We start from the raw sequence: 56,483 nt of genomic DNA, 5'->3' as shown, positions 1-56,483 counted from the left end.
GATTTTGCCGCAGCGTGCAAGAGAAGGCGCAACCCGGTGTTTGGAGGAACCAACTCCACAATGCGATCCCCAGCGGCTTGTTGAGCCGAGTACCCAAAATACGTTTCATAAAATCGGATCATCTCATCCATGCGTTTGGTATAGATAATGATCCGAGCTATCGTGGCGGTAGTCATTTGAATTCCGGCTTTCGACCCTGCATCTGAGCCATGACAACTTCCATCTGGTCGGGCTTTCCGATCAGGTCCACTTGCTCTGAGGATTCGGCCAACAAAACATCCTGGCGGCCCCGGGTTTCGGCCACCTCGATCAGCCGTTTGGCGGCCCGGATTGCAGAGGGGCTTTGACCAGCGATGTTTTCGGCGATTGCCAGGGCTTCGGTCAGCGGATCATCAGACAGCTTTGTCACTAACCCCCAGTCCGCCGCCTGAGATGCGCCGATGGGACGGGCAGTATAGGTCAACAGCCGCAGAACATCCGAGCGAACCAGTCGAGGCAGCAGAACCATGCCGCCCATGTCCGGTATGATGCCCCATTTCATTTCCATCACCGCCAGTTTGGCCTCAGGATGCGCGATGCGGATATCTGCGCCCAACGCGATCTGCAGCCCGCCACCATAGGCCACGCCCTGAATGGCGCAGATCACTGGAACCGGAACGCGGCGCCAGATCAGGGCAAGCTCCTGCATCTCATTGGCGTCTTCGTGGCTGCGGGTCATCAGCCATTCGGTCGGATCCTTATGCGCCATGCTTGCAAAACTGGCCATGTCGAGCCCGGCGCAGAAACTTTTGCCCTCGCCCGACAGGACAACAGCGCGTGCATCGGATGCGGCGACCTCTTGCCCGGCACCCAACAAGGCCTTGATCATCGCGTCGTCCAGCGCGTTCATTTTGTCGCCCCGCGTCAGGGTGACATGGGCAATGTGATTGCGGTATTCGACGGATACGCGTGCCATGATGGCCTCCCAACTCTGTTTGGCCCAACATGACCCAAAATGGGGGTTCAGTTCCACCGCGACGTCAGGGCAATGCACATGCTTGCCCCAACTGTGCGCATACGTTTATCTGCGCCTATGACTGGACCACGCTATACATCGCTTACCCAAACCCTTCCCGCCACCGTGCCGTTTGTTGGCCCTGAAACGCAGGAACGTCAGCGCGGTGCACCGTTTTCGGCGCGTCTGGGCGCAAATGAGAACGTGTTCGGCCCCTCGCCCCGCGCGATTGAGGCCATGCGTGGGGCAAGTGCCGAGATTTGGATGTATGGCGATCCCGAAAACCACGATCTGCGTAACGCCCTGGCGGATCATCATGGGATCGCCCCCGAGAACATCGTTGTTGGCGAAGGGATCGACGGGTTGCTGGGATACCTGGCGCGGCTGATTGTCGAGCCAGGAGATGCGGTTGTGACCTCGGATGGAGCCTACCCGACCTTTAACTACCATGTCGCGGGTTATGGCGGGGTTTTGCACAAGGTGCCCTATGCCGGGGATCACGAAGACCCACAGGCCCTGTTTGCAAAAGCGGCCGAGGTTGGTGCCAAACTGGTCTATCTGGCCAATCCTGACAACCCAATGGGCAGTTGGCACAGTGGCGCAGATATCGTTGCCGCGATGGACGCTCTTCCCGAGGGATGTTTGCTGGTGTTGGACGAGGCCTATGTGGAATGCGCCCCGGAAGGCACCGCAGCCCCTGTGCGAGCCGATGATCCACGCGTGATCCGAATGCGCACATTTTCAAAGGCCTACGGCATGGCGGGTGCACGGGTTGGGTATGCGATTGGTGCACCCGAGTTGATCCTGTCCTTCAACAAGATACGCAACCACTTTGGAATGAACCTTGCAGCCCAACCGGGGGCGCTGGCGGCGTTGGCAGATCAGGCTTGGCTAGGAATGGTGCAACATCGCGTTGAAACCGCGCGCAGTCGTATTGGCGAGATCGCGCGAGAGAATGGGCTGATCGCTTTGCCTTCGGCCACAAATTTCGTCGCAATTGATTGCGGTGAAGATGGCGAGTTTGCCAGGGCGGTGTTGGCGTCCCTCGTGGCGCAAGGCATCTTTGTTCGTATGCCATTTGTTGCACCGCAGAACCGGTGTATCCGCGTCAGCTGTGGTACCGAAGGTGATCTAACGGCTTTTTCCAGGGCTCTGCCGATCGCGCTGCAGGCTGCACGGTCGAGCGAGGCATCCGGTTGAGGCAGGGGGCTCTGCCCCCGCCGCGCGGCGCGCGCCTCCCCCGGGATACTTATGGCCAGATGAAGCGGATCAGGCCTGGTTCGCCAGGATTGTCGCAGCAGCCTCGAGCGCGCCGTTACCGCGTGGTATGTTCAAGGCCGCCATTGCGGTTTCCACGCCGCCTAGCATCGCCATAACCATCTGGGCGTTTACATAGCCCATATGGCCGAGGCGGAAACAGCCGTCCCAGTCCTCCATCCCCAAGCCGATGCCGAGCGTCAGGCCGAGGTGGTTTTCGGTAAAGTTGCGCAGCGGTGTGCCGCGCCCTTCGGTCAGGCGTAGGGCGGTGACCGCATGGCTGCGATAGGCCGGATCGGCGACATTGAAATGGAGAGCACCGCCCTGCGCCCAGACCTCGCAGGCCGCCCAGATCGCTTTGGCAAGGTGCTGGTGACGGGCCCAGACGTTTTCGACACCCTCTGCATGAATCATGTCGAGCGCTGCGCGTAGACCGTAAAGGTGATGTGTCGGCGCGGTGCCGTCAAAATATTGGTAGAATAATTCAGGGTTGGCGCGCGGCCGCCAGTCCCAATAGAGCGAGACACGTGGCATTGCGGCCCGTTTTGCCTGCGCTTTGCCATTGAAGAAGACAAAGCCCATGCCGGGCGGTGTCATCAGCCCTTTTTGGCAGGCGGTGACTGTCACATCGACGCCCCAGGCGTCCATTTCGAACCGGTCGCACCCGAGTGAGGCAATGCAGTCGGCCATAAGCAGCGCCGGATGGTTCAACTCGTCCAGAAGCGTGCGCAAGGCTGGGATATCATTTCGGATCGAGCTGGATGTATCCACATGGACGGCAAGAACTGCCTTGATCTCATGCGCTTGGTCGGCCCGCAGAACATCCGCAATTTGCTCGAAACTCCACGGAGAAGATGTGCCGAAATCAATCGTTTTGACCTTGGCGCCAATCCCTGCGGCCATCTCGGCCCAGCCATAGGTGAACCTACCAGAGGCCGGAGCCAGAACGGTTTCGCCGGGCGCGATCACGTTCGACAGCGCGGCCTCCCACGTGCCGTGGCCGTTGGCGATATAGATGGCGACGTTGTGTTCGGTGCAGGCGACGCGCTTTAGATCGCGCGTAAGGGCCGGCATCATCTCGATCAGCGCGCCGTCATAAATATTGGGTGACGGGCGGTGCATGGCCTGTAGCACCGCGTCGGGCATAACAGAAGGGCCGGGAATTGCCAGATACTCGCGCCCATGCGAGAGGGAGGGTCGGTTTGTCATGAGGGCAACCTGTTTGAATTGAGGCCTACCCTAGCGTTTCGCCCTGCGACGTCAATCCATCAGACCAGCGGCCTCGCGCGCAAGGGATTCGATCCCGGACCAATCGCCGTTTTGGACCATCTGCTGGGGCACAACCCAGCTGCCGCCTGCGCAGATCACGTTGGAGAGAGACAGATAATCACGCGCGTTTGAGGGCGAGACACCGCCCGTGGGGCAAAAACTGATTTGCGGCAGTGGCGCGCCGATAGCTTTCAGCGCAGGGGCACCGCCCGAGGCTTCGGCGGGGAAGAATTTCAACATGTCATAGCCCTTTTCCAGCAAGGCCATGGCCTCACTCGCGGTGGCAGCGCCAGGCAGAAGGGGCAGGCCTTCGGCTTCGCAGGCGGCGATGAGGGCGTCGGTCGCGCCGGGCGAGACGCCGAACTGCGCACCCGCCTCTTTGGCGGCGCGGACGTCTTCGGGGGTGACCAGCGTGCCTGCGCCCACGACGCCTCCGGGCACAGCGGCCATGGCACGGATCACGTCCAGCGCGGCAGGGGTGCGCAGGGTGACCTCAAGCGCAGGAAGCCCACCTGCGACCAGCGCCTCGGCCAAGGGGCGGGCGTGGGCGGCGTCATCCACGACCAACACTGGTACGATTGGAGCCAGCGCGCAGATCTCGCGGGTGCGTTGGGTTTTAGACATAGGTTAAACTCCAAAAATGCTGGCACCCGTGTCGGCGGAGCCGACATTCTGGCGGAACGCGCCGAAGAGGTCGCGGCCGACGCCGTGCTGGTTGGCAGACAGATCAGCAGTGGCTGGGGTACGGTCGAGGACGCCGGGGTTGAGGATCTCAAGCTCACCCTTGACTGCATCGACGCGCAGCAGATCACCGTCTTGCAGATAGCCGATGGCACCACCGTCCAGCGCCTCAGGGCAGACATGGATGGCGGCGGGAACCTTGCCCGACGCCCCAGACATGCGGCCATCGGTGACCAGAGCGACCTTTTGGCCTCTGCCCTGAAGGATCGACAGTATCGGCGTCAGCGAGTGCAGCTCGGGCATACCATTGGCCTTCGGGCCCTGGAATCGAACAACGACGATGACGTCATCAGTGAACTCTCCGGCCTTGAAGGCGGCTTTGACGTCGTTTTGGTCGTGAAACACACGGACGGGCGCTTCGACCACTTGGTGTTCGGGTGCCACGGCTGAGACCTTCATGACGCCGGTGCCCAGATTTCCGGTCAGGCGCGACAGGCCACCGGTGGACTGGAACGGGTCCTTTGCCGGGCGCACGATCTTTTCATTCAGGCTGTGGCCCGCGCCGTCCTCCCAGACCAACTCGCCGTCTTTCAGCTTTGGTTCCTTGGTGTAGTTGTGAAGGCCCTGCCCCGCGACGGTCAGTGTGTCAGGGTGCAGCAGCCCATCGTCCAGTAGCGTACTGATCGTAAAGCCCAAGCCCCCCGCGGCGTGGAAGTGGTTCACATCGGCCAGACCGTTGGGATAGACCCGCGCGACCAGTGGGACCACTGCGGAGATGTCGGAAAAATCCTCCCAATCCAGCACGATACCACCCGCGCGCGCCATGGCGATCAGGTGGATCAGCAGGTTGGTCGAACCTCCCGTGGCCATCAAGCCAACGATACCATTGACGAAGGCGCGTTCATCGAGGATCTGGCAGACCGGTGTGTAGTGATTGCCCAACGCGCTGAGAGACAGGGCGCGGCGCGCGCCTTCCTCGGTCAGAGCATCGCGCAGAGGCGTGTTGGGGTTGACGAAGCTGGAGCCCGGCAGGTGCAGGCCCATGAACTCCATCAGCATCTGGTTGGTGTTGGCGGTGCCATAAAAAGTGCAGGTGCCGGGGCCATGGTAAGCTGCCATTTCAGCCTTCATCAGGGCGTCGCGACCAACCTCTCCGGCAGCGAATTGCTGGCGCACCTTTGCTTTTTCGTCGTTGGGCAGACCGCTGGTCATCGGACCAGCCGGTAGGAAGACGGCCGGCAGATGGCCAAAGGCCTGCGCGCCGATGATCAGGCCGGGCACGATCTTGTCGCAGACGCCCAGAAACACAGCCGCGTCATAGGTGTTGTGGCTGAGGGAAACTCCTGTCGCCAGCGCGATCACATCGCGCGAGAACAGGGATAGCTCCATCCCCGCCTCGCCTTGGGTCACGCCGTCGCACATGGCGGGAACCCCGCCTGCGACCTGCGCTGTGCCACCTGCTGTTCGGATCGCCTGACGGATCAGTTCGGGATAACGCTCAAACGGCTGGTGAGCCGAGAGCATGTCGTTATAGGCGGTGACGATACCAAGGTTCCCAGCCGTACCGGTCGCCATCGAGTTCTGATCCTCACCGGCACCGGCATAAGCATGCGCCTGACCACTGCAGGACAGATGCGCACGGGCGGGGCCTTTGGATTTGGCCTGTTCCATCCGCTCAAGATGCGGGCCGCGCAAGTCGGTGCTGCGGTCGATGATACGTTTGGTGACGTCGGAAATAACTCTATTGACCATGATTACCCTCCGATCTGACGCCAGCGGCGTCCATCGCGATGCATCAGCATCAATGCTTCTTCGGGCCCTGAACTGCCCTGATCGTATTTTGCAGGCTTGTCGCCACGCTCTTCCCAGCCGTGAATGATGGGATCGACCCAGGCCCAGGCAGCCTCGGCTTCGTCCCCGCGCATGAACAAGGTCTGATCGCCGCGGATCACGTCCATAATCAGGCGTTCATAAGCGTCAGGGGATTGACCATCATCGCCCAAGGCGTCGGCAAAGCTCATATCCAGCGCCACGTCGGACAGGCGGAACCCGCCCTGCCCCGGTTCCTTGATCGTGGTGCGCAAAGTGATGCCCTCATCCGGTTGCAGGCGGATCACCAGCACGTTGCCGTGCAAAGGGCCAACATTCGGGAAAATCGTATGGGGCGGGTCGCGGAAGAAAACGGCGATCTCAGATTCACGGGCCCTCAGGCGCTTGCCGGTGCGCAGGTAAAACGGCACCCCGGCCCAGCGCCAATTGCCGATATGCGCCTTGAGCGCGATATAGCTTTCGGTGCGGCTAGCCGGGTCACCAACATGATCCAGATAGCCATCGCTGCTCTTGCCCGTGCGATACTGACCGCGCGCGATATCCTTGGGCTCAACGGGTTCCAGTGCTTCGATCACTTTGACCTTTTCATCGCGCACCGCGTTAGGCGCGAATTTCGAAGGCGGCTCCATCGCGGTCAGGCAGAGCAATTGCACCAGGTGGTTCTGGATCATATCCCGCATCGCGCCGGATTGGTCGTAGTAAGCACCACGTCCTTCGACCCCGACGGTCTCGGCCACGGTGATCTGCACGTGATCAACATGGGTCGCGTTCCACAGCGGCTCGAACAAGGAATTGGCAAAGCGCAGCGCCATCAGGTTCTGCACGGTTTCCTTGCCCAGATAGTGGTCGATCCGGTAGATTTGATGCTCTTCGAAACAGGCGCGCAACCCTTCGTTCAACGCCTTGGCCGAGACCAGATCATGGCCAAAGGGTTTTTCTACCACGATCCTGCTGTCGGGCGTGGCCAAACCATGATCGTGCAGCCGTTGCGCGATGCCCGAAAACAGGCTGGGGCCCACGGACAGATAGAAAGCGCGCACCACATCAGGTCGAAGCGATTTCGCCAGATCAGGCCATCCTGAATCGCCCAGTGCATCCACTGGGACATAGTCGACGCGTGACAGGAACCGGTCCAAAATGCCCTTATCATATTTCGGGGCAAACTCATCCATCGACGCGCGCAGTTGTTTGCGAAACCCTTCACTGTCCATGTCCGAACGCGCCGTACCAATAATACGCGCATCTTCGGGCATCTGACCAACCTCAAAACGGTGATACAGTCCGGGTAGGATCTTGCGCTGCGCCAGATCGCCCGTCGCGCCAAAAAGCACGAGGTCAAACGGGTCTACAGGAATTACACGTGAGACCATGGTTTGGTTCCTTTTGCATCCACCTGTGCCAGCCTATCATGCCCCATGATTTGAGAAGGTGACACTGGCGTGATAAAAATGTTATCGCTAACATTTGTGGTCGTAATAAGAAGACAGACCCAAGAAATCAAGCATGGATTTGCGCAAAGCCCCAGGTTTTCCGGTCAGCCCTGGCTGCGCAACCACTCCATCACCGAAGGTCGAACAGATTGCTCGCCCCGGTGGCGTGCATCGGCGATGATCTTGCGCACCTCCTGAAGGTTCGAACGCAACATCAGGCTTTTCACAGGACCAATCGAGGCCGGACGCATCGACAAAGTCCGAATTCCCATCGCCGCCAAGCACAGGGCCTCAACGGGCCGACCTGCATCCTCACCGCAGAAACTGAGCGGCGTATCCGAGATATCGCAGCGTTCAACCACGCGTTCGATAAAGCTGAGGAAGCTGACATTCAGGGTGTCATACCGCCTGCGCACCAGCTCGTTTTCGCGATCGGCCGCAAAGAAGAACTGTTTCAGGTCGTTGCCACCGATTGAAATGAAATCGACTTCGTCAAAGAACTTCTGCGGCGCGAACCCCAAAGACGGCGTCTCGAGCATCGCACCGACTTCCAGCGTTTCGGGTAGCACATGACCCAGTCGCTTTTCCCGCTCGATGGTCTTATTGACCTCCCACCGGGCTTCACGAAACTCATCGGCTTGCGCGACAAAGGGGAACATAACCGTTAAGGGCCGCCCATTCGCCGCGCGGATCAGCGCCTGCAGCTGCATCCGCATGACGCCACGCTTATCCAGACCCACGCGGATCGCGCGCCAGCCAAGGGCCGGGTTTGGCTCGGCCACATGTTTCATATAGGGCAGCACTTTGTCCGAACCGATATCCAGCGTGCGGAACACCACGCGCTTTTCGCCAGCTGCATCCAGTACGCGCTGATATTGCGTAACAAGTTCAGACCGCTTCGGCATCTGATTGCGGACCAAGAACTGAAGCTCGGTCCGGAACAAGCCAACCCCTTCGGCCCCCGAATTATTCAGCGACGGCAGGTCTGCCATCAGACCCGCGTTCATCACCAGATTCATCCGTGCGCCGTCCTGTGTCACGCATGGTGTTTCACGGATCGAGGCATAGCGTTCCTGCGCTTTGGCCTGCATTGCGATCTTGTCGCGGAAGGCGCTGACCACCGTATCCTCGGGGCGCAGGTGCACAACACCTTGGTCGCCATCGACTAGGATATGATCCCCATTGAGCGCCTCGGTCGTGATGCGCCCCACATGGACAACCAATGGGATTGCCAAGGCACGTGCCACGATGGTCGCATGGCTGCCCACAGACCCTTCTTCCAGCACGATGCCTTTCAGCGAGCGGCCATATTCCAGCAGATCGCCAGGGCCAATATTGCGCGCAATTAGAATCGGATCCGGTGGCAGGTCTGAACTATCAGTTTTACCCTGCCCCGTCAGGATCCGCAGCAGACGGTTGGACAAATCATCCAGATCGGCCAGACGCTCTCGTAGATAAGGATCTGTAACCTGCCCCATACGGGCCCGCGCCTGCGACTGCTCTTTCTCAACCGCCGCCTCGGCGCTGAGGCCCAGCGCAATGTCTTCCTCCATCCGGCGCATCCAGCCTTTGGAATTCGCGAACATCCGGTAGGCTTCCAACACTTTCAGCTGGTCAGAATCCCCGCCCTGAGAAATCTCCAACATCTTGTCGACGCCAACGCGCAACTCTTCGACCGCCTCGACCAGCCGCTCACGCTCTCGATGTGGATCATCGGCAATCGGATTGGTGATTACAACGCGCGGCTCGTGCAGCCAGACATGCCCCTCGGCTGACCCTTCCTGCGCCGGTCCGCCCCGCAGCAGTACGGATTGCTGGTGCAATGGAGACAGCGCCGCACCTTCACCGACGAACGCGCCCAGCTCGGCCATTTCGGCCAACACCATGGCGACAACTTCCAGAGCGTAGACCTCATCAGCAGAATACTCGCGCGCCTCGCGCGACTGAACGACCAGTACGCCTAGGTTTTCGCCCAATCGCTGTATCGGAACACCCAGAAAAGACGAGAACCGTTCTTCACCGGTTTCCGGCATGTAGCGAAAACCTTTGGCCGATGGCGCGTCGGCGGTGTTCACGATCTTGCCAGACTTGGCTACACGACCGACCAGCCCTTCGCCCATCCGCATCCGCGTTTTATGAACCGCCTCGGGCGATAGGCCTTCGGTTGCGCAAAGTTCCAGCGTTTCCTCGTCTCGGAATAGATAGACCGAACACACCTCGGCCCGGATGCTATCGGCGATCAGATGAGTGATCCGGTCAAGCCGTTCCTGACCGGCGGCCTCGCTCGCCATTTCTTCGCGCAGCCGTCCCAGCAGCTTGCGGGATTCAGTTTCGGTGCCGTCCGCCATGGCCCACCCAAATTAGTGCGTCAGGCAAGACCTTTGGCTGAAATGCTCAGGCCGCCTTGTCCAGTTCAAAGGCATCATGCAGTGCCTGAACAGCAAGTTCCATGTATTTCCGATCCACAAGAACGGAAATTTTTATCTCAGAGGTTGTAATGACCTTAATGTTGATCCCCTCATCCGAGAGAATCTTGAACATCTTGGCCGCAACGCCGGATTGCGATCGCATACCGATTCCAACCACCGAGACCTTGCAGACGTCATTATCAGCAACCAGTTCGGCATAGTTCAGCTCACCCGCTTCCTTGATCGCCAGCAGCGCTTTTTCAGCGCGCGCAACCTGATCAGTCGGGCACGAGAAGGTCATGTCAGTGCGACCTTCGTCCGAGATATTCTGTACGATCATGTCGACATTGACGCCCTCATCGCTGAGCGCGGTAAAGATGATTGACGCGATCCCGGGGCGGTCGGCCACCGACACCACAGTCATCTTGGCTTCGTCGCGGGAATAGGCCACACCGGCCACAACATTGGATTCCATGATATCCTCCTCATCGCAGACCAGTGTGCCTGCATTGTCGGATTGTTCTTCGAAACTGGACAGCACCCGCAGGCGCACCTTATAGCGCATCGCCAACTCGACCGAGCGGGTCTGTAGAACCTTTGCGCCCAGTGAGGCCAGTTCCAGCATTTCCTCGAACGAGATTTTCTCAAGCTTGCGCGCCTTCTCGCAGATGCGCGGGTCGGTCGTGTAAACGCCATCCACATCCGTGTATATGTCACAGCGCTCGGCCTCGAAAGCGGCAGCAAAGGCCACAGCCGTCGTGTCTGAGCCACCCCGGCCCAGCGTTGTGATACGCCCTTCGGGGCTCAGGCCCTGAAACCCTGCGACAACCGCGACTTTCATGCCTTCCCCGAACTTCTGGTTCAGGTTGTCGGTCGGGATTTCTTCGATCCGCGCCGAGGAATGAGCACCATTGGTCAACAACGGAACCTGCCAACCCTGCCAACTGCGCGCCGGGATATCCATTTCCTGTAGAGTCAACGCCATCAGACCTGCGGTCACATTCTCGCCCGAGGAAACCACAGCGTCATATTCACGCGCATCGAACAGCGGTGAGGTTTCATTCACCCAGCCCACCAGTTCGTTGGTCTTGCCGGACATGGCCGAGACGATGACGATCACGTCATATCCCTTGGCCACCTCAACGCCCACACGCTTTGCCGCGCGGCGGATACGGTCAAGATTGGCAACCGATGTGCCTCCGAATTTCATCACGAGTACGGGCATGAGGCCAACTGTCTCCGTGCCTTGGGCTGTTAGTTCCGTGCCTCATATGCGAGGGGGGGATCAAGGGCAAGGGCGCAATCAGGCTTTGCCTGCGACCCAGGGCTGCTTTACAATCAGCGGGCACAGTGTCAGCCTGTCCTTCGCAATCATTCCAAGAGGTTATTTATGCTCCGCCTTGCCGCCGCCTTCGTCCTTCTGTCCTCTCCCGCCATTGCGCAGGTCGCAAGCGTGGCAGGAACCGATGGTCAGAACGCTTTGGGTACCGTCCCTTGCGCGGTCAATGCCGGTGACCCGCTGCAAAGCTGCAATGCGGAACTGCGCCGTCGCGATGATGGCAGCGCCACCCTGGCGGTGGCCTTGGGCAATGGCGAGGTGCGCAACATCTATTTCACCGATGGCGTGCCGGATTCCAGTAGTTCTCCTTCGAAACTCAGCTACGAAACACGCGGTGATCTGCTGATCATATTCATCGAACCCGGAGAGGTTTATGAACTGCCAAAGGCAGCGCTGAACGCTCAGTAAGCATGCGGCTGGCCATCATAGGTCTCAAAGCAACCGGTATTGTCCAATGAGAGCGCGTCAAAGCGTTTGATGAGGCCTGAAACGGCCTCATCCACGTGAATATCGGCTGACGATCCGCCCATATCCGTCTGCACCCAGCCCGGATGGTAAATCCCGACTGCAATGCCATCTGCCCTTAGATCGGTCGCCAGATTACGTCCCAGATTCAACGCTGCCGCCTTCGAAGCACGGTAGATATAACTGCCACCTGGCGCCCGCGAGTGTGATGCCATTTGTGATGAGAGAATTGCGATTTTGCCGCCAGCAGCCTTTAAATTTGGTAGCAAAGCCTGAATGGTTAGAAAAACACCGGTGACATTCGTCGCAAAGCTCTGTGCCCACATGTCTGCCGGATAGCCATCGAGGCCCTGACCCTTGTCAAGATAAACGCCTGCATTGCAGATCAGCAGATCCAGCGGTTGACCTTCTAGCTGCCGCGCCATCGCCTGATGATGCGCGTTGTCTGAGACATCCAACTGTATTTCAGCACTATTGTCGCGGGCCGTGCCGGTGACATTATGACCCTCAGCGCGATATTGATCCGCCAGAGCCTTTCCGATTCCGCGATTGGCTCCGGTAATCAGTAGATGCATGGATCAATTCGTCTTTCTGCTGGGCACAAAGGGCAACGGGGCGACGGGCACGCCATCTTCGATCAGCGCTTTCGCCTCATCTGGCTTAGCCTCGCCATAGATCGATCGTTCGGGCGCGTCGCCCAAATGCATCTTTCGGGCTTCGCTGGCAAAATCTTTACCAACATAGTCCGAGTTTTCCTCGACCTTGCGGCGCAGCTCGGCCAGCGCTTTCTCTATTTCAGGCGCGGGTGTCGCCACGCTGATCTCATCGGATCCTGAAGGCGCTGTTGCGTCGGGTTTGGGCGCGGCCTTACGTGCGGGACGTACCCGTGGTGTCATGATTGCTTTTTCCACTTGCGAACATCCGCAGACCGCACAGGTCACAAGGCCTGCGGCTGCCAGCTTGTCAAACGCTTCGGCTGACTGGAACCAACTGTCGAATGTGTGGCCTTCGACGCATTTCAACGCGTATTGAATCATTTTTCACCCAAAGAAGCGATGGCCGAATAGATACCGACCGGCAAGACAATATCAAGCCCTACAAAAGGATGATCAATGCAGGCCGGACTTTAAGCTGCGTAAAATGACGGCAAGCTCAGGCGAGGCCACCTTGGACGCTGCTTTTTTCAGCGAGCACCATTGCCGCTTGCGCTGCCCTTTTTCCGGAAACTCCTGTGCCAAGGATTTCACGTGCAGCGGATACACGTCGACCATACACAAAACCGGCCCTTTTCTGGGTCGCATCTTCACAAAAGGGAACTGTCCCAGCGATTGGTCACCGCATTTTCCGACAACACCTGCCTCTTCCCAGGCTTCCTGCGTAGCGGTTTCGGCCGCCGTCAATCCTGGCATCAGCCAGCCTTTGGGGATGATCCATCGCCGGGTTTGCCGTGTAGTGATCAACAGAACCTCCGGCCGACCCAGCTCAACCCGATAACATAAGGCAGCTGCTTGCGGTAAAATCGCAAGATTTTCCACACCATGCCATAGCTCGGATGAAAGCCGGGCGTTCATCGCGACAATCCCTTTCACAAGAGGTTCAAGCCTGTCTGTCAGGTCGCTGATTTTTGTCCTATTTTGCGAACCTGATAGTTTTTGATACCACATCATGCGATTCAAGCCAAGGTTGCTGGTCTCAGGCTACATCCTGGACGACAGCATCCGAACCAGTTGATCGTGCGGGATATCGGCATCAATCGCCAATCGGCGCAGACCAAAATGAACATGCGCGATCTGCTGATAATAACGGGTATAGATATAGTTTGTTCCGCCACCTGCGAGTGCCCCTAACACTGGCACAGACTGCGCAGCGAGTTTTTGCCCCAGAACAATCGATAGCCGCGGTGCAACCGCTGCGATCAAGCGCTGCATGGCTGGTCCGGTCAGCGTCAGGCGCACGGAAAAGAACCCCAGATCAGCCCCATCATCATATGACAATGGGCCTGCAGCCGACAAAACGCGAACGCAATCGAATTTGACGTTTTCCTCAGCCGGGTCAAAGCCTTCGCGCGCGGCCGCTCCCTGAATTGAGCGCAACAACATCGCAGTGGTTGCTGGCAGTTCGACCAATGACGTTGATAGGCCGCCAATACCACCTGCCGCGCCCATAGCGGTTGTGACAGCCGTGTTCACCCATGGCTCCTGATCCGGTACAGCGCGCCTTGAACCTTGCGCCGCCTGAATGGCTAGCCATAGAGCGCTCTCGGTCGCTCCGGTCAGGCCTTGACGTACGGGTTCAGGCAATTGGTCAATCAGGGATTCAGCCGACCCACCCAGTGCGTTCAGTAGTCGAACCCCGGCACCGCCCGCAGTTCTATAGTGCTGCGCCAAGCGGTCCAGCTCTGCCTCGGTATCTATGTCTTCAACAAGAACCACGTCCTGCATCTGATCCCTCCGTTCTTTGAACAGATCGGGGTTTGCAGTCAGAGTTTCAATAGGTCAGCGTGTCCATCTTGTGACGAAACCCGCCACATTAGCCCATCCGTCAGGGACTAAATCCAACCCGAGAATACGATCCGGGTTCGTTGGCGGTGGCATCTCGACACCTGTCAACCGGGCGAAGCCGAACCGAGAATAGTAAGGCTCGTCACCTACCAGCATGACGCGCTGCCATCCCAGATCGCGCCCGGCCTCGAGACCGGCGTGGATTAGATACCCGCCCAAACCTTCGCCTTGGTGCGTGGGGTGTACTGCGACTGGCCCCAATAGCAGCGCATCGTCTGTGCCGACATGGACCGGCCAGAACCGGATCGCACCCGCCAGAATTCCCTGCCCATCGCGCGCGACCAAAGAGAGCCCGGAAACAGGCGGAACATCGTCGCGTAAGCGATAGGAAGACAGCGCTTCGCGCCCCGGTGCAAAGCACAGGTCATAAAGGGCTTCAACCTCCCACCAATCGTCCGGCTCTTCCGGCCTGATCCCGAATTGCTGCACGCCTGCCCTCTTTTCCTTGCTGGCATTCGCCCTAGCACTTCGATACGCCTGGGGCAAACGCTTGGAGACAATATGTTCTATCGCCCCGAAGACGGCCACGGACTGCCGCATAATCCATTCAACGCCATCGTCACCCCACGCCCGATCGGGTGGATATCAACGCGCAGTGCTGATGGGATCAACAATCTGGCCCCTTACTCCTTCTTCAACGCTGTCGCCTATAACCCGCCGCAGGTTATGTTCGCCTCAACGGCGTCTAAGCCGGATCAGGATGGAACCAAAGACAGCGTTGCTAATATCGAAGCAACCGGTGTGTTCTGCGTGAACATTGTGGCTCAGGCCCATCAGGATGCCATGAACGCAAGCTCGGCCGCACTACCGAAAGACACGGATGAGTTTCACCATGCGGGCCTCACGCCGGAAGAATGCGAAACCATCCCCTGTGCGCGGGTCGCCAATGCCCCGGCGGCGCTTGAATGCAAACTGACCCAGATCGTCACCCTGCCAGGCGAAGCAAACCGGGTTGTTTTTGGCGAGGTCATCGGCGTGCATTTGCGCGATGACTGTATGAAGGATGGCAAGTTCGACGTGACCTCGTTTCAACCCCTGGCACGACTTGGATACCGCGACTATTCCGTGGTGTCCGAAGTGTTCAGCCTATCTAGGCCCGATGAGTAATGCCCCTGCCCCACGCCTCACGCCGATACCCGGTGACCCTGCCCAATGGAACCGAACATCCGGGGACTGTGTTCCTGAACCAGGCCATTGATCATCCTTGCATTGAAGCAGGTGACTACAGCTATGCCTCGGATTTCGACGCGCCAACGGATTGGGCCGCTCGCCTGGCTCCGTTTCTATTTCCGTTTTCCCGCGAACGACTCGTGATTGGTAAGTTCTGTCAGTTCGCCCACGGTGTTCGATTCATAACGTCATCTGCCAACCATGCGATGGATGGGGTGACGTGCTATCCCTTCCCGGTTTTTGATCCCGAGAAGCTGTTGGAGTATCAGCCAGACACGCGAGACACCGTAATCGGCAATGATGTCTGGATCGGTTACGGTGCCCTGATCCTGCCGGGCGCGAGGATAGGGGACGGGGCGATCATTGGTGCCGGATCGGTGGTGCGCGGCACGATCCCGCCATATGGCATCGCAACGGGTAACCCTGCCGAGGTTCGGAAGTTTAGGTTTCCGTCCGACATCATCGAGCGGTTGCTTGCCTTGGAGTGGTGGAATTGGCCCGCCGAACAGATCAAGCGCGCCGAAGATGCGCTGATTTCAGGCGATGTTGATGCCTTGGAACGTATCGCGCACTAAGGAAAGGCGGCCACCATGGCCGCCTTTTGGGATCAGTGGCCGCCCAGAATTCCGGTTCGCACAGAGTAGTCGACAGCCAGACCGTAATCCGGGTCATCATCGCTATCGACCATCAGGTGACCGGCCTTGTTGAGCAGCCTGTGGCAGTCTCGGCTGAGATGGCGCAACATGACGCGTTTGCCGGCAGCCTCGTATTTACCAGCGATGTTTTCGATGGCCTGCAAGGCTGATTGATCCACCACCCGGCTTTCTGCAAAGTCAACAATCACGGTGTCAGGGTCGTTTGATACATCAAACAATTCAACGAAACCGTCAGACGATCCGAAAAACAGCGGGCCTTGGATTTCATAAACCTTAGCACCTTTTTCAGTCTCCGAGTCGCGCGTGATAGCATGGATGCGCTTTGCGTTGTTCCACGCATAGGCCAGCGCTGAGACGATCACGCCAACAACCACCGCAACCGCGAGGTCTTCCATCACCGTCACAACCGTGACCAGCACGATGACGAAGGCATCCGTCAACGGCACCTTCCGCATGATCTTGAACGAGTTCCAGGCGAAGGTGCCGATCACCACCATGAACATCACGCCAACCAGTGCGGCCAGCGGGATTTGTTCGATCAAAGGCGAGGCAAATAGGATAAAGATTAGCAGGAACAAAGCCGCAGCGATCCCTGCAATCCGCGTGCGGCCGCCGGATTTTACGTTAATCATCGACTGCCCGATCATCGCGCAGCCGCCCATGCCGCCAAAAAAACCAGTTACGATATTCGACGCGCCTTGTGCGATACATTCCTGCGAGGCTCCACCGCGTTTGCCAGTGATCTCGCCCACCAGGTTCAGGGTCAGCAGGGATTCGATCAAGCCAATGGCCGCCAGAATAACAGCGTAGGGTAGAATGATCTCAAAGGTTTCCCAGTTCAGCGGAACCATCGGAATGTGGAAAGCGGGCAGGCCACCCTCGATTGACGCCAAATCGCCAACGCGCGGAACATCCAGACCCAAACCGATCACAAGCGCCGCAACGACCAGAATACCAGCCAGAGGCGCAGGGATGATGCGCGTGATGCGCGGCATCACCCAGATCACCGCCATGGTCAGCGCCACAAGACCCAGCATGGTGTAAAGCTGAAGTCCCGACAGCCATTCACCGCCGCTCATACCGTGGCCGGTATTTTCCATGGTTCCGGGCACTTTGAACTGACCCATCTGGGCCAAAAAGATCACGATGGCCAGACCGTTCACAAAGCCCAGCATCACCGGATGCGGCACAAGGCGAATGAAGCGGCCCCAGTGCATCGCACCTGCGATGACCTGCAAGATGCCCATCAGAACAACGGTCGCGAACAGATATTCCACCCCATGCTGCGCCACCAAGGCCACCATGACCACCGCCAGAGCACCCGTTGCACCCGAAATCATACCGGGGCGGCCACCGATCAGGGCGGTGATTAGACCGACTAGGAAGGCCGCGTAGAGGCCCACAAGCGGATGAACGCCCGCAACAAACGCAAAAGCCACGGCTTCCGGAACCAACGCCAGCGCAACGGTCAGACCCGACAACAGCTCGATCCGCAGGCGCGAGACGGTCAACCCCTCATCTGGTACCCAACGCAGATCGGGTTTGGCTATACGGTTGGCAAAGCTTGCCAGCATGGCTCGGGGCATGGGACGGTCCTGTGGGTCGTTATGTTCGCGCGAAAGGGGCCTTCTACCGGGTAAGCCCTGGCTGAGATACCGCATTATCGGGAACCCGCTATGCGCTAGGCGCATGGCTTGGTAAGGTTTGCCCGGTGTTGCACACAAACAGTTGACTGCACTTGCCAATTCGCGCGCCGCCCCGCAGAAATCGGGTATCAGAAATTCGCATCGGAGGCCGAACGTGACCCAAACCAAAATCGCCGTCATCGGAGGATCGGGCATTTATGACATCGATGGGCTGGAAAATGCAGAATGGGTCACGGTTGATACCCCTTGGGGTGCCGCCTCGGATCAGATCCTTACCGGATCGCTGAACGGCGTCGAGATGGCCTTTCTACCTCGTCACGGACGTGGGCACGTGCATTCACCAACCGAGGTGCCCTATCGTGCGAATATCGACGCTCTGAAGCGTCTAAAGGTGACTGATGTCATCTCGGTCTCGGCCTGCGGTTCGTTTCGGGAACACATGGCACCCGGAGATTTCGTGATCGTCGATCAGTTCATCGACCGGACCTTTGCGCGTGATAAAAGTTTTTTTGGCACAGGCTGCGTTGCCCATGTCAGCGTTGCCCACCCAACTTGCCCGCGCCTAAGCGATGCGTGTGAGACAGCTGGCAAGGCCGCAGGCATCACCATCCATCGCGGCGGTACTTATCTGGCGATGGAGGGGCCTCAGTTCTCGACCCTAGCCGAATCCAAGATGTATCGCGAGCAATGGGGTTGTGATGTAATTGGAATGACCAATATGCCCGAGGCGAAGCTCGCCCGTGAAGCCGAACTTTGTTATGCCTCGATTGCGATGGTCACGGATTATGATAGCTGGCACCCAGACCATGGCGAGGTCGATGTCACCGCAATCATCGCGACCCTGACCGGCAATGCCGAGAAAGGCCGGGCGCTGGTCAAAGGCTTGCCCGCTCTGTTAGGGGCTGAGCGCGCACCCTGCCCGCATGGCTGCGACAGGGCGCTGGAATATGCGATCCTAACAGCCCCAGAGAAGCGTGATCCTGCCTTGCTGTCCAAGCTAGATGCGGTGGCAGGCCGGGTACTTTAGGCTATCAATGCCGTTTCGATCACGCCAACCTGGCTATTCGATGCGCACCAGTTCCCAATCGGCTTTCTTTCGCGTCAACCAGCTGATCCTAAGCACCTGATGTTTGGGCGCAGTCTTCACACACAGCGCACCGCAATCCTTTGGGATAATGCTGGAGCGTGACAATTGCACAAGTGCGGGCTGATCCGGAGTGTCCCGATCAAAATAGACCATATCTACGATGAACACAGACTGATCCGGCATCCGCACATGCTCGATCACGCGGTCCAGACAACTTTGTTCCAGCTTTGAATTCAGTTCATCGCTGCGATAGATCTTGTTGAACTCCCAGACGACATCTGCGTCCTCCAGGTTCATGCCAGTCAGAATCTTCTCGCCAACAAACTGTCCAACTTGCGAAATCGCATCATTCAGGCCTTTTCCCCATTCGTTGATGCCAGCAAAACTGACCGGTGCGATCGGGTAGTCATCCGCCACATGCAACGTGCACAGCTTGATCGACGCAAATTCTCCTGTCGAGTGATCAAACGCATATGCATCACCCGGTTTTGGGCTGCCCAGCCAATTGGCCGGGATACTGTTCCGATCATAGCGCAAGTCAGCCTCGTCCGCGTCAAGGATCAAGGGTGCGCAGAACGAAAACACCGCGATTATTCCCGCCACAACCACCAAGTAGACCGCGCGCTTGCGTAGGGTTTCCAGTACAGATGACAGTTTCATGGCTGCACCGTGGGGCAGCATAAATTACCTCCGCAGTCCGAGTATCCCTCGGGACAGCCATCAGCAGCAACATGTTCTGGAACAAACAAAGTCAGGAGCAAAAGCCCCACTGCAAAACGTTTCATACTAAAATCTCCACCTTAAAATAGGAGGCTAATTTAGCATATGTGTAGACAATAGGCGAATCTTGCCCAAACCTGGCTTGGTTTGGCGGGGTTCTTCAGGTTGACTTTGGGGCTAGTAGAGCCCTAGCTGATGCCATTGCTTTCAGAAATAGGTTGATACATGTCCCTAGACCTCTGGCTGGCTTTCGTTGCCGCATCCACCGCCCTGCTTCTTATTCCAGGACCGACCGTTCTGCTTGTGCTCAGCTACGCTCTGTCCAAAGGGCGCAGCGTGGCGGTGGCTTCGGCGACCGGGGTGGCTTTGGGCGATTTGATTGCCATGACAGCATCGCTGTTGGGCTTGGGCGCTTTGGTGCTGGCGTCGGCCACGCTCTTTTCCATTCTGAAGTGGATCGGCGCAGCCTATCTGGTTTGGCTTGGGATCAAGCTGCTGCGCAGCGCGCCGTCCGGCGGGCTAGCCCCGGTGGAAACGGGCCGCGATGTCACTACGCGCAGCGTTTTTGGACACGCCGCCGCTGTCACGGCCCTGAACCCGAAATCCATCGCGTTCTTCATCGCCTTTGTGCCACAGTTCATACGCCCCACAGACCCGCTGGGTCCTCAGTTTGTCATCCTGATCGCTACTTTCGTCGGCCTCGCCGCGCTGAATGCACTGGCCTATGCGTTGCTGGCAGATCGGTTGCGAATGATGGTGGGACGCGTAGGTGTGATCACTGCCCTGACACGGTTCGGAGGGGTCGCGTTGATCGGAATGGGGCTGGCGACCGCTGTCTTGCGCCGCCCAGCCTAGGCTAGTCTTCGGCGTTTTCTTTCATGAAACCGCGAATGAAGCGGCGAATTTCGCGTGCGGCCGAGGTGTCCAGCTCTTTGCACAGCTCAACAAATGCATCGCGTTCATCCTTATCCAGACGCAGCACTAACTGACTGTTTTTCTTAGTAGAACCTTTACCGTCTTTCTTCGCCACGCGTCTTATTCCCGTCAAAACCTTGATTCTCTACGCGATGCAATGTATATACACAGCATAGAGGTTGTAGATATCGTGCACCTAACAATAAAAAAAGGATTATGGCAATGAACCTTCATACCGCCCAAGCATTTCTTTTGCGAGATCAGCGCAATTGGCGCAAACCACACCTGTCGTGGCTGCCGGCTGCTTTGTACCGCTACTACAGCCTGCCAAACGCCGTTTCTAAAAGCCGCAAATAGGCACAATCGCGCAGTCTTTTCTTGCATGGTTAGCCCTGATAGGCCAAACACCGCCGGGTGTTTTGTCGCCAAAGGGTTGCCTCATGTCCAGAACCAAAACGGTCAAAGATTACATCCGGACCATCGTCGATTTCCCGCATGAAGGGATCATGTTCCGCGATGTGACGACCCTGTTTGCCGACCCACGTGGCTTTCGCATGGCCATCGACCAAATGCTGCACCCTTACGCAGGTGAGCGCATTGATAAAGTCGTCGGGCTTGAAGCGCGAGGGTTCATTTTGGGCGGCGCAATTGCGCATCAGCTGAGCGTTGGATTTGTGCCCATTCGCAAAAAGGGCAAGCTGCCTGGCACCACAATCAGTCAGGACTACAAGCTGGAATACGGCGAGGCCATTGTCGAAATTCACGATGATGCCATCCAACCGGGTGAGAAAATCCTAGTCGTCGACGATCTGCTGGCTACCGGCGGCACCGCTGCTGCCGGGATCAAGTTGATCGAACGGTTGGGGGGCGAGATCGTCTCGTGCTCGTTCATTATCGACCTGCCCGAACTTGGCGGCCGGAAAGTGCTGGAAGAGATGGGAATGGATGTGCATGTTCTGTGTGAGTTCGAAGGGCTCTGACCCGAAAGAAATCACTTATTTTTGAGTGGAAATTTGAAATGGCGCGGGCTTAGCCCGGGTAAGGCAGTTTTCAAGCCAATTCTTTGCACGTTTGCTGTGATCTTTTTCCTTAGCTGACCGTATCCCGTGTGATGCTACTGAGAGCATCCCAATTTAGGGAGACTACGTTATGTTCCGCAAATTCGCCGCCGCAAGTGTTGCAACAATCCTTTTCAGCACCTCGGCCATGGCCGATGGCCACGGCAAAGACATCGTGGACACCGCTGTCGCCGCTGGCAGCTTTGAAACACTCGTTGCTGCTGTGCAAGCCGCCGAACTGGTTGAAACGCTGAAAGGCGAAGGCCCGTTCACCGTGTTTGCCCCAACAGATGAGGCCTTTGCGGCCCTGCCCGAGGGCACTGTTGCAGACCTGCTGAAGCCGGAAAACAAAGACCAACTGGTGGCAGTTCTGACTTATCACGTTGTTCCGGGCAAAGTGATGTCTGGCGATCTGTCTGACGACATGACGGCAGCCACCGTTCAAGGCGGCGATATCACCATCGATCTGGATTCGGGCGTAATGGTCAATGACGCAAATGTGGTTCAGGCCGACATTGAAACGTCAAACGGCGTCATCCACGTCATCGACAAGGTGATCCTGCCGGCGTCGTAAGCGACTTTGGATCACGGCCCGGTTATACCTGGGCCGTGATCATGCCTTGAGAACCGCGCCAGGGTTCATGATCCCTTTAGGGTCCATAGCGGCCTTGATCGTACGCATTGCAGACAATTTGGCTGGGTCGGAAAACCGTTCCAGATCATCGGTCTTCAAGCGCCCGACGCCATGTTCTGCACTCACTGAGCCCTCAAACGCATGGACGAGCTCGTGAACGGCCTGTTTGACCACCATGCGATCTTCTGCAAAGTCCGAACGGTTTTGTCCCTTGGGAGGAAACACGTTGTAGTGCAGGTTGCCATCCCCCAGATGACCAAAACAATTGATACGAAACGGTCCCAATGCACTGATGATCTCGGCCCCGTGCTGGATGAACTCAGGGATTGCCGAGATCGGTACGGAAATGTCGTGGCTGGACACCGACCCAATCAGGCGATTGGCTTCGGGAATACGTTCACGAACAGCCCAAAGCTCCTGGCGTTGTGTTTCGCTTTGCGCCACCACCCCGTCATCGACCAAACCCCTTGCGTTTGCGGTACTGAACAAGGCCTCCAGCGCCTCAATGGGATCCTGCCCCTTCGGCAGCCCCAATTCGATCAAAACCGACCAATCCGGCGCGGTTTCAAAGGGCTGGCGTACATCCGGCAAAACCTCTGCCAGAAAGTCAAACCCCTGCCGATGGACCAGTTCGAATGTGCTGACCACCTCGCCCACCTGATCCAGCGCTACGGCGAGCAAGTCAATCGCAGCCGCGGGGGAGGCCACCTGAAACATCGCCGTCCCAGTTGCCGCGGGTTGCGGATACAGCTTCAGTGACGCCGCCGTAATGATCCCCAACGTTCCTTCGGACCCGATCAGAAGGTTGCGCAGATCATAACCGGTATTGTCCTTCCGCAATCGGCTAAGACCATGCCAGATCTCTCCACTTGGCAATACGGCTTCAAGACCAAGACACAGATCGCGGGCGTTCCCATAGCGCAGCACATTGACGCCGCCCGCATTGGTCGCAAGGTTGCCACCAATCCGGCAAGAGCCCTGCGCGGCCAGCGATAAGGGAAACAATCGATCCACCGCCTCAGCTGTGGCTTGAACATCCGACAGAATGGCACCTGCTTCGACAATCATGACGTTTTCCGTGGGATAGACCTCTCGGATCGCAGTCATGCGTTCCAACGATATCAACAGCGGTGCTGGGCCATCGCTCATCACCTGCCCGCCAACCAAACCTGTGCCACCACCAAAGGGCAGTACGGCAACCGCCTCATCAGACGCCAAGCGGACAAGCGCGGATACCTCTTCTACTGTGCGCGGCAATGCCAGCAGCCCCGCCTGCCCGGTAAATCGGCCGCGTGGTTCTTCCAGATACCGCTCTGCGATCGGGCGCAGCACATCAATGCCCACAGAGGCCCGGATCAGGTCCGCAATTCGCTCATCGGCAGAGTTCAGGGTCATAGGTTCTACTTGCCCAAGGTGCGCAGCACCCACAAGCCTTATTCCAGATCAATCAGATATTCCGGTTCAAGCACCACGACGGTTGGCCGATCCGGCAACGAGCGCAGCGAGACGGTGATCTCTGATACCCCCTCGCGCACAACCGGGAAATCATCCCGGATATCCACCAGGAAACGATCCAGCGAGAAACCGGAAAACCAATGCATAGGAATGATGACCGAGCTTTCCAGCCGCTTCAGAACCGCAATCATATCCGGCAAAGGCATGGTCGTGCCCCCATCCACGGCAGCCATGACCACATCCAGCCGCCCAAGGGCCGCAAATTGCGCGTCTGATGGTACATGGTGCAGATGCCCCAAATGGCCGATGCAAAGGCCCTCGACTTCGAACACAAAGATAGAATTCCCCCGCTCTTCAACCCCGCCATAGGCAGACCGAATATCGGTAGAAACATTCCGCACAAGCAATTCACCCAGATCAAGGTGATGATCAATGCCCTGACCAAATTCCCCCCATCCCGGCAGGACATGCGGGATTGCAGGATCAGGGTTTGCCGTCCAATGCGTGCTATGCGCATGGTTCATTGTGACGACGTCCGGGATCAGATCGGCGCCACCGATGAAACCAGTGAAATCTGTGACAGCGTTCAAGCCGCCTCGCGTTTGGATCAAAAACGACGCATGCGCCACATAGCTGATCCGCACCGAATACTCCGGCACAGGGTCCTGCCAGGCGGCCTTGTAGACATATTCAATTCCAGGTGCCGCATCAGCGATGGCGATGCAATGGCTTGGCCGCCGCTCCTGCGCAACCGCCCCACTTGAGATTACCATCAATGCTGCAACAAACCAGCGCATGGTCCAACTGTAGCGCAGAACGCCACCAAGTCATGCCTTTTTGCTGCGCGGTCCCACCCTCACGAGTTACCACCGGCTTCGCGCAATCTATCCCCTGCTTCATCTGGCCAAAAATATCCCGGGGGAGTTGCGGCTTGCCGCGACGGGGGCAGAGCCCCCTACCCCGCGTCGGTCTTGCCGCGCCGGTCTGATCGTAAGCTGGCATACAACACATGCGTCCGCCACCGGCCATTGATCTGCAAATACGATTGCGCAACGCCTTCATATTTGAACCCGGAACTTTCCAACAATCCCCGAGAGGCTGCATTCTCGGGCAGGCAAGCCGCTTCAATCCGGCTCAGATCCAGCCGCGTGAAAGCGTGGTGCACCATCGCGCCAATCGCTTCGCGCATATACCCGTTGCGCGCAAAGGCCTGACCTGTCCAATAGCCCAACGTGCCAGCCTGCGCAGGGCCGCGCCGAATATTGTCCAGCGTGATCGCACCCACCAGCACATCATCTTCGCGTCGAAACAAAAACAGCGGGACTGCTGTGCCACTGGCCACAGACCGCTGGGCCCAATAGACCCGGTTGGTAAAGGACTTCCGGCTCAGGTGGTCCTTAGCCCAAATCGGCTCCCACGGCGTGAGATAATCTTTCGACGCCCGGCGCAGCGCAGTCCAGGTGCTGAAATCAGAATGCACGGGCGGTCGCAAGCTCAGCCGCTCGGTTTCGAGTTTCAGCTTGCGTCTGCCCAACAGCATCACGCCGCACGCCTCTCCTGCAGATCAGCCAGTGAAGGCGCACCAGAGACAGGACCATACAACGCCAAAGCGGCTGGTGCGCGTGCTGCCATCTGTTCGGCAAAGGCCCGCACGTCCTCGGTGCTGACCGCGTCGATCTTGGCAACAGTATCCTCAAGCGAGGGCACCCGCCCCCAGATCTGCACCAGACGCGCCAGACGCTCAGCCCGGTTCGAGGGGCTTTCCAGCCCCATCAGCATCCCGGCTTTCATTTGCGCACGGGCACGAGCAACCTCTTCTTCGCTCATGTCATCGGCCGCGCGCTTCATCTCGTCTATCGTGATCGTTGCCAGCTCTGCGACCTGATCTGCCGACGTACCCGCGTAAATCGTGGTCGTGCCGGTATCCGCATAGGCCCCGGTCTGCGCAAAGATCGTGTAGCAAAGCCCGCGCGACTCGCGCACTTCCTGGAACAGGCGCGAGGACATACCGCCGCCCAACGCCGTCGAATAGATCTGGGCGGTATAGATCCCATCATCGCGATAGCCTGGGCTTTCCAGCGCCAACGCAAAATGCGCCTGCTCCAGATCCTTTTCTTGCCGAGCTTCACCACCGGTGAAGCGGGCGGCTTCGGGGATCAATCCTTTGCGCGGCTGCAGATGGCCAAACATCTCTTCGGCCATTTTCATCAGAGCGTCGTGGTCGACAGCGCCTGCCGCAGACAGGATCATTTGTTCGGGACCATAGTGCTCGGCCACGAAGCCTGAAAGATCCTCTCGGGAGAAGGAACTCACCCGTTCCGACGGACCGAGGATGGTACGGCCCAGCGGCTGATCGTGATAGCTTTGTTCCTGCAGCCAGTCGAAAATCACATCGTCGGGCGTGTCATAGGCCTGACCGATTTCCTGCAGGATCACGCCTCGTTCAACCTCGATCTCGCGCGGATCAAATACTGGATTCAGAACGATGTCACCGATCACGTCCATCGCCAGCGCCACATCGTCCTTCAGAACACGGGCGTAATAGGCTGTCACCTCGCGCGAGGTATAAGCGTTGATATACCCGCCCACATCCTCGATCGCCTCGGCGATTTGCAGTGAAGAACGCCGCTCGGTTCCCTTGAAGGCCATATGCTCAAGGAAATGCGCGATCCCGTTCTGTTCGATCCGCTCATGCCGCCCGCCGGCGGTTACCCAGATACCGATGGCCGCCGACTGCAGCCCCGGCATATGTTCACTGACGATACGAAACCCGTTCTTCAGCTGGTCTTGTCTGACTGTCACTCAGCGATATGCCTTCTGATATGATCCTCGAGGGCACCCAGATCATTGGCAATCCGCGTCACCCGTTCCGGACGTTCATACAGATCAGACATGCGGGATGGAAGAGGCGGATGTTCGCCGCTCGCCGTCTCGACCGCTGCCGGGAATTTCGCCGGGTGCGCGGTGGCCAGAGTGATCATCGGCACATCCGCTGTCCGGTGCTCTTCAGCGACCTTGATCCCCACCGCCGAGTGTGGACAGACCAGTTCGGCGCTGTGGGCCAAGGTGTGCTTAATCGTCTCCAGTGTTTCGTCTTCGGACACGCGACCCGAGTCAAAACTATCGCGCAGTGCTTCCATCGCGCCTTGGCTGACGTTGAAGCCACCGGATTTCAGCTCATCCATCAACTGAGCGACCGCGCTGCCATCCTCGCCATAGGCGTAGTAGAGCGCGCGTTCGAAGTTTGAGCTGACCTGGATGTCCATCGACGGGCTGATCGAGGGGATAGTCTCGCCTTTGAAATAGCCCTCACCCGATAGACAGCGGTGCAGAATGTCGTTCTGGTTGGTCGCCACGACCAGACGGTCGATGGGTAGTCCCATGCGTTTGGCCAGATAGCCTGCAAAGATGTCTCCGAAATTGCCCGTGGGCACGGTGAAGCTGACCTTGCGATGCGGGGCGCCCAGGCTGACAGCGGCCGAAAAGTAGTAGACGATCTGCGCCAAAACACGGGCAAAGTTGATCGAGTTCACGCCCGCCAGTTTGACCTCATCCCGGAAATCGAAATCGTTGAACATGTCCTTCAATGCGGCCTGACAGTCGTCAAAATCGCCATCCACGGCGAGCGCATGGACATTGCTATCCGCTGGCGTCGTCATCTGGCGGCGCTGCACCTCAGACACCCGTCCATGCGGATAGAGGATGAAAACATCCACCGCATCCAGCCCCCGGAATGCCTCAATCGCGGCCGAGCCGGTGTCGCCACTGGTCGCGCCAACGATGGTCACACGGTCGTTGCGGCGTTTCAGGGCCACCTGGAACAGCTGACCGATCAGCTGCATGGCGAAGTCCTTGAAGGCCAGAGTGGGTCCGTGGAACAGCTCCAACAGGAAGTGGTTTTCGTTCAACTGCTTCAGCGGCGCGCGGGCGTCGTGGCCGAAGCCTTCGTAGGCGCGGGCGATGATCTGTTTGAACTCATCCTCTGCGAAGGAGCCGCTGACATAGGGCCACATCACGCGGAACGCGATCTCCTCGTAGGACAGACCGGCCATGGCGGCGATCTCGTTATGGCTGAGCGTCGGGATTTCAGCGGGCAGGTACAGGCCACCATCACGGGCCAGCCCGGTCAGCATCGCCTCTTCAAAGCTCAGTTCAGGCGCTTGGCCACGGGTCGAGATGTATTTCATTGCGGGTCACTCTCAGAAGGTGCGCGATTGCGCCACAGGAAGTATCCGGTCATCGCGGCCCAGACGAGGGCCAGTCCAAACCATGTGATTGCATATTGCAGGTGATCATTAGGAATCCCGGCCGTGTCGACCGGCAGCGGCGTCACGCCCGGATCGGTCTGAGACCGGGCGATCAGCAAGATCGGCTCGGCCCCCAGAGCGACAGCCAGATTGGGCACGTCGCGGGCGAACCAGATGTTGCTGTCGATATCGGCATCGGGCGTATAGCTGTCGATCTCATCGGGCCAATGCAGGTTGCCTGTCACTTCCATCGGGCCGGTCAAACGGTCGGTCTGTTTGGCCGTCGTGGGTACAAACCCTCGGTCCACCAGAATGGTCCGATCCTGGGTGCCGAACGACTGGATGATGCGATACCCGGCCCCAACCTGCTTGACTGAGACCAGAACGTGGATCTCGCCGGGCTGCATTTCCCCAGAAACCGAAACTGGCAGATACTTGTGTTCGCTTTCGGAAATCTGCGACGGCAAGCCAATCGGAGCTGCGGAAATGCGCGCTTCGATTTCAGCCAGCACCTCCTGTTTCCAGGCCAAGCGCTGCACCTGCCAGATGCCCAGCGACAACAGCACGCCCAAACCAGCGAAACCGAAGATCAGCAGAAACAAAGTACGGCGCATATTGGATGATCGCTCATTGCAGGAACCGGCGTCTTGTTAAGGGGCGCGTGCACCGAAATGCAACCACGCAATTGTATGGGGCGCAATCTTGCGCCCCGGATAGAGAAAAAGCCGCCCCAAAGGGCGGCTTTTGCAATTGGATCACCTGGCCGGCGTCACATCAGCGGAGCTTGGCCCCAGATGTAGACGGCGAAGAACAGGAACAGCCAGACAACGTCAACAAAGTGCCAGTACCAGGCGGCAGCCTCGAAACCCACGTGTTTTTCGGGGGTAAAGTCGCCCTTGAGTGCGCGGATCAGGCAGACCGATAGGAAGATTGTGCCGATGATCACGTGCGCGCCGTGGAAACCGGTCGCCATGAAGAAGTTCGAGTAGAACTGATCGCCGCCGAAGACCCAGTCTTCGTGGGCCAGCAACTCGTAATATTCAAACGCCTGCAACGCGGTAAAGGCGATGCCCAGAACGATACCGATGGCCAGACCGTTGATCAGTGCCTTGCGGTCATTGTCATGCACTAGCGCATGGTGGGCCCAGGTGATCGCACACCCGGACAGCAGCAGGACCAGAGTGTTGATCAGCGGCAGATGGAACGGGTCAACCGCATGGATATCCGGTTGGATGTATTCGGTGCCCGCATAGTCATACATCGGATACATCCGATGCTTGAAGAACGACCAGAACCAGGCAAAGAAGAACATCACCTCGGACATCACAAACAGGATGAAGCCATAGCGCAGGCCGATGCGCACGACCGGCGTGTGATCGCCTTGACGGCTTTCGACCACGACTTCGGACCACCAGGCAAACATGGTGTACAGAACAGCCACCAAACCGGCCCAGAACATCCATGGCGTGATGCCATGCATCCACAGGACGGCTCCGAACAGCATCACAAAGCCCCCAATCGCGCCGACAAGCGGCCAGATTGAGGGGTTCAGAATGTGGTAATCATGGTCTTTTGCGTGTGCCATCAGTGTCCCTCACCTAAAGGCGTTAGTTCGTATTTGTATCTGCCTGCGCGTCCAGGGCTGCATAGCCCTCGGGCAGGTCAATTTCGTAGAATGTATACGACAGAGTGATCGTATGCACATACTTTGCTTCCAGATCCTCGACCATTTCAGGGTCGACGAAGAAGGTTACCGGCATCTCAACCCGTTCGCCGGGCTGCAGCACCTGTTCCTCAAAGCAGAAACAAGCGATCTTCTGGAAATACCCGCCTGCTGAATAGGGCGCGACATTGTAGGATGCCTGCCCGGCAATCGGGCGATCGGTCGGATTGTAGGCCTCGTAGAAGGCCAACCCTGTCTCGCCGATGCGCACTTCCATCTCACGTTCGATGGGCTTGAACTCCCACGCCATATCCTTGGCTTTGGAGGCGTCAAAGCGCACAGTGATCGTGCGGTCCAGAATGTCATCAGGGGCGGCCTCAGCCACACCCGTTGTACCACCAAAACCGGTTACGCGGCAGAACCAATCGTAGAACGGCACCGCCGCCCATGCTAGGCTGCCCATCAGGATAACGACCCCGACGGTTTGCAAAACCGTTTTCCGTGGACCAGACATCGCCATCAGTTCTGCACCTCCTGCGTGGCCATACCGAAATCAGTACCGGATACTTTCACAACCGTCAGGCCGAAGATGATCACGATAAACGCTGCCAGCGTCAGGCCGACGCCAAGATTGCGGCCAAAACGGCGCTGATGCAATTCGTGGCTTTTGCGCAGACTCATGACCATCCTCCTAAACCGTAAGGCTTCAGAAGCGCCTCAACCAGAATGGCACCGAAGTGAAGGAACAGATAAATCAGCGACAGCTTGAAGAAAGAGCGCTCAACCCTGAAGTTATCCGCCTCTGCGTCATCTTCAGTGCGCCGCAAAATCTGCCAGGCACCGCGCAGGAACAACGCGTTGAGGATGATGGCGACCGTCAGGTAAATCGGCCCGCCGATGCCCGAAAACGCGGTGCCGACAGCCAGCAGGGCCAGCAGAACGGTATAGGCCAGGATATGCCATCGAGTCGATTTGCGGCCATGGGTCACGGTTAGCATCGGCACGCCCGCATCGTCATAGTCCGAACGCATGAACAGCGCCAGCGCCCAGAAATGCGGAGGTGTCCACATGAAGGTCAGGGCGAACATCAGCCAGGGCTCAATCGACATCGTGCCGGTCGCGGCAACCCAGCCGATCACCGGCGGGAACGCACCCGCAGCGCCGCCAATGACAATGTTCTGCGGCGTCGTGCGTTTCAGCCACATAGTATAGACGACAACATAAAAGAAGATGGTGAAGGCCAGAAATGCACCCGCAAACCAGTTGGTTGCCAGCCCCAGCATGATCACCGACAGGCCCGACAACGTCAGGCCCAGCGCCAGCGCCTCACCCGCATCCACCTTTCCTGACGGGATCGGGCGGCCCTTGGTGCGCTTCATAACGCGGTCGATATCTGCGTCCCACCACATGTTCAGCGCACCAGAGGCACCGCCACCGATGGCGATGAACAGAATCGCACAAAAGCCCACAAAGGGATGTACGGGGGTTGGCGCTGCCAGCAGACCAACCAGAGCCGTGAAGACAACCAACGACATGACACGCGGCTTCAGCAAGGCGAAGTAGTCGCCAAAGCTGGCCTCGTCCGCCTTTGCGGCCGCAATGCTGGCATTGATGCTTGCGTCGGTCATTTCAGGTCCTTTAGGGCGAAGGCTGCGCGATGGTCCGCGCAGCTTGCTCGTTCGTGGCGGATGGGCTTATCCCACCCAGATGGCTATCAGTTCGAGGCCACCTGATAGGCTTGCGGCAGCTCCGCATACTCATCAATGGCACCCTTAAGCCACTCTTCATATGCCTCTTCGCTGACCACCTTTACGGTGATCGGCATATAGGCGTGGTCCTTGCCGCAGAGCTCCGAGCACTGGCCAAAGTAGACGCCTTCTTTTTCGGCTTCGAACCACAGTTCAGCCAAACGTCCGGGCACACCGTCCTGCTTCACGCCGAAAGAGGGGATCGTCCAGGAATGGATCACGTCAGATGCGGTCACCTGCATGACAACGATCTTACCTACCGGAACGACCACGGCAGTGTCAGTTGCCAGCAGCCATTCGTCATCACTATATCCGGAATCGGCCAGCTTCGCGCGCATTGCATCATCCAGAACAAACGGCGTGACATCCGCATCTGCGGGGCGGGCACCTTCGTCCAGGGTCGCCGGGTGGCCCAGCAGGTAGCTGTCAAAGGCAAAGTCGTGGTCGACATATTCGTAGGTCCAGTACCACTGATTGCCCACAACCTTAATCACCACATCGCCTTCAGGGATTTCCTGCTGTTTGAACAGAACCGGCAGCGAAAACGCGCCGATAAAGACCAGGATAATGATGGGGCCCAAGGTCCATGCGATCTCGACCGGGGTATAGTGCGAAAAGCGCGCCGGGGTCGGGTTGACGCGCGAATTATAGCGCACGATGCAATAGACAAGCAGAGCCGCCACAAAGATACAGATTGCGGTGATGATCACCAGAATCATGTTGTCCAACCTGTGAATGCCTTCCGCAAGGCTGGTCGCCGCGGGCTGGAACCCAAGGCCGCCATCGACCGGCTTACCAATGATCTCAAGGTCCTGAGCCATGGCGGGAAGGCTGGAGAGGGCTGTCATCAACCCCGAAAGCATCAAAGCATTCTTCATGTTCTGTCCTGATCGTTTGATCTTTGCGTCTCTCGCGAAAAGGTGTGAATCGGTCGCACCTCTCCCGTTGTCTTTGGCCGCGTTAAAAACCATATTCCGTCGGGTAGATAAAGCAAAATGCTTGCGTCAAACAGACGCTATTTTTGATCTGGATCAAACCCGAAAGGTTCCAACCCATGACTCAAGCCCCGTTTCGCCCCTTTGAAAGCGCACTTCCGCAGGACGAAGCGCTGGCAGTTTTGCAATCGGCAACCGCCGGGGCCGAGGACGGAGAGCTATTTGTTGAGCGCCGAAAATCGGAATCGCTTGTTTTTGATGACGGGCGGTTGCGCACCGCATCTTATGATGCATCTGAGGGGTTTGGTTTGCGCGCGGTCCAAGGCGAAGTGGCCGGCTACGCGCATTCTACGGATGTTTCGATCCCTGCTCTGAAGCGTGCAGCCGAAACCGCGCGCCTTGCTGTCGGCGATGGTGGCGGGACGCTCGCCGAAGCTCCGCGCGCCACAAACACTCGGCTTTACACGGACGAGGATCCGATCGAATCCGCCACCTTTCCTGTAAAGATCGACACGCTGCGCGAGATTGATGCCTTTGCCCGGGGGTTGGACCCGCGCGTTGTACAAGTCAGCGCCACAATCGCGGCAACCGTGCAAGAGGTCGAAATTCTGCGCCCCGACGGCATACAGGTGCGCGACGTGCGTCCGATGACTCGGGTGAACATCTCGGTCATCGTCGAGCAAAACGGCCGCCGCGAAAGCGGCTCAGCTGGCGGCGGCGGACGCGTTGGCCTAAGCGGGCTGATCGATCCCGCCGACTGGCAGAACAAGGCACGCGAGGCTTTGCGGATTGCGCTGGTCAATCTGGAAGCGGTACCCGCCCCCGCTGGTGTCATGGAGGTCGCTCTCGGACCCGGCTGGCCGGGTATCTTGCTGCACGAAGCCATTGGTCATGGGCTCGAAGGTGATTTTAATCGCAAGGGCAGCTCGGCTTTTGCGGGGCTGATGGGACAGCAGATTGCGTCAAAGGGTGTGACTGTTGTGGACGATGGCACTATCGCAGATCGACGCGGCTCGATCACCGTGGATGATGAAGGCACGCCCAGTTCACGCACCGTGTTGATCGAAGACGGTGTCCTGACCGGCTATATGCAGGATCGCCAGAACGCACGCCTGATGGGGGTCGCGCCAACCGGCAACGGACGTCGCCAAAGCTATGCACATAAACCGATGCCACGAATGACAAACACCATCATGCTCGGGGGCCAGGACGATCCGGCTGCTTTGGTCGCGGATATCAAAGATGGTATATGGGCCGTCGGCTTTGGCGGTGGTCAGGTGGACATAACCAATGGCAAATTCGTTTTTTCGTGCACCGAGGCCTACCGCGTCGAAAACGGCAAAATCGGCGCTCCGGTAAAAGGCGCCACCCTGATCGGAGACGGCCCCTCGGCCCTGAAACGTATCCGAGGATTGGGTAATGACATGGCGCTGGACCCGGGCATGGGCACCTGCGGAAAAGACGGTCAATGGGTTCCTGTGGGGGTCGGTCAACCCACCGTTTTGATGGATGGGCTGACCATTGGCGGCTCTGCCACCTGAGTCGAAATCGTCATTTCCGGCTATTCGAGGTTAATGCAGCCTTCCCGCGTGGTTGCGTATTTTGGGTAGTCAGCTAAATGCGCACTGAAAACTTGCATGAATTTGTGTTTTATTATCAAATGAATAGTGGCAAATTGCGCTAATAGATGCGATCGAAACGCAGCAAATTTTCATCGATTTACAGGCTGTTAACCCGCCCTGACGTAAACCAGTTTTGCAATCAGGCGGAGCATCGGATGACCGAAGAGCAGCTTTCTTCCAATCACCCCCCACTCCCACCCACCACGGAAGAGGACCGGTTTTCCTGGCTTCGTCTGTTGCGCTCACGCAAAGTTGGCCCCGCAACGTTTCGCCGGCTGCTGCGTGAACATGGCTCGGCGCAGAATGCGCTGGCCGCGCTGCCGGAAATGGCACGCGCTGCCGGAATAGACGGGTATGAAATCTGCCCCCCCGGCGTGATTGAGGCGGAGCTCAAGGCCGCAAAGGCCGCCAAAGCGCGGCTTTTGTGCCTTGGGGCCGCTGATTTTCCACAGGCATTGAACGATCTGAATGATGCCCCGCCGATGCTATGGGCAATTGGCGATGTTTCACTTTTGCATAAACCCGCAATTGCGATGGTTGGGGCCCGCAACTGTTCATCACTCGGCGCGCGGATGGCGCGCGGGTTGGCGAAGGAGCTAGGGCAAAAAAACTATGTTATCGTGTCGGGCTTGGCACGCGGCATCGATACCGCAGCGCATATGACATCGCTTGAAACAGGGACAATCGCTGTCATGGCGGGCGGTGTCGATGTCATCTACCCGGCCGAGAATACAGAACTCGCCCACACTATTGCGACCAAGGGCCTAAGGCTATCTGAGCAACCCGTCGGTGTCACACCACAGGCGCGGCACTTCCCGCGCCGCAACCGGATCATATCAGGGCTGGCTCAGGCTGTTGTAGTGGTTGAAGCTGCAGCAAAATCCGGCAGCCTGATCACGGCCCGGGACGCGTTAGACCAAGGCCGTGAGGTTCTTGCAGTGCCCGGGCACCCGTTCGATGCACGTGCCGCCGGATGCAATCTACTGATCCGAGACGGGGCGACGCTGGTCAGATCCGCCGATGATGTGATCGACGCGCTGCCACCACAGCAGCCCAAACTGTTCCCCCAAGCCGAAGCAAGGGGCGAAACGGCCGCCCCTGCCCCTACAAAATCAGCGGTTTTGCATGATCAGGTATTGCTGCGCCTGGGCCCGTCCCCCATAGCCGAAGACCAGCTGATCCGCGACATCGCCGCAACCGCGGGCGAGATTGGCCCGGTCCTTGTTGATCTGGAGCTGGAAGGGCGGATTCAACGCCAGCCCGGCGGGCTGTTGTCATTGGCCAGTTAACCGACAAACCTGCTGGCTCAGACCGTGTGGGGCGATGAGAAACCGCGCATCAGCCTAGACGCCAAAGGAACGCATTGACAATTCGATCTTGTCGCACACATCTTGCACGGCCATAAAACGCGCAAAGTCTGTCGAGCAAGGATTCATCTTAAATGCCCGTAGTTGTTGTAGAATCTCCGGCCAAAGCCAAAACGATCAATAAGTATCTTGGTCCGGACTACACGGTTTTGGCCTCATACGGGCACGTTCGCGACCTGCCACCAAAGGATGGATCGGTCGATCCGGACCATGAATTTTCTATGACATGGGAAGTCGGCAATGACAGCCGCAAACATGTCAAAGCCATCGCCGATGCCTTGAAAGAAGATAATGCGCTGATCCTTGCCACTGACCCGGATCGTGAGGGCGAGGCGATCAGTTGGCACCTGCAAGAAGCACTGACCAAGCGCCGCTCGATCAAGAAAGACACGCCTGTCAGCCGGGTAACCTTCAACGCCATCACCAAAGAGGCCGTGACCGAGGCAATGCAGAACCCACGCCAGGTCGACATGCCGCTGGTCGAGGCCTATCTGGCGCGCCGCGCGCTGGACTATCTTGTGGGGTTCAACCTATCTCCGGTTCTGTGGCGCAAACTGCCGGGTGCCCGGTCGGCAGGCCGCGTGCAATCTGTCTGTCTGCGCCTGATCGTCGAACGCGAGATGGAGATCGAAGCGTTCAAGCCAGTCGAATACTGGTCGGTCCGGGCGCTGTTCGAAACCCCACGGGGCCAGACCTACGAGGCGCGTCTGGTCACCTTAGCGGGTAAAAAGCTCGACAAACACGATCTGGCCAATGCCACGCAGGCGGAACTGGCGGTTCAGGCGATCACCAGCCGTGCACTCAGTGTGACCTCGGTCGAGGCGAAACCGGCAGCCCGCAACCCCAGCGCGCCCTTCATGACCTCGACCCTGCAACAAGAGGCCAGCCGCAAATTCGGCATGGGTGCGCGTCACGCGATGCAAGTGGCGCAGCGGCTGTATGAGGCGGGCTACATTACCTATATGCGGACCGACGGCATCGATATGGCCCCCGAAGCCGTGGCTGCCACGCGCGACACCATAGCCGAAAGGTATGGCAGCGAATACGTGCCGGACAGCCCACGTATGTATAAAAACAAGGCCAAAAACGCACAGGAAGCGCATGAATGTATCCGACCAACGGATATGACGCGCGATGCCAAGGCTCTGAAAGTCACCGACGAGGATCAGCGCAAACTGTATGATCTGATCTGGAAACGCACGATCGCCTGCCAAATGGCGGCGGCACGCCTTGAACGAACCACGGTTGAGATCGGCAGCGACGATGGACAGGTGGGCCTGCGCGCCACCGGTCAGGTTGTTCTGTTTGACGGCTTCATGCGTGTTTATGAGGAAGGTCGCGACGACGTTGCCGATGATGACGAAAAGCGCCTGCCACAGATCATGCAGGGCGATCCGGCGCCATTTGCCAAAACCTCGCTAAAAGGTCAGGCTTCAAAGGCAGAAGACAAGGCTGCCATCCTGTCCGATAACGAATCCGTTCTGGCGCTGCAGCACCACACCCAACCTCCGCCACGTTATACCGAGGCCACATTGGTCAAGCGCATGGAAGAGTTGGGGATCGGGCGACCCTCGACTTATGCCTCGATCGTGACCACGATTCAGGACCGCGAATATGTGCGCAAAGACAAGAACCGGCTGATCCCCGAAGAAAAGGGCCGGATCGTCACAATCTTCCTGCTGAACTTCTTCCGCCAATATGTGGGTTATGAGTTCACGGCCAATCTGGAAGAGGAACTGGACGACGTCAGCGCAGGAGACCGCGACTACAAGGACCTTCTGGGCAAGTTCTGGCGTGATTTCTCGGCTGCGATTGGCGAGACGTCAGAGTTGCGGATTTCCGAAGTGCTGGACAAGCTGGACGAAGCGCTTGCGCCTCAGCTGTATCCACCGCGCGAAGACGGGTCAGATCCGCGTATCTGCCCAAAATGCGGGACTGGGCAATTGCATCTGAAAACCTCTCGCACGGGCGGGTTCGTTGGATGTGGCAACTATCCCGAATGCACCTACACACGACCCATCGCTGGTGAAGGCGCAGAAGGTGATGAACGTTTACTGGGTGAAGACGCAGGTGATGAGATCTGGCTGAAATCCGGACGGTTCGGCCCTTATGTTCAACGCGGCGAACCGACGCCTGAGAATAAGAAGCCCCCGCGCGCCTCTCTGCCGCGTGGATGGAGCAAGGACGACATGGACCTTGAGAAGGCCCTGACGTTGTTGTCCCTGCCCCGCCAGATCGGCGAGCACCCCGAGGGTGGCATGATCAGTTCAAACTTCGGTCGCTTCGGACCATATCTGATGCATCAATTGGCCGATGAGGCCAAGCCGGTCTATGCCAATCTCAAAGACCCAAATGATGTGTTCGAAATCGGCATGAACCGTGCCGTCGAACTGTTGGCCGAAAAGCGCGCCAATCCGGGTCGCGGGCGCCGCGCCGCTGCAAAACCGCTGAAAGAGCTGGGCGAGCACCCCGATGGCGGTGTGATGCAGGTGCTGGACGGGCGCTATGGTCCATATGTGAAGTGGGAAAAGGTCAATGCGACAATCCCCAAAGACATCAAGCCCGAAGATGTGACGCAAGAAATGGCCGTTGAACTGGTCAACGAGCGCGCAGCCAAGAAAGGCACCAAGAAAAAGGCGGCACCCAAAAAGAAGGCCGCCACCAAGAAGACCGCCAAAAAGGCGGCCGGGTAGGTAGAAATACCACCACCCCCTTGGTTTCATTGACTTCCCAATGACGTGGCGGCACAACCTGCCCATCACCATGTCATTGGGGGAGTTTTCCATGAAGAAAGTCTATGCCAATGCCTCTGAGGCGCTCGACGGAGTGCTGTCGGATGGCATGCTGATTGCGGCGGGCGGATTCGGCCTGTGCGGCATTCCAGAGTTGTTGCTTGAGGCGATCAAGGATTCGGGTGTCAAAGACCTGAGCTTTGCTTCGAATAATGCCGGTGTGGATGATTTCGGAATCGGCATCCTGCTGCAGACCAAGCAGGTCAAAAAAATGATCAGCTCGTATGTCGGCGAGAACGCCGAATTCATGCGCCAATATCTGAGCGGAGAGCTGGAGCTGGAGTTCAACCCCCAAGGCACGCTAGCCGAAAGAATGCGCGCGGGTGGTGCTGGCATCCCCGGTTTCTACACTAAAACCGGCGTGGGCACCGTGATCGCCGACGGGAAAGAGCACAAGGACTTCAACGGTGAGACATATATCCTTGAAGAAGGCATCTTTGCCGATCTGGCCATTGTGAAGGCCTGGAAGGCGGATGACACTGGCAATCTGGTGTTCCGCAAGACCGCTCGCAACTTTAATGTTCCCGCCGCAACCTGCGGCAAGATTTGTGTGGCCGAAGTGGAAGAGATTGTTCCGCGCGGCTCACTGGACCCGGATTCTATCCATCTGCCCGGCATCTATGTGCATCGCATCATTCAGGGCAGCCACGAAAAGCGCATTGAACAGCGCACCACCCGCAAGAAGGAGGACGCATAATGCCCTGGGACCGCAATCAGATGGCCGCGCGCGCAGCGGAAGAGCTGGAAGACGGCATGTATGTGAACCTCGGCATCGGCATTCCGACGCTGGTGGCGAACTATGTGGGCGATAAGGACATCACCCTGCAATCCGAAAACGGCATGCTGGGCATGGGGCCCTTCCCATTTGAGGGTGAAGAAGACCCAGACCTGATCAACGCAGGCAAGCAGACGATCACCGAACTGTCCCGCACATCCTACTTCGACAGCGCCACATCCTTTGCCATGATCCGAGGCGGAAAAATTGCCGCGGCGATCCTGGGCGCGATGGAGGTGGACGAGAAAGGCGATCTGGCCAACTGGATGATCCCTGGCAAGCTGGTCAAGGGCATGGGCGGCGCGATGGACCTCGTGGCCGGTGTTGGACGTGTCATCGTTGTGATGGATCACACCAACAAACACGGTGACTCGAAAGTTCTGAAAGAATGCACCCTTCCGCTGACCGGGAAAGGCGTGGTTGATCTCATCATCACCAACCTGGGCGTTCTGGACGTTGTCGAGGATGGTTTGAAGATCGTCGAACTCGCGGATGGTGTGAGCGAAGACGACATGCGCGCTGCGACTCAGGCTAAGATCGTCGATTAAACAATCGTGTTCAGCCAAGGGCCCGCTCGGAGTGGCGGGCCTTTTTAGTTGGTGGTCTGAAACACGCAACCGTCAGAGATCAGATCAGGTGGTGTCGAACAAAGCGCACGCGCGATCTGAAACGCTGCCAGAACTTTAGGCACATAGTCCCGTGTTTCAGCATAGGGCGGCACACCGCTGTGTTTTCTAACGGCACCCTCGCCCGCATTGTATCCAGCAAGAACCAGAATCGGATCATTGCCGAACTCTTCCATCAGCCAATTCAGATACTTCACACCACCAGAGATGTTTTGATCCGGCTGGAAACTGTCATTCACGCCGAAACGCGCTGCAGTTGCGGGCATCAGCTGCATCAATCCCTGCGCCCCAGCGGAACTGACAGCATCCGCACGACCCGCTGATTCAACTGCAATCACAGCTAGCACCAAGGCTGGCGAGACATTTGTGCCAACTGTCGAGCGCAGGATATCCACGCCCTGTTGTTGTGCAATGTTCTGCAAAGTCTGAAGCCTGGGGGATTTGATACTCGTTGCTGACAGGGCCTGGATAGCGTCCTCCAATCGGCCAGCCCGAGCCTGCGCCAATTCCGGCGATATCCGATCCCAGAATGCTTTGTATGAACCTTTGGGGTTACTTTTGACACCTGCATCCGGCGTGATCGCTGGCGGAACTTTGGCTTTCTTGATGACTTCGGGCACGATCAGTTCGGCCCCTGTACTTGGCGCGGATGGTCTGGCGGCATGCTCTTGTGGAGATATCTGAACGGTCACGCGCGGGCGTTCACCGGGTTTCGGCGCTTTGATCCGTTTATATACACCGCGTGGTTCGCGTTCAGTTGCCCCTAAAGGCGCAACACTAACGGTTAGGAACACCAACACACCGGCGCATTTAAGTGCGCCCCGGAGATCCATTTGCCTGCCTCATGCTCTCTTTTTTCTGAAGTTGAACCGCAAAACGTCTCGCAAGGCCAGAAAAACAAAGCGAATTGGGGCAATTTCGCCTCATTTGGCGCTTTTTTGCACCGCCCAGCACGGTGAAAAGGGTACTAACTGATTTTTTTTCTATGTGTTATCTGATAGTTAAGCAATTCGTATCGAAAAAGTTAAATCAAACAGAAAAAAATATCGGTTTGGCCCAATTCCTGCCATGCGTACCCGTCAAACATAAGCCCATACCGAGACGGACTGGAGCGGACTGAGAGAGAAAGCTCTGAAAGACGCCAAGGTTCAACAGACTTTATTAGATCCTTTAGGAGGGACGTAACATGATCAAGTTCATCAAGAACTTCCGCAAAGACGAAGACGGCGCAGTAACAGTTGACTGGGTTGTTCTGACCGCAGCAGTCATCGGCCTGGCAGCCGTTGCATACCAGCAGATTTCGGCTGGCGCGACCGGCCTGGCGACTGACGTCAACACCGCCCTGAACGGCGCAACCATCTCGACCGGCAGCAACACTGCCGCAGGTGGTGTGACCACAGCAGGCAGCAACTAAGCGAACGCTTAACATTTGATTTAGAACCGCGCCTGTCCAGGCGCGGTTCTTTTTTGTTTTTGAGGTTCTTCCAGTGGATTCCGGTCGCGTAGCAAAAAGCCAGATGCTGATTGCCAGTAAATTGCATTCGCACCTTGCCAGAACAACCATCCCCCCAATTTTAGCCTGCAGTGTTACTTTGGGCGGCAAACCACAAACTATGGCGCTATGCGCAATCTTTGGCCCTATTTCCGCCATTGATGTCACGCAAAAATGATCTCAGAACTGCAGCATATGCGGCCTGCACCCATGCTTAGGCTGCGCTAGACCACGGACTCGGAGAGGTGAGATGTACAAGTTCATCAGACGGTTTTCACGTGACGAAAACGGCGCCGTCACAGTTGACTGGGTGGTATTGACGGCCCTGATAATTGGAATCGGCTCGGCCTTGTACTTGGCGATCGCCTCAGCGACGAACAGTTATGGCGGAAACGTGAATGCTGCGCTTACTTCCTCAACCGTCAGCACCGGTGACAACAACAACGCTGGCGGCCTCACGGTTGCTGGTACGGCTGGCGGCTCCTCTTCAGGTGGATCATCGTCCGGTGGGAGTTCGAGTGGCGGTTCGTCTTCCGGCGGTGGTTCCTCATCAGGCGGAAGCTCGGGCGGCGGTTGAACCTAATAAACGGAATTCATTAATACAAAAAGACAAACGCCGTCGCATACTGCGCGCGGCGTTTTCGTTTCAAAGAGAGACTGAATTTCTACGGCAGGTCTCAGAACACTTCCAATGCAACAATATTAAGAATCCCGGGCGATTGACCAATTTGTCCCAGATTTCGACACAATTGCTCTGTAGGAATAATGCTGTTCAAAATTGCTGATACTGTCGCTAACCAGTCGACCGGCGAAAAAGTGAGGTACAAACATGCGAGCGGTATTCGGACTTGTTCTGATTGTCGGGGTAGCTCTGGCGGGGGGCGCTGTCTATATGGCGCGCAACTATATATCTGAGTACCAGAACGAACTGGCCCGTCAGAAGCAGGCGGCAGCCGAGGCGCTGGCCAATGCTCAGGTTGATGTCATCCCTACTGTAACTGTTTACGTGTCGAATCGGCCGCTGAAGTACGGCGAAGCTCTGACACCAGAAGACGTTCGCGCCGTCGATTGGCCCGAAAACGCGATTCCCGAAGGCACCTTCACCGAGATGGCAGTCCTGTTTCCGGAAATTGGGCCGCAGGAGCGTTTTGTTCTTCGCACCATGGAAAAAGACGAAGCGATTCTGGCGGTCAAGGTCACAGAGCCAGGTGAAAAGGCTGGCCTGACCTCACGTTTGGAAAAAGGCATGCGCGCCTTTGCGATCAGTGTTGACGTGGCATCCGGCGTGTCAGGTTTTCTGCGTCCAGGCGACAATGTAGATATCTATTGGACGGGTTCGAGCGGCACCGCCGAAGGATCAGCGGGTGGCATCACACGTTTGATTCAGTCAAACATCCAACTGATTGCTGTCGACCAGACCGCGGGCTCAGACGTGTCACAAACGACAATCGCACGAACTGTGACGGTTGCTGCAACACCCGAGCAAGTTGCAGCGCTCGCCCAGGCCCAGAACACTGGTCGTTTGTCTTTGGCACTTGTTGGTGTGCAGGATGAAACGGTCGCATCTGCAATCGAAGTTGACCAAAGAAAGCTATTGGGCATCGAAGAAATCGCGCCTGCCCCGGAAAAAGCGAAAGAGCAGGTCTGCACCACGCGCATTCGACGCGGTGGCGACACGTTTGAAACCCAGATTCCCTGCACAAACTAACGTCAATTCAGAACGTTACCGGTTCAGGCCTCGCATAAAGCGCGGCCTGAATTTTTCCATTGTTGCCTATTGTCCACATAAACAAAATTCCAGAAACCATTGATTATTGCAATAAATTCGGTTTTCGCGCACTGTCTTAGCCATAGGGCATCAGACCCAAAAAAACGAGGCGTGATCGGAGAGGCAGGTCACATGACAATACGTTCCTGGATCAGCGCAACCCTGCTGGGGTTATCGCTTGTTATGGGCCCGGTCGGCGATGCCGCCTGGGCCGAAACCCTTCGCGTGGTGAAAAAAGGCACAGTGGAAACACTGGATGTTCCGATGAACCGCGCAATCGTTGTGGAAAGCGAACAGCCGTTCGCCGAACTCAGCATTGCCAATGCGGGCATTGCGGATATCTCGTCGCTTTCAGACCGGACCATCTATGTTCTGGGTAAGACACCCGGCATGACCACCCTGACGCTGTTTGACGGCGCCGGCATGCTGTTGGCGAATGTGCGCGTTCGCGTTGCACCCGATGTGACGGAATTTAAAGAGCGTCTGCGTCAGATCCTGCCGTCAGAACCGATTGAGGTTCGCACAGCCAATGACGGCATTGTATTGTCGGGCACAGTTTCAAGCTCAGCTAAACTGGCACGCGCCCTTGAACTGGCAGAGCGCTACGCACCTGAACGCGTTTCCAACCTGATGTCGGTTGGCGGCGTTCAACAGGTTATGCTGAAAGTCCGTTTTGCCGAAATGAACCGCTCGGTTGCGAAACAACTTTCCTCATCGCTTTCCTTCGCGAGCGGAGACGTTTCTGGTGGTTTCAACCCTCAGAACCTTGTTCCTCCTGTTGCGGTGCAAGACGGTACGTTGCTGTTCGGCTTCGGCGTGGGCTCGGCACAGGTCAATGTTTTGCTTCAAGCGCTAGAAACAAAAGGCCTAGTGCGAAATCTGGCTGAACCCAACCTGTCGGCACTATCCGGGCAGGAAGCATCCTTCCTTGCGGGTGGAGAGGTTCCAATTCCGGTACCCCAAGACGATGGGGTCGTTGCAATTGAATTCAAACAGTTCGGCGTTGAGATGAAGTTCACTCCGCGCGTTGTGGACGGTGACCTGATCAACCTGGAAATGGGTACGGCTGTTTCGGCGATTGATACAAGTTCGAACTTCACGATCAATGGTGACATTGTGCCCAGCTTTATCACGCGTCTGGCGAAGACAACCATTGAGCTGCGCGATGGCGAAAGCTTTGCAATCGCAGGTTTGCTTCAGGACAACTTCACCGATCAAAACAACCAGATCCCGTGGTTGGGTGATGTTCCGATCTTGGGCGCGCTTTTCCGCAGTGCTGATTATCAGCGCGAACAAAGCGAGCTTGTCATCATCGTGACTGCGCATCTGGTCAGCCCGACACGCGGCGAAGCCCTTGCGTTGCCAACTGATCGCGTCAAACCACCCAGCGACTTTGACCTGTTCGTCACGGGCCGTGTTGCGCGTACGGAACGCCAAGGTACAGGTGCTGCATCCGAGGTTGCCAAACAGGATTTTGGCAGCTCTTACGGCTACGTTCTGGATTGATGAGGAGGATAGACCAATGAACAAGTGGATTATCACCCTGGGTCTCACAGTCGCCATCTCGGCCTGTACACGCGAGGCGGGATATGAGCTCGACCAGGGCGCATACGGCAACGCAACGCTCAACAATATCCAGGTCATGAATGGCGAGTTGACCTTTGCACAGATCCTGAGCCGCCGATTCGCCTCAGACGTTCCGGTTCAGATCAACTTTGCCTTCAACAGCGCACAACTGGACGCGTCGGCACAGAGTGTTCTGCAGCGTCAGGCCGATTGGATCAAACAGTTCCCCGAGGCGCGTTTCCGCGTCTATGGCCACACCGACGCCGTGGGATCGACCAGTTATAACCAAAGCCTTGGCCTGCGCCGTGCGCAAGCTGCTGTTAACTATCTGGTGCAACAAGGAATTTCGCGCTCACGGCTTGAAGCTGTGGTATCGTTTGGGAAAACGCGACCCCTGATTGACACGCCGAATCGTGATCGGCGAAACCGCCGTACAGTGACCGAAGTTTCTGGCTTTGCAGATGGCAGATCACAGCTGCTGGATGGCAAATATGCCGAGGTCATCTATCGCGAATATGTCGAAAGCGCGACGCGGCCGAGCTACATTGAAGAGACGTCCAGCACCTCAGCCGACGGTTGATAATACACCCGAAATAGGCGACATCGTCGCCTATTTCCCTACAATTGGTTCTTTTGCGCCAAATTCTTGCCCAACTTCACAGCGACATTGTCAACAATTGGGTGACCTGCGGCCTGAATTGACCGCTTAGGGGCGACAGCAAATCAATCGGCGTGATCTCGTCCGCAAGAGATGCTGGCCTCTCTCAACGAGGGTAGTTTGTATGACCAGCGCGACGCCGCAAGACAACAACACCGGTATCCTGGCCTGCACGATCAGCCGGGACGTCCAAAACTTCGATCTGCTGATCGAAGATATGGAAGCCGCTTTGGGTGAGCGTTGGGGCGATCTTGGTTTTGCCGAAGCCTTGGCGTTTTTCGGTCAGCCCGAAGCAGATTCCATGCAATTCGTGGCTTTGGCCATCGACGGCGAAGACGAAGACAACCTTTCTCTGATGGGTGAAATCATCACTCAGGCGAAGGAGAAGAAGATCAAAGTGGTGCTGATCGCCGAGGACGTGACACCCGCATCGCTCCATCAGCTTTTGCGCAAAGGCGCGGATGAGTTTGTGCCCTACCCTCTGCCCGAGGGTGAATTGCAAGAAGCAATTGAGCGTATGAACCAGCCAGATCCGGTTGCTGCTGCACAAGCAGCGGCAGTTCCATTGGCGGGGGGCGACGCCAAAGAAGGCGCGATGTTCGTTGTCCATGGTCTGGCCGGGGGTGTCGGCTCAACAACCATGGCCGTGAATCTGGCCTGGGAACTTGCTAACGTATCTGACAAGGACGCACCGACGGTTTGCCTGATCGATCTGGATCTGCAATTCGGTACAGTTTCAACTTATCTTGACCTGCCGCGCCGCGAAACTGTGTTCGAGATGCTGTCCGATACAGCCGCTATGGATGATGAAGTCTTCTCGCAAGCACTTCAGACATATGAAGAAAAGCTTCAGGTTCTGACCGCACCGGCAGACATGGTTCCACTGGATTTGATCACACCGGAAGACATTCAGCGCGTCATCGACATGGCACGCAAGCATTTCGACTATGTCATCGTGGACATGCCGAAAACCTTGGTTCACTGGTCGGAAACTGTATTGCAGGCGTCCCATGTCTATTTTGCCATGATCGAGTTGGACATGCGGTCCGCTCAGAACGCGCTGCGCCTGAAACGGGCCTTGCAAGCCGAAGAACTGCCATTCAACAAGCTGCGATTTGCATTGAACCGGGCCCCGAAATTCACCGATCTGAATGGTAAAGGTCGCGTAAAACGCATGGGCGAAAGCCTTGGAATTTCCATCGATTTGCAACTGCCGGATGGCGGGAAACCCGTGATGCAAAGTGGCGACCACGGTCTGCCACTTGCCAACGCTGCGGCCAAGAACCCGTTGCGCCGCGAAATCGCGAAGCTGGCAAAATCACTCCACAGCCTGGGCAGCAGCGACGCTGAGGCCGCATAAATCATCCCAAAGGGGGGATCAGCCGTGTTTTCAAGATACAAGAAATCGTCCGAAGCGCAGCCGGTGCAGACACCGGCTAAGGCGCCCGCACCGGCAGCACCTGTAGATACCCCCGCACAAAATGCCATCGCAAGAAAACCGGTTCAGAAAAAAGCGGCAGAGGCGAACGGTGTTGATCGCGATCGCAAGCGCAAGGAACGCCTGGGCGAAATCAAGATCGAGCTGCACCGTGAATTGCTTGAGAACCTGAACCTTGCTGCACTGGAAAACGCTGATGAATCTGAACTGCGCTCAGAGATCAGCGCGATTGCCAGCGAAGTTCTTGAAGCGCGTAGTATTGTTCTGAACCGCGAAGACCGGACCCAACTGAACAAAGAACTTTATGACGAAGTCACAGGCCTTGGCCCATTAGAAACGCTGCTTCAGGACGACACTGTCAACGATATTCTGGTGAACGGCCCGCAACAGATATTTGTGGAACGCGCCGGCAAGCTGGAAATCAGCGACATTACCTTCAAGGACGAAAAGCACCTGATGCGGATCATCGACAAGATCGTATCCGCCGTGGGTCGTCGAGTTGATGAATCCAACCCCTATGTTGACGCCCGTCTGGCCGATGGATCGCGCTTCAATGCTATGGTGCCACCAATTGCGGTGGACGGTTCGCTGGTTTCCATCCGTAAGTTCAAAAAGGACAAGCTGGGCATTGACGATCTGGTCAATTTCGGCGCGTTTACCGAAGAGATGGCCGCCTATTTGCAGGCCGCAGTGTCGACCCGACTGAATGTGATCGTATCGGGCGGTACGGGTTCTGGTAAAACGACCACTCTGAACGCGCTATCCAGCTTTATCGACGATGCCGAACGCATCCTTACCATCGAGGATACGGCGGAACTTCAGCTGCAGCAGACCCATGTGGGCCGGATGGAAAGCCGCCCACCCAACGTGGAAGGTAAGGGTGAGGTCAGCCCGCGCGACTGTCTAAAAAACGCCCTGCGTATGCGCCCTGACCGCATCATCGTTGGCGAGACGCGTGGCGCCGAGGTGATCGACATGCTGCAGGCCATGAACACCGGTCATGATGGGTCAATGACGACGATTCACGCCAACTCGGCACGGGACGGCATCTCGCGTCTAGAAAACATGATCGCAATGGCCGGCATTGAGATGCCGATCAAAGCGGTCCGCAGCCAGATCTCATCCGCTGTGAACCTGATCGTGCAGGCCAGCCGCCTGCAGGACGGCTCGCGTCGCATGACATCAATCACCGAGATCACCGGTATGGAAGGTGATGTTATTTCGATGCAGGAAATCTTTAGATTTCAACGCGTTGGATTGACACCTGACAACAAGATTATCGGTCACTTCACTGCAACGGGTGTACGCAGCCACTATTCGGAACGGTTCCGTTTGTGGGGCTTTGACCTGCCTGCGTCCATCTACGACCCAACCACAGTGTAGGAGAGCTTAGTATGAATGTGCCTATGGAGGCGATCATCTATGTCGCCATATTTGTGGGGGTCCTTGCCCTAGTTGAAGGCATCTATCTTGTCGCGTTCGGCAAATCCATCAGCCTGAACAGCCGGGTCAACCGTCGACTGGATATGCTGGAAAAAGGCGCCGGGCGCGAACAGGTACTTGAACAGCTGCGCAAGGAAATGCAGCAGCATATGAAATCGCAGAGCATCCCTCTGTATTCATTGCTTGCAGACAAAGCGCAAAAGGCGGCGATTGCGTTCTCGCCACGGCAGTTGATCATGATCATGTGCTTGGTCTCTGTTGTCGCGTTTATGGGGCTGAGCATTGGTACCGCTACAGAGATCACCCTGCGCATCGCGATTTCAATCGCGATCGGTATTGGCGGTGTCTACGCTTGGGTGAACCACAAAGCCAAGAAGCGGATGAGCCTGATTGAAGAGCAGCTGCCAGATGCCGTCGAACTGATGGTCCGATCCCTGCGTGTGGGCAACCCGTTTGTTTCGACAATTCAGGTGGTTTCTAACGAAGTACAGGACCCGCTGGGAACTGAATTCGGTGTAATCGCAGATGAATGCGCCTATGGCCGCGATGTGGGCGAGGCGCTGAAAGACATGGCAGAACGATTGGATATGCAGGATTTGCGCTTCCTCGCCGTTGCTGTCGGCATTCAACAGCAATCGGGCGGTAACCTCGCAGAAATTCTGGCCGGTCTCGCACAGGTTATCCGCGCACGTTTCCGCCTGTTCCGCCGGGTCAAAGCCATCACGGCCGAGGCGCAATGGTCTGGTAAGTTCCTGTCTGGTTTCCCAATCGCCTGTCTGGTGTTTATCCTGGTGAAAGACCCCGGCTATTACGACGAGGTTCTGGATCACCCCTGGTTCATTCCGGCCTGTTTCGTCGTTGGCATCCTGCTGACGCTGAATCTGATCGTCATGAAGATCATCACCAACATTAAGGTCTGAGGGCGGTATCATGGAATTTCTGACCAGTATCAACGATATGCTCACCGCGAACCTTGGTGAGTTTGGCCCACTGATCGTTGTGGGCATTCTGGGCCTTGTGCTGATCGGCGTCGCCGTTTCGCTGATGATGAGCCAGCCCGAAGACCCGTTGAAAAAGCTTCAGCGCTCGACCGCCGCCCCCAAGGCTGCGAAGAAGGGTAAAAAAGACAAGCTGCGGCATGGCAGCCAGAACGAACAACTTGAAAAGTTTGCCACTTTTCTGGAACCCAAGGACCAGGAAGAATATTCCGCAGTTCAGCTGAAACTGCGGCAAGCCGGTTATCAATCAAAAGATGCTGTTCGCTTCTTTCACTTTGCGCAGTTCGCACTTGGAATCACTGGTATCGTTCTGGGCGTCCTGCTGATCACGGTGTTGGCAGGGGATCAGGAATACACCAGCCAACAACAGATCATCCGCGTACTTTTGCCTGGTGGCATTGGCTACATGATCCCAAAGTACTGGATCACGCGACGGGTCGCCGAACGGCAAGAGGCGATAACATCGGGTTTCCCCGATACGCTTGACCTTATGCTGGTCTGCGTCGAGGCCGGGCAATCACTGGATCAGGCGATTGTGCGTGTCGCAGCTGAGATGAAATCCTCTTACCCGGACATTGCGCAAGAATTCGAAGTCGTTGCGTATGAGATGAAAGCCGGTAAGGACAAGGATACGGTCCTGCGTGATTTTGGTACACGCTGCGGAGTTCAGGATGTCAGCTCTTTTGTTACCGTTATGATCCAATCGGCAACATTTGGTACTTCAATCGCCGAAGCCCTGCGGGTTTATGCCGGCGAGATGCGCGATAAACGGGTAATGCGCGCTGAAGAGGCTGCAAACAAGTTGCCTACGAAAATGACTCTGGTCACAATGATGTTGACGGTGCCACCGCTGCTGATCATTTTGGTTGGCCCCTCTGCAAATGTCATTTCGAGCTTTGGCCGCGGATAAAGCGCTAATGAATACAAAACCCAGGTGCGTCCGATCTGGACTTCGCCGACTGCTTCAAGCCACGGTGGTGATAGCCACCGTGGCTTCTTGTGATCAACTTGGTAAACCCAACGGATTGGACGCGCCGGGCATCGACCCCGATGGTCAAACAAGCGACAACATCGCGACGGGCAACAGGTTGATGGCCGCAGGGGAATATGAACTTGCCCTGCAAAGTTTCAGCCGCGCCGCGCTTGAACAGGGGATGACGCCGCAAATCCTGACATCGATGGGAACCGCCAATCTTGGATTGCGGCGTTTGGGTCAGGCAGAACCTTTGCTACGACGCGCGGTTAAAGATGATACCGAATGGCCCGTGGCCTGGAATAATCTGGGCGTATTGCTGATGGAGCAGCAGAAATACCCCGAAGCCGCGCAGGTCTTCCAACGTGCCTTCGCCCTGGACAATGGCGAAAGTGACGCAATTCGGGACAATCTGCGCTTAGCACTCGCAAAAATGGAAAATCCTGTTAATATTACTCCACAAGAACAAGAATATACGCTGGAACAGCGCGGCGACGGGCAATTTACGCTGCGCAAAATCCAGTAACCGAGGCAAGAGCAGTAAAGGACGCAAAAATGCGCCAACAATTCTTGATTCCGTCACTCATTCTGAGCGGGCTTATTCTATCCGCATGCGAAAAAGAATCTGCCGAAGAGCGGGTTGAACGCACGTTTCAGGAAGTGAACGTCATTGACGAAACCAACCTGAACGACGTTCTTCTGAACGCCTCAGATCCCAACGAAGCGGTGACCTATTTTCAGGGTGCCGCCGCCAAGAACCCCAACCGGATCGATCTGCAGCGTGGACTGGCCGTTTCACTGGGTCGGGCAAAACGTACCACCGAAGCAAGCGCTGCCTGGAAACGGGTAACGACCATGAAGGGAACCAACAGCTCAGACAAAGTCGAATATGCGGACGCTTTGGTTCGAAATGGCGATTGGGCGCAGGCCAAATCTGTGTTGGATTCAGTTCCCCCGACCTATGAAACCTTCAAGCGCTATCGTCTTGAGGCTGTTGTGGCCGATTCCAGAAAAGAATGGAAACGCGCTGATCATTTCTATGAAACAGCCATGGGTCTGACGACTCGTCCTGGCAGCGTCATGAACAACTGGGGCTATTCTAAACTGACCCGCGGCCAGTATGCGGAAGCAGAGCGCCTGTTTTCCGATGCCGTTCGGCAGGATAGTTCGTTGTTTACAGCAAAGAATAATCTGGTTCTTGCCCGCTCGGCACAGGGAAACTACAGCCTGCCTGTTGTGCCCATGTCGCAGATCGAACGCGCACAATTGTTGAACACGATGGGCATTTCAGCTGTCAAACAGGGCGACATCAATACCGCGAAAAACCTGTTCCGCGAGGCGATCTCGACTCATCCGCAGCATTTTGACGAAGCGGTCAGATCTCTGCGCGCGCTTGAGAGTTCCACCTAAATGGAAATTCCTGTTCGCGCGGCGATCTGGTTCTTGCCGTTCATCCTACCGATCTGCCTGTATGTCGCCTTTACCGACATGCGCGATATGAAAATCAAGAACCATGCGGTTGTGGCTCTGGCTTTTGTCTATGTGGTTGTTGGGTTGATTGCCCTGCCCCCTTGGTCTACCGGCACAATCAGCGGCTCGCTAGGCCCCTTCCCGGTCGCCTTTTCCCCATATATCTGGCAGTTGCTGCATCTGCCCATTGTGCTGCTTGCGGGCATTCTTTTGAACGCCATCGGTGCTTTCGGTGCGGGTGATGCCAAGTTTCTGGCCGCGGCAGCACCCTTCGTCTGGATACAAGACCTGGGCGTTCTGATCGCGATTTTATTGGCAACAGTGCTGGGCGCCGTTGCCACTCACCGGCTGGCCCGCCACACCAGATTGCGCACCATCGCCCCTCATTGGGAAAGCTGGGATCGCGGTAAGAAGTTCCCGATGGGCCTTGCTCTGGCCGGGGCTTTGGTCATGTATCTGATTTTGGGTACTGTTTACGGTTCGTAAACTATCATCTGTGCGCCATGTCGCTGCCTTGGTCCCGCCACAAAGCTGAGCCAGATTTCCCACAAGTGGCCCCTTTGGGGGCATGTGTGTGATTTCAGGATAGACGAGCGCCGCGCATGAATATGCAAACCTCCGCCGTGATGGCCCCTCCTGCGCCTAAGGGATTGGGCGAAATGCAGCTTCCGCTGGTGATGATGCGGGACATCCTGCTGAAAACAGTCTTTCGCAAGAATGCCAGCACCGTGTCCGAAGTGGCCGAGGCGATCTGCCTGCCCGGCGCTGTCACACAGGAACTAATCGACATCGCGCGCGAGCAGAAACTGCTGGAAGCCACGGGCACCCTGAACGCGAACAGCGGCAAAGAGATGGGGTACCAGCTGACCGACGCAGGCAAGGCCCGTGCGCTGGATGCACTGAGTCAGTCGGAGTATTTCGGCGCGATGCCCGTGCCGCTTGATGTGTACCGCGAGCAGGTCAAACGCCAGTCGATCCGCAACATTCAGGTTACGCGTGAGCAATTGGTCGGTGCAATGGGCCATCTGGTCCTACCCGACAGCCTGTTGGACCATCTTGGTCCGGCGGTCAGTGCGGGCCGCTCGATCCTGATGTATGGCCCTCCGGGCAATGGTAAATCCTCGATCTCGAACGGTATCCGCGATGCATTGGGCGACAATGTCTATGTGCCCTATGCCATCGAATATGCCGGTCAGGTAATCACCGTCTATGACCCGATCGTGCACACCGCGATCGAGCAGGAAGCCGACGACCCCAACAGTCTGCGCCGCCGCAAGCGGTTCGACTCGCGCTATGTGCAATGCGAACGCCCTACTGTTGTAACGGGTGGTGAATTATCGCTCAGCATGCTGGATTTGGTCTACAACCCCACAGCGCGGACCTATCAGGCCCCGCTGCAGTTGAAATCGACCGGTGGCATCTTCATCGTGGACGACCTTGGCCGTCAGGCAGAACCGCCACAGGCGCTGGTCAACCGCTGGATTGTTCCGCTGGAAGAAAACAAAGATATCCTTGGCCTGCAATCGGGTGAGAAATTCGAGGTTCCGTTTGACACGCTGGTCATCTTCTCGACCAACTTCCACCCGAACGAGATTTTCGACCAAGCGGCCCTGCGCCGGATCTTCTTCAAGATCAAAATTGATGGCCCGAACCAAGAGAACTTCCTGAAAATCTTCGCCATGGTGGCCCGCAAACGCGGCATGCCACTGGATGAGGCCGCTCTGGTTCACCTGTTGAAGGTCAAATACCCGACCATCGACAATATCTATGCGAACTATCAGCCGATCTTCCTGATCGATCAGATGATTTCGATCTGCGAATTCGAGGGCATCCCCTATCAGATGAGCCCCGACCTGATTGACCGCGCCTGGGCCAACATGTTCGTCAAGGACGAGAAAATCGTCAAATAACGCCGTGCCATTCCGGCACGAGGGCGGTTAATCTGCACCTATGACGCAGATTCCCGCCCGGATCGCCGATTGGTTTTCGGCCAAAGGCTGGTCCATCCACCCCCATCAGCAAGACATGTTCGACCGGGCGCGTGATCCGGCGACGCTGCTGATCGCCCCAACCGGGGGCGGCAAGACAATGGCCGGGTTTTTGCCGTCTCTGGCTGAGCTGGCCGTAGGCGCACATAGCGGGTTGCACACGATCTATGTCTCACCGCTGAAAGCCTTGGCGGCGGACATAAAACGCAACCTGCGTTCCCCGGTCGACGAGATCGGCCTGCCTATCCGTATCGAAGATCGCACCGGCGACACCTCGGCCACGCAGAAGAAACGCCAGCGTGCGGACCCACCGCATATTCTGCTAACGACGCCGGAAAGCCTAGCCTTGCTAACCTCATATGAGGATGCGCCGCGCATGTTTGATGGGGTGCAGCGTGTGATCGTCGATGAAATCCACGCCCTCGCCGAAAGCAAGCGCGGAGATCAGTTGATGCTGGCACTGGCGCGGTTGCAGAGCCTGTGCCCGGAACTACGTCGCGTCGGCCTGTCGGCGACGGTCGAAGACCCGGAAGGGATCGCCCGCTTTCTGGCACGACACCCAGACCCCTGCCGGATCATACAGGCCGATCCCGGCCCCGACCCCGACATCGCGATGCTGGAAACCGACGAAATGCCCCCCTGGTCCGGTGGTGGGGCGGCCTATGCGATCCCGGCTGTTCTGGATCAAATCCGCCAACACAAAACAACCCTGATCTTTCACAATACCCGCGCGCAAGCGGAAATTTTCTTTCACAATCTGTGGCTTGCCAACGATGAGGGCCTGCCCATCGGCATCCATCACGGCAGTCTGGACCGACAACAGCGCGAAAGGGTTGAGGCCGCCATGGTCCGGGGCGACCTGCGCGCCATTGTCTGCACCGGCTCTCTGGATTTGGGAATCGATTGGGGCGATGTTGATCTGGTGATCCAGATCGGTGCGCCCAAAAACGTCAAGCGGCTGGTGCAGCGGATCGGACGGGCGAACCATCGCTACAATGCACCGTCCAAGGCGCTTCTGGTGCCCGCCAACCGGTTCGAAGTGGTGGAATGCATCGCCGCGCTAGAGGCTGCGAAGGCGCATGAACTGGACGGCGACCCGCGCGGCGCAGGGCCCCGCGATGTGCTGTGCCAACACATCCTGATTGCGGCCGCCGCGGGCCCATTCGATGCGGATACGCTGTTCACGGAAATGACGTCCGCCGGGCCGTTTTCCGATCTGACCCGCCCGGAATTCGACGCCTGTCTGGATTTCTGCGCCACCGGGGGCTACGCCCTGCGCGCCTATGACCGCTGGCAGCGGCTGCTACAGCGCCCTGATGGGTTGTGGCAGTTGCGCGACCCCCGCGCCGCTGCACGTATCCGCATGAACCTTGGCACCATTCAGGATACCGATACGCTCAAGGTTCGGCTGAGGCGTAACAGGGGTGGCAAACCTTTGGGCGAGGTTGAAGAGGCGTTTGCAGCCTCACTCACTCCCGGCGATACTTTTCTGATCGGCGGTCAGATCGTGCGCTATGAGGGGCTGCGTGAGATGGTGGTCGAGGTCAGCCGTCGTGCTGATAAGAAACCCAAAATTGCCACCTTCGCAGGGACGAAATTTGCTACCTCCACCCAACTGAGCGACCGCATCCTGCGCATGTTCGCACAACCCGATTGGCCTCAGTTGCCTCGTCACACTGCAGACTGGTTGGCCTTGCAGAGGGACATATCCCGACTGCCCCAACGTGATCGCCTGTTGATTGAGAGCTTTCCAAGCGACGGACGAGAGCACCTATGCGTTTACGGCTTCGCTGGACGCAATGCCCAGCAGACTTTGGGCTTGCTGATCACCAAGCGCATGGAAGAAACCGGGTTTGCGCCCTTGGGTTTTGTTGCAACGGATTACGCAACTTTGATCTGGGGCTTGGATGCGGTGACCGATCCCAGCCCTCTTTTCCAACTCGACGCTTTGCGACAGGGATTGGACACATGGTTGGCTGGCAATGCCGTTATGAAACGCACCTTTCGTGCCTCGGCCACAATCGCCGGCCTGATCGAACGCAACACCGGCGGGCAACGCAAAAGCGGACGGCAGGCCACGTTTTCGTCAGATATCCTCTACAACACGCTATTGAAATACGACCCCGACCATTTGCTGATGCAGATCACCCGAGAGGAGGCTATGCGCGGGCTGGTTGATTTTGGACGTATCGAGGCAATGGTCGCACGGATCGGAGATCGGATTGATCTGCTGCGGCTTGACCGTATCACACCGTTGGCTGCGCCTCTGTTTCTGGAGGTTGGAAAGATCCCGGTCAAAGGCGCGGCCGAGGAACGGTTGCTTGCAGAAGAAAGCGCACGGCTGCTGGAAGCTGCCGGGCTGAACCAGCTGTAACCCCTTGCGCATTGAACAGAAACAGGCAAAGAACGTATCATGAACGGCTTGGATTTTCTGTTTTGCGGTCAGGCGCTGCGTGCCCTTCCCTCTGGCGCACTTTGGTGGGCCGATCAGCGGATGCTGTGTGTCTCGGACCTGCATCTGGGCAAGTCCGAGCGGCTGGCACGGCGCAGCGGATTGACCCTGCCCCCCTATGACGGCCGCGAAACGCTGGATCGGCTTTCGGCTGATCTGGATGCGTCAGGTGCTGAAACAGTTTTGTGCCTGGGCGACAGCTTCGATGACCTTGATGCCTCAAACGCCTTGGCAGCGTCCGAGAAACTGCAGATCACCAGGCTGCAGGCCGGTCGGAAATGGATCTGGATAGAAGGCAACCACGATCCCGGCCCTATCGAACTGGGCGGCACGCATCTGGCGGAATGGGTCAAAGGCCCTCTGGTGTTTCGCCATATCGCCGAGGCAAATGCCAAGGGCGAAGTCTCTGGGCATTTTCACCCAAAGGCGCGCCTATCGATCCGGGGTAGATCAATCTCTCGCCCGGCGTTCTTGGTGGATCAAAATCGGCTTATTCTGCCAGCCTATGGCACCTACACAGGCGGATTACGCAGTTCCGAGCACGTTCTGTCGGACCTGATGCAGAGCGACGCTATGGCCATATTGACCGGGCCAAACCCGCAGATGATCCCGATGCCGCGCACGGCCTAGATCAGCCCGTCTTCTTCCAGCATCGGCTTATATTTGCGGCTGACCGGTACCAGATCACCATTGACCAAGCGTAGGAAGGTTTTACTGCCGGTCTTTTCAACGCCCGCAATGGATGCATCTGTGACCCAGTGTGAGCGGTGAGAGCAGTGGCCCGGAACAGGCTCCATCTCGGCAATAGCGTCTGTAAAACGTGATCTGATCGAAAACACGCCTTCTGAGGTAACAACATCCACGTTGTGATCCCGGACTGTCAGTCG

57 protein-coding genes (2 of these 57 only partly in view) are annotated in these 56,483 nt (G+C 57.3%); 28 read left to right on the top strand and 29 right to left on the bottom strand.

Annotation, left to right across the window (positions count from 1 at the left end; translation table 11 throughout):
• Together ACR0KG_RS05410 and ACR0KG_RS05405 are read right to left on the bottom strand one after the other, a co-directional pair.
• Window positions 1–176, bottom strand: the 5' portion of a protein-coding gene (locus ACR0KG_RS05410; protein WP_480826695.1) for a VOC family protein. The gene continues 196 nt to the left of window position 1, outside the view; only the first 176 of its 372 coding nucleotides appear in the window; it begins with the start codon at window positions 174–176; its stop codon lies beyond the left edge, outside the window.
• Complete coding sequence (locus ACR0KG_RS05405; RefSeq protein WP_480542110.1) at window positions 173–955, bottom strand: crotonase/enoyl-CoA hydratase family protein; 783 nt, start codon at window positions 953–955, stop codon at window positions 173–175. Before ACR0KG_RS05405 ends, ACR0KG_RS05410 begins: the two co-directional genes overlap by 4 nt.
• A 117-nt stretch (window positions 956–1,072) precedes the next feature.
• On the opposite strand from ACR0KG_RS05405, the gene ACR0KG_RS05400 reads away from it, so the two are divergent.
• Window positions 1,073–2,194, top strand: coding sequence for a pyridoxal phosphate-dependent aminotransferase (locus tag ACR0KG_RS05400; RefSeq protein ID WP_480826694.1), 1,122 nt, complete (start codon window positions 1,073–1,075; stop codon window positions 2,192–2,194).
• 69 nt (window positions 2,195–2,263) lie between these two features.
• On the opposite strand, the gene ACR0KG_RS05395 is transcribed toward ACR0KG_RS05400, so the two are convergent.
• The 6 genes from ACR0KG_RS05395 to ACR0KG_RS05370 form a co-directional block, all read right to left on the bottom strand.
• Entirely contained in the window at window positions 2,264–3,460 is a 1,197-nt protein-coding gene (locus ACR0KG_RS05395; RefSeq protein ID WP_480826693.1) for a pyridoxal-phosphate-dependent aminotransferase family protein, read from the bottom strand.
• Window positions 3,461–3,511: 51 nt separating this feature from the next.
• A complete protein-coding gene (locus ACR0KG_RS05390) occupies window positions 3,512–4,144 on the bottom strand; it encodes a bifunctional 4-hydroxy-2-oxoglutarate aldolase/2-dehydro-3-deoxy-phosphogluconate aldolase (RefSeq protein ID WP_480826692.1) in 633 nt (210 codons plus the stop codon).
• Window positions 4,145–4,147: 3 nt separating this feature from the next.
• On the bottom strand, window positions 4,148–5,953 hold the full coding sequence (gene edd / locus ACR0KG_RS05385; protein WP_480826691.1) for a phosphogluconate dehydratase: 1,806 nt from the start codon (window positions 5,951–5,953) through the stop codon (window positions 4,148–4,150).
• Between the two features lie 2 nt (window positions 5,954–5,955).
• Window positions 5,956–7,401: a glucose-6-phosphate dehydrogenase gene (gene zwf, locus ACR0KG_RS05380; RefSeq protein ID WP_480826690.1), complete on the bottom strand. Its 1,446-nt coding sequence runs from the start codon at window positions 7,399–7,401 to the stop codon at window positions 5,956–5,958.
• 164 nt (window positions 7,402–7,565) lie between these two features.
• Window positions 7,566–9,809: a phosphoenolpyruvate--protein phosphotransferase gene (gene ptsP, locus ACR0KG_RS05375; RefSeq protein ID WP_480826689.1), complete on the bottom strand. Its 2,244-nt coding sequence runs from the start codon at window positions 9,807–9,809 to the stop codon at window positions 7,566–7,568.
• A 46-nt stretch (window positions 9,810–9,855) separates the two neighbouring features.
• On the bottom strand, window positions 9,856–11,094 hold the full coding sequence (locus tag ACR0KG_RS05370) for an aspartate kinase (RefSeq protein ID WP_480826688.1): 1,239 nt from the start codon (window positions 11,092–11,094) through the stop codon (window positions 9,856–9,858).
• Window positions 11,095–11,259: 165 nt separating this feature from the next.
• Between ACR0KG_RS05370 and ACR0KG_RS05365 the strand changes: the two genes are divergently transcribed.
• Window positions 11,260–11,616: a hypothetical protein gene (locus ACR0KG_RS05365; RefSeq protein ID WP_480542096.1), complete on the top strand. Its 357-nt coding sequence runs from the start codon at window positions 11,260–11,262 to the stop codon at window positions 11,614–11,616.
• On the opposite strand, the gene ACR0KG_RS05360 is transcribed toward ACR0KG_RS05365, so the two are convergent.
• The 5 genes from ACR0KG_RS05360 to ACR0KG_RS05340 form a co-directional block, all read right to left on the bottom strand.
• The gene (locus ACR0KG_RS05360) at window positions 11,610–12,248 is read right to left on the bottom strand and encodes an SDR family NAD(P)-dependent oxidoreductase (RefSeq protein WP_480826687.1); all 639 of its coding nucleotides are present in this window, start codon (window positions 12,246–12,248) and stop codon (window positions 11,610–11,612) included. The two genes, ACR0KG_RS05365 and ACR0KG_RS05360, sit on opposite strands and share 7 nt — an antisense overlap.
• Window positions 12,249–12,251: 3 nt before the next feature.
• Window positions 12,252–12,710, bottom strand: a complete 459-nt coding sequence (locus tag ACR0KG_RS05355) for a DUF1178 family protein (RefSeq protein WP_480542092.1) — start codon at window positions 12,708–12,710, stop codon at window positions 12,252–12,254.
• Window positions 12,711–12,782: 72 nt separating this feature from the next.
• On the bottom strand, window positions 12,783–13,244 hold the full coding sequence (locus ACR0KG_RS05350) for an NUDIX hydrolase (RefSeq protein WP_480826686.1): 462 nt from the start codon (window positions 13,242–13,244) through the stop codon (window positions 12,783–12,785).
• 126 nt (window positions 13,245–13,370) lie between these two features.
• Entirely contained in the window at window positions 13,371–14,114 is a 744-nt protein-coding gene (locus tag ACR0KG_RS05345; RefSeq protein WP_480826685.1) for an EcsC family protein, read from the bottom strand.
• A 54-nt stretch (window positions 14,115–14,168) separates the two neighbouring features.
• Window positions 14,169–14,663, bottom strand: coding sequence for a GNAT family N-acetyltransferase (locus ACR0KG_RS05340; RefSeq protein WP_480826684.1), 495 nt, complete (start codon window positions 14,661–14,663; stop codon window positions 14,169–14,171).
• A 72-nt stretch (window positions 14,664–14,735) separates the two neighbouring features.
• On the opposite strand from ACR0KG_RS05340, the gene ACR0KG_RS05335 reads away from it, so the two are divergent.
• Both ACR0KG_RS05335 and ACR0KG_RS05330 read left to right on the top strand, forming a co-directional pair.
• Window positions 14,736–15,341: a flavin reductase family protein gene (locus ACR0KG_RS05335; RefSeq protein WP_480826683.1), complete on the top strand. Its 606-nt coding sequence runs from the start codon at window positions 14,736–14,738 to the stop codon at window positions 15,339–15,341.
• The gene (locus ACR0KG_RS05330) at window positions 15,341–15,979 is read left to right on the top strand and encodes a CatB-related O-acetyltransferase (RefSeq protein WP_480546479.1); all 639 of its coding nucleotides are present in this window, start codon (window positions 15,341–15,343) and stop codon (window positions 15,977–15,979) included. The genes ACR0KG_RS05335 and ACR0KG_RS05330 overlap by 1 nt, the downstream gene beginning before the upstream one ends.
• Window positions 15,980–16,011: 32 nt before the next feature.
• Here ACR0KG_RS05330 and ACR0KG_RS05325 read toward each other — a convergent pair whose 3' ends face one another.
• The gene (locus ACR0KG_RS05325) at window positions 16,012–17,646 is read right to left on the bottom strand and encodes a SulP family inorganic anion transporter (protein ID WP_480546477.1); all 1,635 of its coding nucleotides are present in this window, start codon (window positions 17,644–17,646) and stop codon (window positions 16,012–16,014) included.
• Between the two features lie 214 nt (window positions 17,647–17,860).
• On the opposite strand from ACR0KG_RS05325, the gene ACR0KG_RS05320 reads away from it, so the two are divergent.
• Window positions 17,861–18,733: an S-methyl-5'-thioadenosine phosphorylase gene (locus ACR0KG_RS05320; RefSeq protein ID WP_480546476.1), complete on the top strand. Its 873-nt coding sequence runs from the start codon at window positions 17,861–17,863 to the stop codon at window positions 18,731–18,733.
• A gap of 33 nt (window positions 18,734–18,766) precedes the next feature.
• Here ACR0KG_RS05320 and ACR0KG_RS05315 read toward each other — a convergent pair whose 3' ends face one another.
• Window positions 18,767–19,474, bottom strand: coding sequence for a hypothetical protein (locus ACR0KG_RS05315; RefSeq protein ID WP_480826682.1), 708 nt, complete (start codon window positions 19,472–19,474; stop codon window positions 18,767–18,769).
• A gap of 264 nt (window positions 19,475–19,738) precedes the next feature.
• On the opposite strand from ACR0KG_RS05315, the gene ACR0KG_RS05310 reads away from it, so the two are divergent.
• Window positions 19,739–20,368: a LysE family translocator gene (locus ACR0KG_RS05310; protein WP_480546473.1), complete on the top strand. Its 630-nt coding sequence runs from the start codon at window positions 19,739–19,741 to the stop codon at window positions 20,366–20,368.
• Between the two features lies 1 nt (window position 20,369).
• On the opposite strand, the gene ACR0KG_RS05305 is transcribed toward ACR0KG_RS05310, so the two are convergent.
• Window positions 20,370–20,543: a hypothetical protein gene (locus ACR0KG_RS05305; protein ID WP_170354960.1), complete on the bottom strand. Its 174-nt coding sequence runs from the start codon at window positions 20,541–20,543 to the stop codon at window positions 20,370–20,372.
• A gap of 325 nt (window positions 20,544–20,868) precedes the next feature.
• On the opposite strand from ACR0KG_RS05305, the gene ACR0KG_RS05300 reads away from it, so the two are divergent.
• A complete protein-coding gene (locus ACR0KG_RS05300; RefSeq protein WP_353013691.1) occupies window positions 20,869–21,408 on the top strand; it encodes an adenine phosphoribosyltransferase in 540 nt (179 codons plus the stop codon).
• Window positions 21,409–21,577: 169 nt separating this feature from the next.
• Entirely contained in the window at window positions 21,578–22,060 is a 483-nt protein-coding gene (locus ACR0KG_RS05295; protein ID WP_480542072.1) for a fasciclin domain-containing protein, read from the top strand.
• A gap of 39 nt (window positions 22,061–22,099) precedes the next feature.
• On the opposite strand, the gene ACR0KG_RS05290 is transcribed toward ACR0KG_RS05295, so the two are convergent.
• The 11 genes from ACR0KG_RS05290 to coxB form a co-directional block, all read right to left on the bottom strand.
• On the bottom strand, window positions 22,100–23,515 hold the full coding sequence (locus ACR0KG_RS05290) for an FAD-binding oxidoreductase (RefSeq protein WP_480826681.1): 1,416 nt from the start codon (window positions 23,513–23,515) through the stop codon (window positions 22,100–22,102).
• A 38-nt stretch (window positions 23,516–23,553) separates the two neighbouring features.
• Window positions 23,554–24,372: an MBL fold metallo-hydrolase gene (locus ACR0KG_RS05285; RefSeq protein WP_480826680.1), complete on the bottom strand. Its 819-nt coding sequence runs from the start codon at window positions 24,370–24,372 to the stop codon at window positions 23,554–23,556.
• A gap of 158 nt (window positions 24,373–24,530) precedes the next feature.
• Entirely contained in the window at window positions 24,531–25,115 is a 585-nt protein-coding gene (locus tag ACR0KG_RS05280) for a GNAT family N-acetyltransferase (protein WP_480547284.1), read from the bottom strand.
• Entirely contained in the window at window positions 25,115–26,377 is a 1,263-nt protein-coding gene (locus tag ACR0KG_RS05275) for a M16 family metallopeptidase (RefSeq protein WP_480546465.1), read from the bottom strand. Before ACR0KG_RS05275 ends, ACR0KG_RS05280 begins: the two co-directional genes overlap by 1 nt.
• A complete protein-coding gene (gene thrC / locus ACR0KG_RS05270; RefSeq protein ID WP_480546463.1) occupies window positions 26,374–27,762 on the bottom strand; it encodes a threonine synthase in 1,389 nt (462 codons plus the stop codon). Before thrC ends, ACR0KG_RS05275 begins: the two co-directional genes overlap by 4 nt.
• Window positions 27,759–28,436, bottom strand: coding sequence for an SURF1 family protein (locus ACR0KG_RS05265; protein WP_480546461.1), 678 nt, complete (start codon window positions 28,434–28,436; stop codon window positions 27,759–27,761). The genes thrC and ACR0KG_RS05265 overlap by 4 nt, the downstream gene beginning before the upstream one ends.
• 155 nt (window positions 28,437–28,591) lie before the next feature.
• Complete coding sequence (locus ACR0KG_RS05260) at window positions 28,592–29,407, bottom strand: cytochrome c oxidase subunit 3 (RefSeq protein ID WP_170530976.1); 816 nt, start codon at window positions 29,405–29,407, stop codon at window positions 28,592–28,594.
• A 22-nt stretch (window positions 29,408–29,429) separates the two neighbouring features.
• Complete coding sequence (locus ACR0KG_RS05255; protein WP_480546459.1) at window positions 29,430–30,005, bottom strand: cytochrome c oxidase assembly protein; 576 nt, start codon at window positions 30,003–30,005, stop codon at window positions 29,430–29,432.
• Window positions 30,005–30,166 carry a hypothetical protein gene (locus ACR0KG_RS05250; RefSeq protein ID WP_170530980.1) on the bottom strand — a complete coding sequence of 54 codons (162 nt, stop codon included), beginning with the start codon at window positions 30,164–30,166 and terminating at the stop codon, window positions 30,005–30,007. Before ACR0KG_RS05250 ends, ACR0KG_RS05255 begins: the two co-directional genes overlap by 1 nt.
• Complete coding sequence (gene cyoE, locus ACR0KG_RS05245; protein ID WP_480546457.1) at window positions 30,163–31,113, bottom strand: heme o synthase; 951 nt, start codon at window positions 31,111–31,113, stop codon at window positions 30,163–30,165. Before cyoE ends, ACR0KG_RS05250 begins: the two co-directional genes overlap by 4 nt.
• 86 nt (window positions 31,114–31,199) lie before the next feature.
• Window positions 31,200–32,111 carry a cytochrome c oxidase subunit II gene (coxB, locus tag ACR0KG_RS05240; RefSeq protein ID WP_480546456.1) on the bottom strand — a complete coding sequence of 304 codons (912 nt, stop codon included), beginning with the start codon at window positions 32,109–32,111 and terminating at the stop codon, window positions 31,200–31,202.
• Window positions 32,112–32,287: 176 nt separating this feature from the next.
• Here coxB and tldD point away from each other — a divergent pair, with 176 nt between their 5' ends.
• The 5 genes from tldD (at window position 32,288) to ACR0KG_RS05215 (ending at window position 39,272) form a co-directional block, all read left to right on the top strand.
• Window positions 32,288–33,709 carry a metalloprotease TldD gene (gene tldD / locus ACR0KG_RS05235; protein WP_480546455.1) on the top strand — a complete coding sequence of 474 codons (1,422 nt, stop codon included), beginning with the start codon at window positions 32,288–32,290 and terminating at the stop codon, window positions 33,707–33,709.
• Window positions 33,710–33,945: 236 nt separating this feature from the next.
• Complete coding sequence (dprA, locus tag ACR0KG_RS05230; RefSeq protein ID WP_480826679.1) at window positions 33,946–35,079, top strand: DNA-processing protein DprA; 1,134 nt, start codon at window positions 33,946–33,948, stop codon at window positions 35,077–35,079.
• Window positions 35,080–35,231: 152 nt separating this feature from the next.
• On the top strand, window positions 35,232–37,850 hold the full coding sequence (gene topA / locus ACR0KG_RS05225) for a type I DNA topoisomerase (protein WP_480546453.1): 2,619 nt from the start codon (window positions 35,232–35,234) through the stop codon (window positions 37,848–37,850).
• Between the two features lie 91 nt (window positions 37,851–37,941).
• A complete protein-coding gene (locus ACR0KG_RS05220) occupies window positions 37,942–38,646 on the top strand; it encodes a CoA transferase subunit A (protein WP_353013719.1) in 705 nt (234 codons plus the stop codon).
• Window positions 38,646–39,272 carry a 3-oxoacid CoA-transferase subunit B gene (locus ACR0KG_RS05215; RefSeq protein WP_480542051.1) on the top strand — a complete coding sequence of 209 codons (627 nt, stop codon included), beginning with the start codon at window positions 38,646–38,648 and terminating at the stop codon, window positions 39,270–39,272. The genes ACR0KG_RS05220 and ACR0KG_RS05215 overlap by 1 nt, the downstream gene beginning before the upstream one ends.
• Window positions 39,273–39,316: 44 nt before the next feature.
• On the opposite strand, the gene ACR0KG_RS05210 is transcribed toward ACR0KG_RS05215, so the two are convergent.
• On the bottom strand, window positions 39,317–40,183 hold the full coding sequence (locus tag ACR0KG_RS05210) for a lytic transglycosylase domain-containing protein (RefSeq protein WP_480546451.1): 867 nt from the start codon (window positions 40,181–40,183) through the stop codon (window positions 39,317–39,319).
• Between the two features lie 353 nt (window positions 40,184–40,536).
• Here ACR0KG_RS05210 and ACR0KG_RS05205 point away from each other — a divergent pair, with 353 nt between their 5' ends.
• The 15 genes from ACR0KG_RS05205 (at window position 40,537) to pdeM (ending at window position 56,226) form a co-directional block, all read left to right on the top strand.
• Window positions 40,537–40,764, top strand: a complete 228-nt coding sequence (locus tag ACR0KG_RS05205; protein WP_480542047.1) for a Flp family type IVb pilin — start codon at window positions 40,537–40,539, stop codon at window positions 40,762–40,764.
• Between the two features lie 328 nt (window positions 40,765–41,092).
• Complete coding sequence (locus tag ACR0KG_RS05200) at window positions 41,093–41,419, top strand: hypothetical protein (RefSeq protein WP_480826678.1); 327 nt, start codon at window positions 41,093–41,095, stop codon at window positions 41,417–41,419.
• Window positions 41,420–41,671: 252 nt separating this feature from the next.
• A complete protein-coding gene (gene cpaB / locus ACR0KG_RS05195; protein WP_480826677.1) occupies window positions 41,672–42,550 on the top strand; it encodes a Flp pilus assembly protein CpaB in 879 nt (292 codons plus the stop codon).
• 192 nt (window positions 42,551–42,742) lie between these two features.
• Window positions 42,743–44,116 (top strand): type II and III secretion system protein family protein, encoded by a 1,374-nt coding sequence (locus tag ACR0KG_RS05190; RefSeq protein WP_480542043.1) that lies wholly within the window; start codon window positions 42,743–42,745, stop codon window positions 44,114–44,116.
• Between the two features lie 16 nt (window positions 44,117–44,132).
• Entirely contained in the window at window positions 44,133–44,756 is a 624-nt protein-coding gene (locus ACR0KG_RS05185) for an OmpA family protein (protein ID WP_480542041.1), read from the top strand.
• Between the two features lie 202 nt (window positions 44,757–44,958).
• Window positions 44,959–46,194, top strand: coding sequence for a CpaE/TadZ family protein (locus ACR0KG_RS05180; RefSeq protein WP_480542039.1), 1,236 nt, complete (start codon window positions 44,959–44,961; stop codon window positions 46,192–46,194).
• A 24-nt stretch (window positions 46,195–46,218) separates the two neighbouring features.
• The gene (locus ACR0KG_RS05175) at window positions 46,219–47,655 is read left to right on the top strand and encodes a TadA family conjugal transfer-associated ATPase (RefSeq protein ID WP_480542037.1); all 1,437 of its coding nucleotides are present in this window, start codon (window positions 46,219–46,221) and stop codon (window positions 47,653–47,655) included.
• A gap of 11 nt (window positions 47,656–47,666) precedes the next feature.
• Window positions 47,667–48,635, top strand: coding sequence for a type II secretion system F family protein (locus ACR0KG_RS05170; RefSeq protein WP_170531007.1), 969 nt, complete (start codon window positions 47,667–47,669; stop codon window positions 48,633–48,635).
• 10 nt (window positions 48,636–48,645) lie between these two features.
• Window positions 48,646–49,623 carry a type II secretion system F family protein gene (locus tag ACR0KG_RS05165; RefSeq protein ID WP_480546445.1) on the top strand — a complete coding sequence of 326 codons (978 nt, stop codon included), beginning with the start codon at window positions 48,646–48,648 and terminating at the stop codon, window positions 49,621–49,623.
• Window positions 49,624–49,630: 7 nt separating this feature from the next.
• Window positions 49,631–50,212, top strand: a complete 582-nt coding sequence (locus ACR0KG_RS05160; protein ID WP_480826676.1) for a tetratricopeptide repeat protein — start codon at window positions 49,631–49,633, stop codon at window positions 50,210–50,212.
• Between the two features lie 29 nt (window positions 50,213–50,241).
• Window positions 50,242–51,096, top strand: coding sequence for a tetratricopeptide repeat protein (locus ACR0KG_RS05155; RefSeq protein ID WP_170531013.1), 855 nt, complete (start codon window positions 50,242–50,244; stop codon window positions 51,094–51,096).
• The gene (locus ACR0KG_RS05150; protein ID WP_480546444.1) at window positions 51,097–51,642 is read left to right on the top strand and encodes a prepilin peptidase; all 546 of its coding nucleotides are present in this window, start codon (window positions 51,097–51,099) and stop codon (window positions 51,640–51,642) included.
• A gap of 116 nt (window positions 51,643–51,758) precedes the next feature.
• Window positions 51,759–53,066 (top strand): ATPase, encoded by a 1,308-nt coding sequence (locus tag ACR0KG_RS05145; protein ID WP_480546442.1) that lies wholly within the window; start codon window positions 51,759–51,761, stop codon window positions 53,064–53,066.
• A 40-nt stretch (window positions 53,067–53,106) separates the two neighbouring features.
• Window positions 53,107–55,518 carry a ligase-associated DNA damage response DEXH box helicase gene (locus ACR0KG_RS05140; protein WP_480546440.1) on the top strand — a complete coding sequence of 804 codons (2,412 nt, stop codon included), beginning with the start codon at window positions 53,107–53,109 and terminating at the stop codon, window positions 55,516–55,518.
• Between the two features lie 39 nt (window positions 55,519–55,557).
• Window positions 55,558–56,226, top strand: coding sequence for a ligase-associated DNA damage response endonuclease PdeM (pdeM, locus tag ACR0KG_RS05135; RefSeq protein WP_480542029.1), 669 nt, complete (start codon window positions 55,558–55,560; stop codon window positions 56,224–56,226).
• Here pdeM and ACR0KG_RS05130 read toward each other — a convergent pair.
• Window positions 56,223–56,483 carry the 3' end of a LytTR family DNA-binding domain-containing protein gene (locus ACR0KG_RS05130; protein ID WP_480546439.1) on the bottom strand. The gene runs 489 nt beyond the window's last position, so only the last 261 of its 750 coding nucleotides appear in the window; the start codon falls outside the window, past its right edge; its stop codon occupies window positions 56,223–56,225. The two genes, pdeM and ACR0KG_RS05130, sit on opposite strands and share 4 nt — an antisense overlap.

Source organism: Ruegeria sp. H4 (genome assembly GCF_056533065.1).
This window is presented reverse-complemented; position numbering and strand designations above follow the sequence as displayed.

What these genes read in the sequence shown, in the direction of transcription:
- ACR0KG_RS05265 (WP_480546461.1), bottom strand. Translation starts at nt 28,436, where the DNA reads ATGCGCCGTACTTTGTTTCTGCTGATCTTCGGTTTCGCTGGTTTGGGC.
- ACR0KG_RS05400 (WP_480826694.1), top strand. Translation starts at nt 1,073, where the DNA reads ATGACTGGACCACGCTATACATCGCTTACCCAAACCCTTCCCGCCACC.
- ptsP (WP_480826689.1), bottom strand. Translation starts at nt 9,809, where the DNA reads ATGGCGGACGGCACCGAAACTGAATCCCGCAAGCTGCTGGGACGGCTG.
- topA (WP_480546453.1), top strand. Translation starts at nt 35,232, where the DNA reads ATGCCCGTAGTTGTTGTAGAATCTCCGGCCAAAGCCAAAACGATCAAT.
- pdeM (WP_480542029.1), top strand. Translation starts at nt 55,558, where the DNA reads ATGAACGGCTTGGATTTTCTGTTTTGCGGTCAGGCGCTGCGTGCCCTT.
- cpaB (WP_480826677.1), top strand. Translation starts at nt 41,672, where the DNA reads ATGCGAGCGGTATTCGGACTTGTTCTGATTGTCGGGGTAGCTCTGGCG.
- ACR0KG_RS05350 (WP_480826686.1), bottom strand. Translation starts at nt 13,244, where the DNA reads ATGAACGCCCGGCTTTCATCCGAGCTATGGCATGGTGTGGAAAATCTT.
- ACR0KG_RS05335 (WP_480826683.1), top strand. Translation starts at nt 14,736, where the DNA reads ATGTTCTATCGCCCCGAAGACGGCCACGGACTGCCGCATAATCCATTC.
- thrC (WP_480546463.1), bottom strand. Translation starts at nt 27,762, where the DNA reads ATGAAATACATCTCGACCCGTGGCCAAGCGCCTGAACTGAGCTTTGAA.
- ACR0KG_RS05370 (WP_480826688.1), bottom strand. Translation starts at nt 11,094, where the DNA reads ATGCCCGTACTCGTGATGAAATTCGGAGGCACATCGGTTGCCAATCTT.
- ACR0KG_RS05170 (WP_170531007.1), top strand. Translation starts at nt 47,667, where the DNA reads ATGAATGTGCCTATGGAGGCGATCATCTATGTCGCCATATTTGTGGGG.
- ACR0KG_RS05280 (WP_480547284.1), bottom strand. Translation starts at nt 25,115, where the DNA reads ATGCTGTTGGGCAGACGCAAGCTGAAACTCGAAACCGAGCGGCTGAGC.
- ACR0KG_RS05200 (WP_480826678.1), top strand. Translation starts at nt 41,093, where the DNA reads ATGTACAAGTTCATCAGACGGTTTTCACGTGACGAAAACGGCGCCGTC.
- ACR0KG_RS05290 (WP_480826681.1), bottom strand. Translation starts at nt 23,515, where the DNA reads ATGACCCTGAACTCTGCCGATGAGCGAATTGCGGACCTGATCCGGGCC.
- ACR0KG_RS05185 (WP_480542041.1), top strand. Translation starts at nt 44,133, where the DNA reads ATGAACAAGTGGATTATCACCCTGGGTCTCACAGTCGCCATCTCGGCC.
- ACR0KG_RS05150 (WP_480546444.1), top strand. Translation starts at nt 51,097, where the DNA reads ATGGAAATTCCTGTTCGCGCGGCGATCTGGTTCTTGCCGTTCATCCTA.
- ACR0KG_RS05360 (WP_480826687.1), bottom strand. Translation starts at nt 12,248, where the DNA reads ATGCATCTACTGATTACCGGAGCCAATCGCGGAATCGGAAAGGCTCTG.
- ACR0KG_RS05190 (WP_480542043.1), top strand. Translation starts at nt 42,743, where the DNA reads ATGACAATACGTTCCTGGATCAGCGCAACCCTGCTGGGGTTATCGCTT.
- ACR0KG_RS05310 (WP_480546473.1), top strand. Translation starts at nt 19,739, where the DNA reads ATGTCCCTAGACCTCTGGCTGGCTTTCGTTGCCGCATCCACCGCCCTG.
- cyoE (WP_480546457.1), bottom strand. Translation starts at nt 31,113, where the DNA reads ATGACCGACGCAAGCATCAATGCCAGCATTGCGGCCGCAAAGGCGGAC.
- ACR0KG_RS05205 (WP_480542047.1), top strand. Translation starts at nt 40,537, where the DNA reads ATGATCAAGTTCATCAAGAACTTCCGCAAAGACGAAGACGGCGCAGTA.
- ACR0KG_RS05180 (WP_480542039.1), top strand. Translation starts at nt 44,959, where the DNA reads ATGACCAGCGCGACGCCGCAAGACAACAACACCGGTATCCTGGCCTGC.
- ACR0KG_RS05255 (WP_480546459.1), bottom strand. Translation starts at nt 30,005, where the DNA reads ATGGCGATGTCTGGTCCACGGAAAACGGTTTTGCAAACCGTCGGGGTC.
- ACR0KG_RS05315 (WP_480826682.1), bottom strand. Translation starts at nt 19,474, where the DNA reads ATGCTGCCCCACGGTGCAGCCATGAAACTGTCATCTGTACTGGAAACC.
- ACR0KG_RS05210 (WP_480546451.1), bottom strand. Translation starts at nt 40,183, where the DNA reads ATGGATCTCCGGGGCGCACTTAAATGCGCCGGTGTGTTGGTGTTCCTA.
- ACR0KG_RS05330 (WP_480546479.1), top strand. Translation starts at nt 15,341, where the DNA reads ATGCCCCTGCCCCACGCCTCACGCCGATACCCGGTGACCCTGCCCAAT.
- ACR0KG_RS05215 (WP_480542051.1), top strand. Translation starts at nt 38,646, where the DNA reads ATGCCCTGGGACCGCAATCAGATGGCCGCGCGCGCAGCGGAAGAGCTG.
- ACR0KG_RS05405 (WP_480542110.1), bottom strand. Translation starts at nt 955, where the DNA reads ATGGCACGCGTATCCGTCGAATACCGCAATCACATTGCCCATGTCACC.
- ACR0KG_RS05395 (WP_480826693.1), bottom strand. Translation starts at nt 3,460, where the DNA reads ATGACAAACCGACCCTCCCTCTCGCATGGGCGCGAGTATCTGGCAATT.
- ACR0KG_RS05325 (WP_480546477.1), bottom strand. Translation starts at nt 17,646, where the DNA reads ATGCCCCGAGCCATGCTGGCAAGCTTTGCCAACCGTATAGCCAAACCC.
- ACR0KG_RS05220 (WP_353013719.1), top strand. Translation starts at nt 37,942, where the DNA reads ATGAAGAAAGTCTATGCCAATGCCTCTGAGGCGCTCGACGGAGTGCTG.
- zwf (WP_480826690.1), bottom strand. Translation starts at nt 7,401, where the DNA reads ATGGTCTCACGTGTAATTCCTGTAGACCCGTTTGACCTCGTGCTTTTT.
- ACR0KG_RS05165 (WP_480546445.1), top strand. Translation starts at nt 48,646, where the DNA reads ATGGAATTTCTGACCAGTATCAACGATATGCTCACCGCGAACCTTGGT.
- ACR0KG_RS05155 (WP_170531013.1), top strand. Translation starts at nt 50,242, where the DNA reads ATGCGCCAACAATTCTTGATTCCGTCACTCATTCTGAGCGGGCTTATT.
- ACR0KG_RS05390 (WP_480826692.1), bottom strand. Translation starts at nt 4,144, where the DNA reads ATGTCTAAAACCCAACGCACCCGCGAGATCTGCGCGCTGGCTCCAATC.
- ACR0KG_RS05345 (WP_480826685.1), bottom strand. Translation starts at nt 14,114, where the DNA reads ATGCAGGACGTGGTTCTTGTTGAAGACATAGATACCGAGGCAGAGCTG.
- ACR0KG_RS05160 (WP_480826676.1), top strand. Translation starts at nt 49,631, where the DNA reads ATGAATACAAAACCCAGGTGCGTCCGATCTGGACTTCGCCGACTGCTT.
- dprA (WP_480826679.1), top strand. Translation starts at nt 33,946, where the DNA reads ATGACCGAAGAGCAGCTTTCTTCCAATCACCCCCCACTCCCACCCACC.
- ACR0KG_RS05250 (WP_170530980.1), bottom strand. Translation starts at nt 30,166, where the DNA reads ATGAGTCTGCGCAAAAGCCACGAATTGCATCAGCGCCGTTTTGGCCGC.
- ACR0KG_RS05145 (WP_480546442.1), top strand. Translation starts at nt 51,759, where the DNA reads ATGAATATGCAAACCTCCGCCGTGATGGCCCCTCCTGCGCCTAAGGGA.
- ACR0KG_RS05365 (WP_480542096.1), top strand. Translation starts at nt 11,260, where the DNA reads ATGCTCCGCCTTGCCGCCGCCTTCGTCCTTCTGTCCTCTCCCGCCATT.
- tldD (WP_480546455.1), top strand. Translation starts at nt 32,288, where the DNA reads ATGACTCAAGCCCCGTTTCGCCCCTTTGAAAGCGCACTTCCGCAGGAC.
- edd (WP_480826691.1), bottom strand. Translation starts at nt 5,953, where the DNA reads ATGGTCAATAGAGTTATTTCCGACGTCACCAAACGTATCATCGACCGC.
- ACR0KG_RS05260 (WP_170530976.1), bottom strand. Translation starts at nt 29,407, where the DNA reads ATGGCACACGCAAAAGACCATGATTACCACATTCTGAACCCCTCAATC.
- ACR0KG_RS05140 (WP_480546440.1), top strand. Translation starts at nt 53,107, where the DNA reads ATGACGCAGATTCCCGCCCGGATCGCCGATTGGTTTTCGGCCAAAGGC.
- coxB (WP_480546456.1), bottom strand. Translation starts at nt 32,111, where the DNA reads ATGAAGAATGCTTTGATGCTTTCGGGGTTGATGACAGCCCTCTCCAGC.
- ACR0KG_RS05300 (WP_353013691.1), top strand. Translation starts at nt 20,869, where the DNA reads ATGTCCAGAACCAAAACGGTCAAAGATTACATCCGGACCATCGTCGAT.
- ACR0KG_RS05355 (WP_480542092.1), bottom strand. Translation starts at nt 12,710, where the DNA reads ATGATTCAATACGCGTTGAAATGCGTCGAAGGCCACACATTCGACAGT.
- ACR0KG_RS05285 (WP_480826680.1), bottom strand. Translation starts at nt 24,372, where the DNA reads ATGCGCTGGTTTGTTGCAGCATTGATGGTAATCTCAAGTGGGGCGGTT.
- ACR0KG_RS05295 (WP_480542072.1), top strand. Translation starts at nt 21,578, where the DNA reads ATGTTCCGCAAATTCGCCGCCGCAAGTGTTGCAACAATCCTTTTCAGC.